Raw genomic sequence first — 54,801 nt, forward strand, 5'->3', positions numbered from 1 at the left:
ATGCAGACGTTGCCGAAGGCGGGGTTCAGGATGCCGATGAGGACGTTGATCGTGTTGCCGCAGAAGTTGATCGGCACGTCGATCGGCACCTGGATGGCGTTGCCGGAGATGACACCGGCGCTGTTGACGGCGGCCCCATCGGCCTCCGCGGCGACGGCCACACCGGCTCCGCTCAGGGCCATGGCGCCCGTGCCGGCGATGATGACGGCAGCCTTCGCGATGCGAGACATCACAAACTCCTCGTACAGGGGGGAAAACCGACCGCGGGCCTGCGGTCGTCACTCCCCTTACAACGTGGCGGTTATGGGGAGGTAACGGTCGAACCCGCATGAAGAGCGCATAACGCGCCCTATGTCCCTCTTTTGGACGCGTTCGGCTACGGCGTCAGCTCGTGGATCCGGGCGCCGCGCTGGTCAGCCCGAGGTGTGACTCCAGGATCCCGGCCACGGCCGGCGGCAACACGCCGACCTGCGGCAGCTCGACGTTCGGCAGACCCAGGGCCTCGGGGCGCGGCAGCGTGACCGGGGCGTCGACCTTCGCGCCCGGGGTCGTCGTGTGCAGGTCGGAAGCGGGCGCGGAGAGCAGTGCGCGGGTCACCGGCTGGTCCTCGATGACCTCCGGGAGCGTGGCCGTGACCAGCGTCTCCGGCAGCGTGCTCGTGAACGGCACCTGCGGCAGGTGCAGCGGCTGGACCCGGCCGTGGCCGGCCGCGGTCGGCCCCATCGGTGCGCCGGGCATGGGGATCGGTACGCCGGTGCTCACGGTCGGAGGCGCCATGGGGAGCACCATGCCGAGCGGCTGGAGCGGTACGTCCACGGGGGCCGCCGGCGCGGCGGCCGCGGGAGTCGCCAGGGCTGCCGACGCGGCCGAGGCCAGGGCCGTGACGACCATTCCCACGCCGACCTGAGTTTTCGGGTTCATGTGCTGCGTACGCCTTCCCGGGCTTGTGAGTACGTTGCTGACTGAATGAACGAGCACGCGCCGATAAACGCGTCAGAATTCGCCTGGTTGCAGCAATGGCAATCACGGCGTGAACGCGAGGTCGGAGCGCGACGGATACACGACGGGGGCCGGGGCCGGAACGACGTCGTTCCCGCCCCGGCCCCCGTACGGTGCCGCGTGCAACGCTTACTTGCCGCCCAGCGGCAGTCCGCCGAGCAGCTCCTTGTTCTTCGGCTTGAGGTCGCCGGCGGTGTCGGTCACCTTGCCGACGAGGTTGCTGTCGGCCGCCTTGCTCACCGCGTCGCTGGGCACGGCCTCGGTCAGGCCGCGCTTGCCCAGCGTGTCGACCGCGCCGTTCAGGCTGGTGGGGGTGAGGCTGTCGGCGGCGAAGGCCGGGGCGGCAGCGCCCAGAGCCATCACGGAACCGGCGACGACGGCGGCAACCTTCGTGGGCTTCATGGGTGGTGAGTCCTTCCTGGAGTGGCGTCTGATCACGACAACTCGCGCCTGGCGCAGGTCACTTGGCATTCCCGCTGTGTGGCGCCCTGTCCTCTGTAACGAGCCCTCCGCGCGGCGGAAACTCCGGAAGGAAGGAATTCTTGGTACTGCACCCGAATGATGAGGATCGGTCGTATTCTCCGATCAAAGGGCAAGAGGAAAACAACAGGAGAACCCTGTTGGCTCAGCGTTACTGGGCCAACAGGGTTCGTCCGGTGCGGCGACGCGTCAGACCATCGGCGTCTGCGTCATGTCGTTGGGCGCCGGCAGGTTGGTCGCGGGCGTGCCCTGCATGTTCTTGGCGGTCGCCGCGAGGAAGTCGGCGACGGCCTTCAGGGTCGACTGGACCTGGTTCGAGACGGCGGCCGTCTGGCCCTCGGTCGAGACCTTGATCAGCTCGTCGACCCGCTTGTCGATGTCGGTGAGCGCCTGGTCCATGGCGTCCATGGCCAGGTCGATCTGCGTGTCGTCCGCGGTCGTCTCGTCGACCGGGGCGTGCGGCGCGGCCGGCTGGGCGGGCTGGCCCGGCTGGTTGGGCTGAGCGGGCTGGCCCGGCTGGTTGGGCTGGTTCGGCTGAGCGGGCTGGCCCGGCTGGTTGGGCTGGTTCGGCTGAGCGGGCTGGCCCGGCTGGTTGGGCTGGCTCGGCTGGCCGGGCTGGTTGGGCTGGCTCGGGGAGGCCGGGGCCTCCGCCGCGTTCGCCTTCTTGATCGCCTCGATGACGGCGTCGATGTCGGCGTTGTACTTCGAGGCGACGGTGGTGCTCAGCTTGCCGCCGTCCGCCTTGATCACGGCGTTGAGCAGATCCGTGACCGGGATGACGAGGTCGCCCGTGTTGTCGAGCGGCTGGACCTGCTTGAGCAGCGAGGGCGCCTGCGGCAGCGGGGCGGCGGAGTCGGAGTGGGCGGAGGCGGCCCCGGCCGTACCGAGGGTGAGGGCGGCGCAGATGACCGAGGCCGCCGTACGGCGGGATGTCAGGAGACGCATGTGTTGTCCTTCCGGTGAGGATGCGTCGGGAACGTGACATCACCGTGTGTCGAGGCAACGCGGTTCGCAATCGCATCCGTTACGGAGGGTGACTCGGCTCCGTGGGTGAATCGGTGCGCCTGACCTGCGGAAACGGCGGCGGAGGCGCCGCGTGGGGAATCGGGCGGAGCGCCGCCGATAGGGGGAAGAGGGCTTCGTCGAAGGCGGTGGCAGGGGCCGGAAACGACTCGGTGCGCCACCCCGGAAGGGGTGGCGCACCGAGTGCGTGACGCGGGGAGGCGTCGGTGCGTGGAGGCGTCGACGCGGCTGACGACGGACGCGGACGCGTTCGCTGCGGCTTCGGCTGTGGCTTCGGCTGCGGTGGTGGTCGCGGCTGTGGTCGCGGTCTTCGGTCAGTCGTTGATGCAGACGTTGCCGAAGGCCGGGTTCAGGACACCGACGATGTCGATGGTGTTGCCGCAGAGGTTGATCGGGATGTGGATCGGAACCTGGATCAGGTTGCCGGAGATGACACCGGGGGAGTTCACGGCCGCGCCCTCCGAGTGGGCGTCGGCCGAAGCGACACCGGCGGTGCCGGCCACGGACGCGGCGATGGCGGAGGTCAGGACGGCGGCCTTCGCGATACGGGACATGGTGAAGAGCTCCTAGTTCGATGATGCTGCGGGTCGACGTGCCCGGCTACATCAACAACGCCCCACCATTTCCCCGGTTGCGCTACCGAACGGGTGAACCGTCGGACCGGCACGCCGACGACGCGGCACGCCGTACGCGGTGAAAAGCACCTGGAATTCCGAACGTTGGGATGACCGTGTTTCACGTCCTTCGTCAGTCCGGTTGTTGAGTTATAACGTTCTTGCTCGAATCCTTCCCGGATCCTCCACATTCGGCGCGCTATGGCATGGTGCAGCGGAGCAGCTCGCCGATTCCGCGAATGCGCGCGCGCTTCGACAGCGCCGACCCCCTCACTGCCATCCGATTCGTCAAAAGGCTTCGTAGAAAGGGTCACGCGTGCGTCTTCCTTTCACCGCACTGCATGTTGTCCAGCCCGGCGACGGTGGCGTGGCCCGGGTGGTCACCGACGTGGTCGGCGCACAAGTGGCCCGGGGAATGCGGGTGGCCGTGGCGTGCCCGCCCGACGGGCCGCTGGCGGGGGCGGTACGCGCCGCGGGCGGCGAGGTGCACCCCTGGCGCGCGGGCCGGGACCCGGGGTGGCGGCTGCCCGCCGAATGCCGCCGCGTCGCGGAGATCGTCGAGCTCGTACGGCCGGACCTGGTGCACGCGCACAGCGCCAAGGCGGGGCTCGCGGCCCGGCTCGCCGTACGCGGCCGTGTCCCCACCGTTCACCAGCCGCACGCCTGGTCCTTCGAGGCGGTCGGCGGACTGACGGGTGTGCTCGCCCGGCACTGGGAGCGGTGGGCGGCCGCCCGCTGGACCGACAGTGTCGTCTGCGTGAGCGAGGCGGAGCGGGAGCGGGGTGTCCGGGCCGGGGTCCGCGCGTCGTGGTGCGTGGTCCGCAACGGCGTCGACGTGGCGAGGTTCGCCGACGGTGTGGAGGATCGATTCAGCCCAGGTGACGGCGGCGCGCATGGCGGCGGTGCGCGGGGCGGTGGTCCGCGTGGCGATGGCAGTGCGCGGCAGGGGCCCGTGCCGTCCGTCATGGCGTCGCCGCTCGTCGTGTGCGTGGGGCGGCTCTGCCGGCAGAAGGGGCAGGACGCGCTGCTCCAGGCCTGGCGGACGGTGGTCGAACACGTCCCCCGCGCCCACCTCGCCCTCGTCGGTGACGGCCCGTCCGGACCCGCGCTGCGCGCCGCCGCGCCACCCGGGGTCACCTTCGCCGGAGCCGTCGACGACCCGGCGCCCTGGTACCGCGCCGCCGACCTCGTCGTCCTGCCGTCCCGCTGGGAGGGCATGGCCCTCGCGCCGCTGGAGGCCATGGCGAGCGGGCGCCCCGTCCTCCTCACCGACGTCGACGGCGCCCGCGAGAGCCTGCCGCCCGGCCAGGAGGCGCACTGCCTCGTCCCGCCGGACGACCCCGGCGCGCTGGCCGCCGCCCTGATCAGGCTCCTCCAGCGGCCGCTCCTGCGCCGGACCCTGGCCCGCCGGGCCCAGCACCACGTACGCGACGCCTTCGACGTGCACCGCGTCGGGGCCGCCCTCGCGGACGTGTACGACGAGGTGACCGCGCGGCGCCGCCCGCCCGTGCTCCGAGAGCCGGTCGCCCGGTGACCGCGGAGACCGAGAGCACCCGTTCCGCCGCCCCCGTCACCGTCGGGCCGCCCCGGGCGGCGGCCGACCGCGTACCCGTCGGCGGGCCGCCCCGGCGGCTCCGTGCCGAGCCGCCGTTCACGGCGTCGCTGGTCGCCGTGGACTGCGTCGCCGTCCTGCTGGGCGCCCTGCTGCTCACCGCCGAGCAGCGCGACTCCGCCCTCCTGATGCAGCTCACCCTCGGCGTGGCGGCGCTCAACGCGCACGCCGGGCTGTACCGGTCCGCCGCCTTGGCCCCCGTCCCCTCCGTACTCGACGAACTGCCCGCCCTCGCCGCGCGCGCCGCCGTCGCGTGGTGCACGGCCGCCGCGCTGCTCGCCGCGCAGGCGCCGGACCGCGCCCTCGGGACGGCGGCGCTGACGTCGGCGTACGCCCTGCACCTGGCGTGCGTGACCGGCTGCCGCGCCGCCCTCCACCACCGGCGGCGCCGCGTCGCGCGCGCCCATCCGCGCTCCGTGCTGGTCGTCGGGGCCGCCGCGGCCGCGCGGCGCCTCGCGGGCACGCTGGCCCGGCATCCGGAGTACGGCATCCGGCCGGTCGGCATCGTCGCCACCGCCGGCAGCCCCGGCGGTGGTGCCGGCGGGGCGCAGCACGAGCCGTCGTCGTCGCTCCCGGAGCTGACCACGACCGAGGAGATCCACCGGGCCGTCATCCAGAACGGTGTCGGCGACGCCGTCTTCACCAGCCCGGCGGCCCAGCTCGTCGCGCTCTTCAGCCGGTACGGCTGCGCCAGCTGGCAGGTCGCGGCCGACCGCGGCCGCGACACCGCGATGAACCGGCACCTGTGGGGCTTCGCCTGCCGCCGCCTCGACGTGCCGCACGACCGCCGCGCGCCGCTCGCCAAGCGGATCCTGGACGTGTCCGTCGCCGCGCCGATGCTGCTCGTCCTGGCGCCGCTCCTGCTGCTGTGCGCCGCCGCGATCCGGGTCTCGGACGGGCCCGGGGTCCTCTTCCGCCAGGAGCGGGTCGGCAAGGACGGCCGGCTGTTCACGCTGCTGAAGTTCCGCACCCTCCGCCCGGCCGACGAGATCGAGGCCGCCACCCGCTGGAGCGTCGCCGACGACGAGCGGATGAGCGCCGTCGGCGCCTTCCTGCGCCGCACCTCGCTCGACGAGCTGCCGCAGCTCTGGAACGTGCTGCGCGGCGACATGAGCCTGGTGGGCCCGCGCCCCGAGCGGCCGTACTTCGTCGCCGAGTTCAGCCGCGCCCACCCCGGCTACGCGGCACGCCACCGGATGCCCGTGGGGCTGACCGGCCTCGCCCAGGTGCACGGGCTGCGCGGGGACACCTCCATCGAGGACCGGTGCCGCTTCGACAACCACTACATCGACCACTGGTCCCTCTGGCAGGACGTGTGCATCCTGCTGCGCACGGCGGCCTCCGTGATCCGCCCGGCGGGCAGCTGATGCCGGTACCCGGGTGGGCACCGCTCGTGCCGCTGTCGGCCGTCGTCGCGCTGCTCGTCGTTCCCCCCGGCGCCGGCGAGGGGGGCACGCTTGCCGACCTGGCGTCCGCCGTCCTCGTCGCCTTCTGCCTCGTACGCGTCGTACGCGCCCGGGCGCGGCCGCTGGACCGGGTGGCGGCCGTCGTCCTCGGGCTGCCCGTGGTGGGCGTGTGCGCGGCGGCCGTCACGGCCCACGACCCGGTCGGCGCGCTGCCCGGCGTCGTCCGCTACCTCCAGGTCTTCGTGCTCGTACCGGCGGCCGTGGTGCTGCTGGTACGCGACCGCCGGGACTTCGCGCTGGTCGGCTGGGCGATGGTCGGGCTCGCGCTCGTGGAGGGCGCGGTCGGCGTCGTCCAGTACGCGACCGGCACCGGCGCCTCGTACCAGGGCGAGGACGTACGGGCGGTGGGGACCTTCGGGCCCGCGGACGTGATGGGCATGGCGACGGTCGTCGCGTACGGGCTGGTGGTCGCGCTCGGCATCGCGCTCGGGGCGCCGGACCGCCGGGCGCGCGTCGCCGCGGGGGTCTGCTGCGGGCTGCTGGTGGTGCCGCTCGCGGTGTCGTTCAGCCGGGGCGCGTGGATCGCGACCGTACTCGCCTGCGGGCTGCAGCTGGTCCTGGCCGGCGTACGCAGGGCCGTGCGGATCGGACTCGCGGCGGCGGCGCTGGGCGTGGTCCTGGTCGCGGGGTTCGGCGTCGGGTCGCGGATGCTGGAGGAGCGGGTGGCGAGCATCTCGCAGGTCGCGGCGGCGCCGGACCAGTCCGTCACCGACCGGTACGCCCTGTGGGCGGCGGCGGCGTCGATGTGGCGCGACGAGCCGGTCACGGGGGTGGGGCTGAAAGGCTTCCCGCAGTACCGCGACGGCCACGCCTCCCTCGCGCTCTCGTCGGGGAGCGACACCGCGGGGGCGGGCCAGGGCTTCACCCGGCAGCCGCTGCTGTCGCCGCACAACATGTACCTGCTCGTCCTCGCCGAGCAGGGGCTGCTGGGCGTGGTGACCGTGGTGGGGAGCTGGCTGGCGCTGCTGGTGTGCGCGCTGCGGAGGAGCGCCGCGCCGGCCGGGGCCGCCGACTGCCGGTCGGTCGCGGTCGGGCTGCTGGTCTGGCAGCTCGTCGACTTCGCGTACGCCGACATCGGCGGGCCGTCGACGGTCCTGACGGCGGTGGCGCTGGGGCTCGCCGCCCGGTGGGCGCTGAGGCCCCTCCAGGATGCCGGCGGGGCGGTCGGCGGGGTGGCCGGCAGGGCGGTGGTGGCGCGTGGCTGACGACGCACCGCGCCCCCGGGCCGTCGCGCTCGCCGGGTCCGGAACCGGGTCCGGAGCCGAGGCCGGGTCCGGGACCGAGGCCGAGACCGGGCCCGAGGCCGGGCCCGCGGACCCCGCCCCGTGGCGGCCGTCGAACCGCCTGCTCGCCCGCGCGGCGCTGCTCACGGCCGTGCTGACGGCGGCGGGCGCGGTCTTCGGGCTGGTCCGGGACCAGCTGCTCGCGCACACCTTCGGGGCCGGTACGGACACGGACGCGTTCCTCGTCGCGTGGACGGTGCCGGAGTTCGCCGCCACGCTGCTCATCGAGGACGCGATGGCGCTCATCCTGGTGCCGGCCTTCAGCGGCGCCCTGGCCCGGCGCACCCTCGGGCAGGACACCGATCCGGTACGCGCGCTGGTCCGGGCCACCCTGCCGAAGGCGGTCCTCGGCATGGGCGTGGCCGCCGGGCTCACGGTGCTGGCGGCGCCCTGGCTCGTACCCGTACTGGCCCCCGGGCTGCCGCAGCAGGCGCTCGCGGTCGACTGCACGCGGCTCACGGCGACGTGCGTGCTCACCTTCACGCTGGCCGGGTACTGCAGCGCGGCCCTGCGCGCCCACGGGCGGTTCCTGCCGCCGGCCGCGATCAACGTCGCGTACAACGCCGGCATCATCACGGCGGTCGTACTGCTCGGCGCCCGGTGGGGGGTGCGCGCGGCGGCGTTCGGCGTCGCGGCGGGCGGGACGCTGATGGTGCTGGTCCAGGGGCCGTCGCTGCGGCGGCAGTTGTGGGGGAAGGGGAGCGGCCGAACCGCTTCCTCCGGCCGTACGACCGGTGCGCGCGCCGGCGGGCTCGTCGTCGCGCTGCTCGCGCCCGTGATCGTCTTCGCGGTGACCCGCCAGTCGCAGGTCCTGGTCGAGCGGTTCCTCGCCGCGCCCCTGCCCGCCGGGGCGATCTCGCACCTCAACTACGCGCAGAAGGTCGCGCAGTTGCCGATGGTCCTCTCGCTGATGATGTCCACCGTCACCTTCCCCGTCGTGGCGCGCGCGATGGCGGCGGGTGACACCGGCACCGCGCGCCGCCGGGCGGAGCACGACCTGCTGCTCGCGGGCGTCATCGTGCTCGGCGGGGCCGCGACCGTCATCGCCGCCGCCCCGCAGATCGTGGAACTGCTCTTCCAGCGGGGTGCGTTCGACCATGCGGACACCGCCGCCACCGCCGCCGTCATGCGGGTGTACGCGCTCGGGCTGCTCGGCCACACGCTCGTGAGCGCGCTGGTCCGCTGCTACTTCTCCGCCTCCGCGCCCCTCTGGTACCCGGCCGTCGTGATGACCGGCGGCGTCACCGTGACCGCCGCCGCCGGGCTCGTCCTCGTCGGCCCCTGGGGCGCGGCGGGCATCGCCGCCGGCAACGCCCTCGGCATCACGCTCTCCGCCGCCCTCCTCCTGCTCGGGGTCCGCAGGCAGAGCATCCCGCTCGACACCGCCCGCCTCGTACGGGGCCTCGGCAGGCTCACCGCGGCCGCCGCCGTCGCCACCGCGGCGGGGTGGTCGTGCGCGGCCGGCCCGCCGCTCCTGGCGGCCCCGCTGGCGCTCGTCGCCGTCACCGCCGTCTTCCTCGCCACCGCCCGCCTGCTGCGTGCGCCGGTGGTCCCGTCCCTGATCCGCTCCCTGACCCGAACCGTCCGTACCGCTGCGCGGAGGCCCGCCCATGCCCCCTCGGAAACCCCGGAGTCCTCGGAATCCACGCCCGTGGATCGCGATGTACCACTCCATCGACGACGCCACCGATGACCCGTACCAGATCACCGTCTCCCCGGCCCGCCTCGACCGCCAGCTGCGCTGGCTGCGCGACCGCGGCCTGCGCGGCGTCGGCGTACGGCAACTGCTGCTGTACGCCGCCCGGCACGGTGACACGCGGGGCCTGGTCGGCCTGACCTTCGACGACGGGTACGCCGACTTCCTGGAGCACGCCGTCCCGATCCTGCGCCGCCACGACTGCACGGCCACCGTCTTCGTCCTCCCCGGGCGGCTCGGCGGCGACAACGCCTGGGACCCGCGCGGCCCGCGCAAGCCGCTGCTCACCGAGGCGGGCATCCGCCGCTGCGCCGCCGCCGGGATGGAGGTCGCCTCGCACGGACTGCTGCACGTCTCGCTGACGTCCGCCCGCGACGCCGTCGTACGCGAGGAGCTCGCCGGCAGCAGGGAGCTGCTCCGTACGATCACGGGCAGGGCCCCGGAGGGCTTCTGCTACCCGTACGGCCACCTCGACGCCCGCGTGGCGGCGGCCGTACGGGAGGCGGGGTACGCGTACGGCTGCGCCATCGACCCGCCGGCGGAGCCGGCCGGCGTGCTCGCGCTGCCCCGGGTGCACATCGGGGAGCGGGACGGCGGCTGGCGGCTGCACGCCAAGCGCCGCCTGCACGCGGTACGGCGCGCCGCCGTGGACCTCGCGGAGCTCACCGCCCTCGCCGACCCGGTCCCGGTGCCGTGACCGGCCCCGTCACCCGGCCCCTCAAGGTCCTCCACGTCATCACCGGCCTCGGCATCGGCGGCGCCGAGCAGCAACTGCGCCTGCTGCTCCCGCACATGCGCCACGCCGCCACCAGCCGTGTCGTCACGCTCACCAACCCGGGCCCGGTCGCCGACGCCCTGCGCGCCGACGGCTTCCCCGTCGCGCACCTCGGCATGCGCGGCAACCGCGACCTGACCGCTCTGCCGCGCCTCGCCCGGCTGATCCGGCAGGGCGGGTACGACGTCGTCCACACGCACCTGTACCGGGCCTGCCTGTACGGGCGGATCGCCGCCCGGCTGGCCGGAGTGCGCACGGTGGTCGCCACCGAGCACTCGCTGGGCGCCGACCAGATCGAGGGCCGGCCGCTCGGCACCGGCGCCCGGGCCCTGTACCTGGCCGGCGAGCGGCTCGGCACGGCGACGGTCGCCGTCTCCGACGCGGTCGCGCGGCGCCTGACCGCGTGGGGCGTGCCCCCTGCGCGCGTGCGGACCGTGCCGAACGGCATCGACGCCGCCCGCTTCGCCTTCGACCCGGGCGCGCGGCGGGCGGCGCGGCGGCGGCTGGGCCTGGCGCCGGACGCGTACGTCGTCGGCGGGGTGGGCCGCCTGGTGCCGGGCAAGCGGTTCGACACGCTGATCCGCGCGCTGGCCCACCTGCCGCCGGAGGCCCGGCTGCTGCTGGTCGGCGAGGGGGAGCAGCGGGCGGCGCTGGAGCGGCTGGCCGGGGAGTGCGGGGTCGCGGAGCGGGTGGTCTGGGCGGGGGCGGTGTCCCGCGGGCTGCCGGAGCTGCTGTCGGCGATGGACGTCTTCGTGTCGGCGTCGGCGGACGAGGCCTTCGGGCTCGCGTGCGTCGAGGCGCTGGCCGCCGGGCTGCCCGTGCGGTACGTGGCGTGCCCGGCGCTGGACGGCCTGCCGCCGGGCGAGGCGCCGGGGGCGCGGCGGATCGGCGGGTCGGTCGCCGAGGTGGCCGCCGCGCTGGACGTCCGTCCCCGGGAGCGGCTCCCCGTACCCGCCGCCGTACACCGCTACGACATCGCGCGCACCGCGCGGCGGCTGCTGTCCCTGTACGACGAACTATCGCGAAGTGAGTGAACGATGACCCCTCATTCCCTTGTCGTACGCCGGGTGATCGGCTGGCTGACCAGACTGAGGAGCACCGTACTGAGGAGCACCGTGGCGAAGGGCCGCAGCCGCCGGTGGTTCGTTCCCGCGGCCGTGCTGCTGGGCCTCGCCTGCGGTGGCGCGTACGGCCTGCTGAAGACCCCGGAGTACGCGGCGACCAGCCATGTCGTCGTCGTGGCGGCCGAGGGGTCCGACCCGGCCGGGGCGATGGGGCTCGCGCAGGCGTACGGGCGGGTCGCCGCCGACATCGCGGTCACCGGCGACGCCCAGGTCGAGGCGGGCGTGACGGCGGGCACCCTGCGCGCGAGCGTCCAGGCGGCGACCTCGCCCGACGCCCCGATGATCTCGCTCACGGGACGGGCGGCGGACCCGGCGACCGCGGCCGCCCTGGCCGACAGCGTGGCGAGGGCGCTCGTACGGAAGGGCGGCCACACCGAGGAGAGCACCGGCGTGAAGGTGCTGCAGTTCACCCGGGCGGCCCGGCCGACGAGCCCGGTGTCGCCGTCCGCGCCGCTCGCCGCGCTCGTCGGCGGCTGCGCGGGTGGGCTGCTGGGCGGGCTGGCGCTGCTGGCCCGGCCGCGCGGGGGCCGAGGGGCCGGGCACGACCGGCACCCGGCCCTGCCCGGCCCGGTGCCGCCGCCGGCACCGCATCCGTCGGCCGCCACGCGGCCGGAGGCGGTATGAGCTGGGAGACGACCGTCTGCCGGGACGGCGAGGAGTTCGGCCGGCTCGCGGGCGAATGGGCGGACCTGTACCGGCGGTGCGAGGCCGCCACCCCGTTCCAGGCGCACTCCTGGCTGCACTCGTGGTGGGTGTCGTACGGCACCCCGGGCCGCCTCCGCCTCGTCCTGGTACGCCGGCACGGGCGGCTCGTCGCGGCGGCGCCGCTGCGGCTGGTGCCGGGCCCGGTGCCGGTGCTGACCCATCTGGGCGGGACCATCACCGACTTCTCGGACGTCCTGGTCGACGACGCGTGCGCGCAGGCCGTGCCCGAGCTGGCCCGGGCCCTCGGCGCCCTCACCCGTACCGCCGTGCTGGACCTGCGGGAGGTGCGCGCGGGGGCGGCCGCCGAGCGGGTCTACGCCTGCTGGCGCGGCCCGCGGCGCAGGCTGCCCGACTCCATCTGCCTGGAGCTGCCCGCCCTCACCATCGACGGACTGGTCGAGCGCCTCCCGTCGGCGCGGGCGCAGCGGTCCCGTTCCAAGCTGCGCAAGATCGACCGGCTCGGCGTCCAGCAGCGTGTCGTCCCGGCCGCGGAGGTACCGGTGGCGCTGAAGCGGCTCCTGCACCTGCACCGGCGGCAGTGGGCGGGGCGCGGGGTGACGGCGGAGCACCTCAGCGCCCGGTTCGCCGAGCACCTCGAACGGGCCGTGCGGCCGATGGTCGAGTCGGGCAACGCCATGGTGACGGAGTTCCGCATCGGCGGTGACGTGGTCGCCGCCGACCTCACCCTGATGTCGCCGCGCCTGTGCGGCGCCTATCTGTACGGGGCCGATCCCGCGCTGCGCGCCGGCAAGGTGGACGTGACGACGATGCTGCTGCGCAACTGCGCGACCGAGTGCAGCGCGAACGGCCGGGCCACACTCAGCCTGCTGCGCGGCACGGAGCCGTACAAGCGCCAGTGGCGCCCGGCTCCCGTCCGCAACCAGCGGCTGCTGCTGGCGCGCCGCCGGATGGCCCCCGCCCTGCTGCTGCGGGCGGCGTACGCGGGCGTCCGCGGCTGGGCGGCGGACGTGGCGCGCGAGCGGCGCGGCGAGGGCTGAGCGGGCGTCCGGGCGTCAGGCCCGGCTGAAGTGCACCCACTCGACGGGGACGCAGAGCGTGGTTCCGAGCCATTGGCGGATCCACGGGCCGAGGTCCACCACCCGGCACGGGGGCGGGGCGGGTGTCACGGGCGGTCCCGGTTCGACGGGCACCGGCTTGGGCTCCACCGGCTCCGGTGGGGGCGTCGTCCCGCCCCCGGGCTCGGGCTCGTCGGGCTTCGGCTGCGGCCTGGGCAGCGACAGCTTCGTACGGAACACCTCCGACGACCTCGGATTGTCGTCACACTGCCAGACGCCGTGCGGGCAGTAGTCCGTGATGGTGTGGTAGAGCGGCTTGTGCTCGTCGATCCACTCCAGCATCCGCCGCATGAACTCGGGATTGTCGCCGTTGCGGAACAGGCCCCACTCGGGGTACGAGATCGGCTTTCCGTGGGCGGCGGCGAATTCCACGTGGTGGCGCAGCCCGTAAGGCTGCTCGACCATGTCGTCGAAGGTCTCGCCGGGCGGCTGGTCGTAGGAATCCATCCCCACGATGTCGACGACGTCGTCGCCGGGATAGCACGCGGTCCACGGAACGGCGTCCGTCCCGCGGCTCGGCGCGAAGTCGAACCGGAACCGCTGGCCCGGCACGGCCCGCATGGCGGTGACGATGCGGCGCCAGTACGTCTTCCACGCCTCCGGGTCCGGCCCGCACCGGTGCGTGTACGTGATGCCGTTCATCTCCCACCCCACGACGAGGACGGTGTCCGGCGCCCCCAGCCGGACGAGCCGCTCGGCGAGCGTCCGGAAGTGGCGGTCGAACGCCCCGGCCGCGCCGAGCCGCAGCATCTGCCGCACGACCGGGTCCGGCAGGTGGTCCTCGTTGCGGGGCAGCATGGGGACGTTGAGCACGAACAGCCGGTCCTCGCGGGCGCGCCGCCACTCCGCCCACGGCTGCAGGAAGCCGGGGAGGCCCTCGATGTTGCTCCACAGGTCACCCGGCAGGTAGGTGTGACCGACCCGCAGCTCGGTGCCGCCGAGCCACCGCTGCAGCTCCGCCATCCGCCGGATCCCGGGCGGGCCGTAGTGCAGGTACGCACCCAGCGCCGGGGCCGGTGCCGGCGAGGGGGCCGGCGGCTCGGCGGCGTGGGCCGGAGGCGTCACGAAGGCTCCCGAGAAGACTCCTGAGACAAGGAGGCCGGCGGCGAGCGCCGTCGGCCGCGTACGCGTTCTCCGCTTTTTCCGATCGGCCATGTCTGCTCCTTCGCGCGGCACGGCACCGGGGCCGTCCGTCGGATGGATCAAAAGTATGACCAAGAGACCGATCGGGAATGCGGGTCCGCCTTTCCGTAGACCGTTGGGGGAATTCATCGCCCGCTTGGGGCATTCCGCCCCCGGACGCGTACGAAGCCGGCCCCGGAACATCTGTCCGGGACCGGCTTCGGCTCTCGCTGAGCGATCGGGGTGGTGGCGCTACCTCACGCGCACTCCGCTCACTTGCCGTCCTTCTCCGAGTTGATGCAGACGTTGCCGAAGGCCGGGTTGAGCAGTCCGACGATGTTGATGGTGTTGCCGCACACGTTGATCGGCACGTGAACGGGCACCTGGATGACATTGCCGGCGATGAGCCCGCCGCTGTTCACGGCGGCACCCTGGGCCTCGGCGTCGGCGGCGGCGGGCGCGGCCGCGCCCAGCGCCATGACCAGACCGGCGATGGCCACGGCGGCCTTCTTGCACTTCATGTTCGGCTTCCTTTCCGCAGGAGGAAGTCATGCCACGGATTTCGTGACGATCGAGCCCGTGATGAGGGGCTCGGCTTCCACTGCGAAAATCAGAACGAATGTGAAAGCGGAAAGGCGTCATTGAGGCTGATTTCCGCATTGATTCACTCGAATGCGAACCCCGCACCCCGGCGAATGGCTCAACGGCTGGGCCAGACGGGGCGGGAGATGAGGGCCTGCCATTCATGGTCCGGAGCCCCGGGCACCGCACGCCCCTGCGCTCTCCATTCGCGCATCAGCATGGAATAGACGGGCGACGGTTCGATCCCCGTCGCCTGCCTGCTCTGTGGAATGAGGGGTACGCGCTGCCATTTCCCGGAGCGAGGAGCCATGCCGGACCTTTCCGTTCACAGCCGTGGCGAGGCTCTCGCATCATGTCACAGCCACCCGCGCGAAATGTGCGGAAGTGCCACGAAGCGCAGGCCGAAGTGGTCGAGGGTGCGGGGCAGCGGCCGGTCCGGCCGCAGCAGGCCGGGCCGGTACGGCAGATAGGTGTGGCGCTCCAGCAGTGCGGCGAGCGCCGTCGAGGCGACCAGCAGCACCAGGTCCTGGCCGGGGCACTCGCCGGGGCCCGCGCTGAACGGCATCAGGGCCTCGGTGTCCTGCGCGGTCCCGTCCAGCCAGATCTCCGGCGTGAAGCGGTCGGAGTACGGCAGGGCCTCGTCCCGGTGGAAGAGCGGCGCGTAGATGAGGAACTCCGTCCCGCGCGGCAGGGTCTCCCCACCCCAGACGGTGTCGCGGACCGACTCGCGCACGAGGAACGGCGTGGTCGGCCACAGCCGTACGGACTCCAGGACGCAGGCCCGCGTGTACGGCAGCAGGTGCGGCTCCGTGAGGTCGGTGACGGCCAGTTCGCTGCGGACCTGCCCCGTCTGCGGCTCGTGCGTGGCGAGCACGGCGAGGGTGCGGAACGCCGCGACGCCCGCCGCGTCGAAGGCCGACAGCCAGTGCGGCACCTGCCCCACCGGATCCGCGGCCCCCGCGCCCGCGCCGGCCACCGCGCTCGCGATCTCCACGGCGAGGCTGCCGGGTTCCGCGTGGTCCAGGTGGTCGCGCAGCCGGCGCTCGAGACGGTCCCGGGGCCCGGTGGCCGCCCGGGCGGAGCGCAGCCGCCCCAGCGCCGCGCTGAGGTCGGTGTCGTCGCGGGCGGCGTCGCCGAGCACGACGCGCCGCGCGGTGCGGTCCCACGCCTCCCGGAACGCGCTCCAGCCGATCTCGCCGTCACCCGCGGTCGTCGCGCCGAGCAGCCGCCCGGCCTCCTCCCGTACCGCCCGTACGAAGTGCGGGGCCAGGCTGTGCAGCTGCTGGCCGTACTCCAGCACGCCTTCGTTGAACGCGCGCCGCTCATCGCGCCGCGTCCCGTGCGAGGTCAGCACCCCGTGGGGCTGGAAGTGCGCCGCCGCGGCGCTCCCCGGGCGGCCGGCGGGGGAGTACGGGTCCGGCGTACCGTCCAGGACGTGCCGGGCGTCCCCGGCGTCGAGTACGACCGCGAGGCGCCGCCCGGCCAGGTCGAGCCGCAGCGGTCCGGGGCCGTAACGGTCGCGGAGCGCGGTGAGGAGCCCGGTCGCGCGCCGGTCGACGGCGTACCGCTCGGCGAGCGCCATCCCGGCGCGCCGCCGGACGGCGAGGCCCGCGGCGAGGGCCGGTGCGATGACCTGCGCGGCGATCCGCGCGGCGTCCCGCCCGTCGGCCCGCGCGGGCGGGTGCGCCGTGCGCGCCCTGACGTCCGTACCGGGGCCGCGGGCGGGGTCCGTGCTGGGCATGCCCCCCGGGTGCCCGTGCGGGCTCCCGCGAAACGATGCCGGATCGACCCCGCCCGCGATGGCCCGGGCGGGGTCGATCCGAGATGGCCGGACGGCCGGGTGGAGGAGCGGTCAGCCGCCCGTGGTGGGGCCGCCGCTGCCGAAGCCACCGCTGGGCGCGCCGCGCCACTTGTGGTCGTGCTCGGTGCGCGGGGACGTGTCCGGCTCCGTGTTCTCGTGCTTCAGCTCGTACGGCATCACCCGGTCCTCGCGCTCGGACAGCTCGGCGGGCTTGCGGTAGCCCTCGGCCTCGCCCGGCAGGCCCGCGTCCGCCGGCCGGTGCGGCTGGTCGTCCGGCCTGGGCGGGGCCGGCTCCCGCGACCGGATGCGCCGTCCCAGCCAGAACGCGCCGATCAGGAACCCGACGAGGATGATCCCGGCCACGAGCGGGCCGATCCCGACAAGATGGTCCCTCTCGGCCAAATCCATGCTGTACGTGATGAGAGCGTCCATACCGCATGTGTACCCGCTGAGAGCGGAGTCAGACAAAGACAAAACTATGGTCATAAAAACGGTGAGTCCGTCTTTTGGTAATTGAGCTCTTCGAGTGACAACGCGCAACTGAAACCGCTCTGGGCTGTTGATCAGAACGACCCAAGCACCGGGTCTCTCGACGAGAAGGATGGACCATGATCAAGAAGGTTCTGGCTACCGCCGGCGTCGCTGCGGCCGTCCTGGGCGCCTCCGCGCCGATGGCCGCCGCCGTGGGCGACCGCGGGGTCGACACGCAGAACGGCAACTTCGCCACCCAGTCGTACGGCAACACCTACACCGGCGGCTACATGAGCCCGCAGATCGGCCTCATCCAGGGCTCCCTGAACAAGCCCTGCATCGGTCTGCCCGCCCAGCTCGACGTCCAGAACATCCTGCTCAACATCGGTGTTCAGGACATTCTGCAGGACACCCAGAACCAGACCTGCGCCGAGAACTCCACGGCGGTCAAGGGCGACGCGGCCCTGTCGCACATCCTGGAGGACGTCCTCTCGGAGAACGCCTCCGCCGCCGTCGACTAAGGGCGGACGCCTTCCGGCCCGCGTGTCCTCGAGTCGCGCGGGCCGGTCCCGGTGTGGTCCTCTCCGCGGTCACGCCACATGAAGGACCTCAGGAAAGACACTGCGCCCGGCGGTGGGCGCGGTTACGGACGACCCGAGCACACGGGTCTCTCGACGAGCAAGGATGAACCATGATCAAGAAGGTTCTGGCTACCGCCGGCGTCGCTGCGGCCGTGCTGGGCGTCACCGCGCCGATGGCCGCCGCCACGGGCGACCGGGGTGTCGACACGCAGAACGGCAACTTCTCGAAGCAGGTGTACGGCAACACCGCCACCGGCGGTCACATGAGCCCGCAGATCGGCCTCGTCCAGGGCACGCTGAACAAGCCCTGTGTCGGCCTGCCGGCCCAGGTTGACGTCCAGAACATCATCCTCAACATCGGTGTTCAGGACATCCTGCAGGACACCCAGAACCAGACCTGCGCCGAGAACTCCACGGCGGTCAAGGGCGACGCCGCCCTGTCGCACATCCTGGAGGACGTCATCTCCGAGAACTTCAGCGCCTCCGTCGACTGACACACGCGCAGCCTTCCGGTGTGACCACCAGGGCGGGCCCCGTATCCGAATCCACGGATGCGGGGCCCGCCCCGTTGTGCGACCCGGTGTACGACCCGGGCCGACGGCCGGGCGCGGTGCTCACTTCGCGTCGGCGTAGCACTCCACCGTCGCCGTCGTGAACGGAAACCGCACCGGTGTCTCCCCGAACGCGATCCGCCCGGCCGTGTCCCCGGCCGCGCGGATCGCTTCCGCGACCGCCGGGGCCTCCTCGGCCGGGCAGTGCACGATCACCTCGTCGTGCTGGAAGAACACCAGCTCGGCCCGCATGCCCGCCAGCGACCGACGCAGCGCGGCCAGCATCAGCAGCGCCCAGTCGGCGGCGCTGCCCTGCACCACGAAGTTCCGGGTGAACCGGCCGCGCGCGCGGGCGTTCACCGAGGCGTAGCCCGGGGTGAACTCGCCGTCGGACAGCGGTTCCTCGGTGCCCTCCTGGGGGAGGCCCGCCTCGTCCGCCTCGGCCGCGCCCGCCGCGCGGGGGCTCGTCCGGCCGAGCCAGGTGCGCACCAGCCGCCCCTCCTCGCCCGCCTTCGCCGCGTCGTCCACGTACGCCACCGCCCGGGGGAAGCGGCGGCGCAGCGCCGCCAGGTTCTTCAGGCCGTCGCCGCTGGTCTGTCCGTAGATCGCGCCGAGCAGCGCCAGCTTGGCGTGCGTCCGGTCGCCGGAGAAGGCACGGTCGGACAGGCGCGCGTAGAGGTCGTCGTCATGGCCCGCCACCTCCATCAGGCCCGGGTCGCGGGAGATGGCCGCCAGCACGCGGGGCTCCATCTGGTCCGCGTCCGCCACCACCAGCCGCCACCCCTCGTCGGCGACGACCGCGCGGCGGATCACCCGGGGGATCTGGAGCGCCCCGCCGCCGTTCGTCGTCCAGCGGCCGCTCACCGTGCCGCCCGGTACGTACTCCGGGCGGAAGCGGCCGTCGTGCACCCAGTCCTGGAGCCAGCCCCAGCCGTGGGCCGTCCAGATCCGGTACAGCTTCTTGTACGCGAGGAGCGGCGCGACCGCCGGGTGGTCGAGCTTCGCGAGCTCCCAGCGGCGCGTCGAGCGCACCTTGACCCCCGCTTCCGCGAACGCCTTGACCACCTCGGCGGGCAGGTCCGGGCGCACCCGGCGCCCGAAGGCCGCCGACACCTCGTCCGCGAGCTCCGCCAGCCGGCGCGGCTCGCCCCCGCCCGCGTACCGCTCGCCCAGGAGCTCACGCAGCAGCGCCCGGTGCACGTCGGCCCGCCACGGCAGGCCGGCCCGGGGCATCTCCGCGGCCACCAGCCACCCCGCCGACTCGGCCGCGGTCAGCAACCGCATCCGGCCCGGGTGCTCGGCGGCCTCGTGTCGTCGCCCCTGGTCCGCGTACACCTCCAGCAGGGCCTCGAAGGGGAGCGCCGACGGCCGCGGCTCGAACAGCGGCGCCTGCGACCCGGGCTCGGCGGCCCTCGGCGGCGGATCGGACGGTACGGGCAGGCCGTGCAGCCGCGCCCACGCCGCGGCCGCCGAGCGCGGCTCGCCGAGGCGCCCCTCGTGGCCGAGCAGCAGCTGCTCGGCGGCCTCGATGTCGTAACACCGCTCCACCCGGACGCCGGCGTCCAGCAGCCGGGGGTGGAGCGCGGCCGTGGAGCGCCACACCCAGCGGCCGACGTGCGGGCGCGAGCGGACCGCCTCGACGAGGTCCGGCTCGGTCAGCACGGGCCCGGCGGGCAGGCCGTCGCGCCCGAGGGGGGCGAGCCGCGCCCCGCCGCCCTCGGTGCCGTCGACCAGCCAGCGTTCGTTCACACCGGCGAGTCTCGCACCCGGCACCGACAATCCCGGGTGCCGGTAAGGTGGCGCGGAATTCCGGGACGGACGAAGGGTGACTCATGGCGCGTGCCGGGCTGACGGCCGACCGGCTGACGCGGGCGGCGGCGGATCTGGCGGACGAGGTGGGCCTGGACAAGGTCACCGTGTCGGCCCTGGCGCGGAGCTTCGGAGTCAAGGACGCGAGCCTGTACTCGCACGTCAAGAGCCTCGCCGACCTGCGCACGCGGGTCGCGGTCCTCGCCGCACGCGAGTTCGCCGACCGTCTCACGGCCGCGGTGGCCGGCCGCGCGGGCGGCGACGCGCTGCGGGCCTTCGCCGACGCGTACCGGGCCTTCGCCCTGGAGCACCCCGGGCGGTACGCGGCGTACCAGCTGCGGCTGGACCCGGCCGTGCTCGCCGAGTCGCCCGGTCACCTGCGCTCCATCGAGACCACGACCGCCGTGCTGAGCGGCTACGGGCTGACCGAGCCGGACCTCACGGACGCGGTCCGGCTGCTGCGCAGCACGTTCCACGGCTGGGCCGGCATCGAGGCGGCGTCGGGCTTCGCCCACCCGCGCGACGTCGACGCCTCCTGGCGGCGCGCGGTCGACGCGCTGGACGCGGTGCTGTCCCGCTGGCCGGCGCCCGCGGCCTGACGGCGGTTGTCGGTGGTGGCTGCGACCATGGTGTCCGGTGGGGAAGCGGCTGGTGAGGAGGCATGGCGATGTCGGTGGGGCACACGGGCGGATGGGCGCGGGTGCGCCGGGCCGTCGGTGAGCGGCGGCCATGAGCACCGCGGTCGACAAGGCGCTGGCCGCCGCCCTGTACGCCGAGGGTGACGCGGCCCTCGACACCGGCGCGTCCCTGCTCGCCGCCGAGCCCGCCGCCGACGCGGAGCTGGCGCGGCGCGGCGAGGAGTTCGTACGCCGGGCCTGGCAGCGCGGCTGGCAGCCCGCCGACGTCGTCCGCCTGGTGCGGCGTGACCTCGACGAGCACCACGTGCGGCTGGTGTCGGAGCTGATCGCCGCCGAGGCGCGGGCGTACGCCGAGCCGCCGCCCCGCTGGGCCGCGCAGCTCGCCGCGCTGCCCGCCGGCCCCGTGTGGCGCGCGGACCGCTTCTCGTACGCCACGGCCGTGCTGGAGCTGTACCGGCTGCTGGCCCGGCTGCCCGCGATCGAGCCGGTCGGCCCGGCGCCGGGCGCCGCCGTGCCGCACACGGTCCCGGTGCACGGCGAGCCGCGCATGCTCGGCCGGATCCGGGCGCTGCTCGCCAAGGCGGAGGCGACGGGGTACCCGGAGGAGGCGGAGGCGTTCACCGCGAAGGCGCAGGAGCTGATGGCGCGCCACAGCCTCGACGAGGCGGCGCTCGCGGCGCGCACGCACAGCGCGGACGCGCCCGCCGCGATACGGATCGGCGTCGACGCGCCGTACGAGACCGCGAAGGCGATCCTGCTGGACGCCGTCGCGGCGGCGAACCACTGCCGGGCCGTGTGGAACGAGGCCTTCGGCTTCTCGACGGTCGTCGGCTACGAACCGGACCTGGAGGTCGTCGAGCTCCTCTACACCTCGCTGCTGGTGCAGGGCACGGGCGCGATGACGAAGGCGGAGGCCGGGCAGAGGGCGGGCGGACGGAAGCGGACGAAGACGTTCCGGCAGTCGTTCCTGCTGGCGTACGCGCAGCGGATAGGCGACCGGCTGGCGGCCACGTCGCGCCGCGTCGCCGCCGGTGAACCGACGCTGCTGCCGGTCCTGGCCGCGCGGGACGTGGCGGTGACGGCGCAGGCGGACCGGATGTTCCCGGCGACGACGACCACGCGCGTGCGCGGCGCGGTGGACGCGGCGGGCTGGGAGCACGGCCGCGACGCGGCCGACCGGGCCCGGACCGAGCCTCCGGGAGGCGCGCTGCCCCGCTAGGCGCGCTGCCCGCTGAGTGCGTGCCTGCGGTGCGCGGTGGCTCCTGTCCGGTGGGGCTTCGCCTGGTGTGGGGTGGCTCCTGCCCGTGGGTGGGTTTACGTTGCGCGGTGGCTCGCGGTGCGCGGTGGCTCGTGCCGGTGGGCTTTGGGCGGGTGCCGGGGGTTCCGGTGGGGGGTGGTCGGACTCTCGTTCACCGCGCTTCGCGCGCGTTCAGTCGTTTGACGTCCGACCACCCCCCACGCTCCACCCCCGTCCCCCTCACGCGGGTGGCCGTTTCCGCCGAAGGTGCGTGCGTCCGGTATGTGGTGGTATGCCGTTACCCTCGTCCCCATGACCTGGCTCCGCGCGCTCAAGGCGACCGCCCGTGCGGGGCTCACGGTGGAGCGGCGCAGGCTGGAGCCGCTGATCGCGCTGCGGGGAGCCGCCGGGCTGGCGCTGGTCGTCGGGGTGAGCCTCGCGGCGTTCGGGACCACCGTGGCGGTGAGTTCGGCGTTCGGGGCGTTCCAGGCCGCGGTCGCCACGTTCCAGCGCAGCTGGCGGCCGCGGCCGACGCTGGCGCTCGCGTCCGGGGTGAGCCTCGCCGTGTCGACCTTCGTGGGCTACCTGACGGGTGCCCACCCGGTGCTGTTCCTCTGCCTGCTGGTGGCGTGGACCTTCCTCGCCGGTCTCGCGTGGGTCGCCGGGCCCACGGCCGGGGTCATCGCGTCGTCGAACGTCGCCATCATGCTGGTCACCGTCACCCTCCCCACCTCCGTCGCCGCCGCGGCCGGTCACGCGCTCGTCATCGCCGCCGGCGGGCTCGTCCAGGCCGCGCTCATCGTGCTCGTGCCCCTCCGCCGCTGGGGCCCGCACCGCGATGCGCTCGCCGACGCGCTGGCCGCCGAAGCCGACTACGCGCGGCGGCTGCGGCACGACCCGTCGGCGCCCTTCGACCCGGTGCCGCTCATGACGGCCCGCAGCGCCGCCGCCGTCACCCGCCGCCAGGCCCGCCGCCGGCCGGCCGAGCTGCACGGGGCGCGCGGGCTCGCCGAGCGCATCCGGCCGGTGCTCGCCTCGCTCGCCGACCCGGCGGTCGGCGTCCCGCACGAGGGTCCGCAGCGCGCGCGGGTGCGCGAACTCCTCGACGCCGCCGGGGCCGTGCTCGACACCGCCGCCGGCGCGATCCGCCACGGCCGGCCGGCCATCATCCCGCCCGCCGCCCTCGCCGCGCTCCGCACCCCCGACACCGGGGCGATCCTCACCGGCCCGGCCCGCCGCGCGGCCGTCCGCCTCGCCGCCCTCCTGGAGGACGTCGTCGAGACGGCGACGCCCAGCGGGCGGGCCGAACCGGGCGAGGCCCGCCCGCGGCCCTCGCTGCTGAGCCTGGTGCCCGGCGTCGTACGCGACCTCCGGGGCGAACTGCGCGGCGGCTCGCCCGTCTTCCGGCACGCCGTGCGCGTCTCGGCCGTCGCCGGGCTCGGGTACCTCCTCGGTACGGCGCTGCCCCTCGGGCACGGGTACTGGGCGCCGATGGCCGCCGTCATGGCCATGCGCCCCGACTTCACGCAGACCTACGCCCGCGCGGTGGCCCGCTTCTGCGGCACCCTGCTCGGCGTGGCGCTGGCCACCGCCGTCGTGCGGACCGCGACCCCGGGCACGTACACCTCCGCCGCGCTCGCCGTGGCGTGCGCCTTCGGGATGTTCCTGCTGATGCGCACGGGCTACGCCGCCGCGCAGGTCTGCGTCTCGGCGTACGTCGTCTTCCTGCTCGGCATGGGCGGCGAGACCTGGGACCAGACCGTCCCGGAGCGGGTGCTGCTGACGCTGCTCGGCGGGGTGCTGGCGATGGTGGCGTACGCCGTGTACCCGGCGTGGGAGACGCCTCGGCTGCGCGCCCGGCTCGCCGACTGGCTGGCGGCGGACGGGCGGTACGCCGCCTGCGTGCTCGCCCACTACGCCCACCCGGCCGCCGGCCGCGACGCCGCCGACGTACGCGAGGCCGTGCTCGCCACCCGTACCGCCCGGGTCGCCTGGCAGGAGGCCCACGCGCGCGCCACCCACGAACCGGTCAGGCACCGCGGCCTGTCCCACACCGCCGCCGACGGCGCGGAGCAGGCCCTCGCGCAGCTGGGCCGGGCCACGATGCTGATGGAGGCCCACCTCCCGGACCGCGACGCCGCCCCGCTCCCCGCGGCCGCCGCCCTCGCGGACGCCCTGCGCCGCGCGACCGAACGCGGCGCCAAGGACATCCGCGAGGGCCGCGTGCCGCGCTGGGACGAGGTCCATACCGGGGACGACGAGGTCCCCGAGCCGGTCGTACGCGAGGGGGTGCGCCTGCTGCGCGAGGCGCTGGAGTCGCTCTCCGACGCCCTGCGGGAACCGGACCGGCGTTAGGGCTGCGGCGGCAGGGACGGCAGTGACGTCGGGACGTTCTCCCCGGTCGGCGCCTTGGTGAGGGTGTCCGTCGTGCCGCTCTCCCACGTCACGACGAGCTTCCCGCCCCCGGCCTCCCGCGCGGTGCCGCGTGCCCGGCCGGTGTCGCCGTCCCGGCACTTCACCGTCAGGGACACCGCGCCCGGTCCCGCGTCCCTCGCGGAGCCCTGGCAGAGCCGGGACTCCGCGAGGACGACGACGTGGCCCTTCTTGACGGTGAGGTTCACGGCCTTGCCGTCGGTGACGCCGAGCCACGCGCCTTCGAGGGCCGGGGCGGGTGGGGGCGTGGCCGGGGACGCGGTGGGGGAAGGGGGCGCGGTGGCCGGGCCGCCGTCGGCCTTCCCCCGGCCGTCGCCCGTGTCCGCGCCACCGCCGCAGCCGGTCAGGGCGAGCGCGACCGCGCAGCCGGCCGCCGTGACGGCCGTGTTCCGTACGAGCCTCTGTACGTTCACGCCGTCAAGCTACCAGCCGGTACGCGCCGTTGGCGTGCTACCAGGAGGACTTGCGCACCCCCGGCAGGAACCCGGCGTGCGCCTGCTGCCGCACGTTCACCCGGGACATGCCGAACTTCCGCAGGTGGCCGCGCGGCCGCCCGTCCACGCTGTCCCGGTTGCGTACGCGCGTGGCGCTGGCGTCGCGCGGCTGGCGGCGCAGTTCCGCCTGGGCGGCGAGGCGGTCGGCCTCCGGCGTCGAGGGGCGGCGGATGAGCGCCTTCAGCTCGGCGCGCCGGGCCGCGTACCGCTCGACGACCGTCTTGCGCTGCTCGTTGCGCGCGATCTTGCTCTTCTTCGCCATCAGACCTTCACCCCACGGGCGCGGATGCGGGCCACCGCCGCCTCGATGCCGATGGCGTCGACGGTCTTGATGCCCTTGGTGGACAGGGTCAGCCGGACGTACCGGCCCTCGCTCGGCAGCCAGTAGCGCTTGCGCTGGATGTTGGGGTCGAAGCGGCGTGACGTACGCCGGTGCGAGTGCGAGATGCGGTTGCCGAAGCCCGGCTGGGCGCCGGTCAGCTGGCAGTGGGCGGACAAGGTGACCTACCTCTCGTGAGCCTTCCAAGACTGTGGCTTGGTAATGGAAACCATTTTCACATACTCTCGCCGCATGGCCCGCAACGAACTCCGACCGGTCATCAAGCTCCGGTCCACCGCCGGCACCGGCTACACCTACGTGACCCGCAAGAACCGCCGTAACGACCCCGACCGCATGACGCTGCGCAAGTACGACCCGGTCGTCGGGCGGCACGTCGACTTCCGAGAGGAGCGCTGAGTCCAGCGATGAAGCCCGGAATCCACCCCCCGTACGAGCCCGTCGTCTTCCGCGACAAGGCCGGCGGCTTCGCCTTCCTGACCCGGTCGACCGCCACCAGCGACAAGACGGTCGAGTGGGAGGACGGCAACACCTACCCCGTCATCGACGTCGAGATCTCCTCCGCGAGCCACCCCTTCTACACGGGCCAGGCACGCGTGCTGGACACGGCCGGGCGCGTGGAGAAGTTCCAGAAGCGCTACGGGGCCGACGGCCGCCGCGGGGCGCGCTGATGCTGTCCGTCGCGATCGTCGGCGGGCTGCACGCGGACGCCCGCGCCGCCGCCGTGGAGCGGCTGCTCGCCACCGTCCCCGGCAGTGTGGCGCTCCACCACGACCTGTCGACGGCGCCCGAGGGCACGGTGACGCGCACGGTCCGGGACGCCACCGGCGTGCTGTCGACGGGCGAGACGCCGCTGGTCAACGACTGCGCCTGCTGCGCGCTCCGCGAGGACCTGGTGCCCGAGCTGGAGCGGCTGGCCGACGCCGGGCTCACCCGGCTCGCGGTCGTCGAGCTGTGGGACTCGGTCGAGCCCAAGGCGATGGCCGAGGTGGTCGCGGCGGCCGGACTGCGCGTCACCTCCGTCATCACCGCCGTGGACCCGGCACTCCTCCTGCCGTACCTCGGCAACGGCGACGACCTGATGGACGCGGGCCTCGCCGCGGCCGCCACAGACCAGCGCACCGTCGCCGACACCTGGGCGCGCCAGCTGGAGTACGCGCCCGTGCTCGCCGTCCTCGACAGCCCCGAGGCCGACGACGAGGACCGCGCGCTCCTCGCCCAGCTGCACCCGACCGCCCGCCGGGTCCCGGTGGAGGGCGACCTGGCGGCGGCCGCACTGGGGGGCTTCGACGTGGAGGCCGCGGCGGCCGCCCAGCACCCGGCGTGCGCGCTGCTGCCGCAGGACGCGGACGCGCACGGCGTCGGTACGTACGTATGGCGGCGGCGCCGGCCGTTCCACCCGGGGCGGCTGTACGCGGCGCTGGAGGACCTGTGCTGCGCGGCCGCCCGCAGCCGGGGGCGGTTCTGGCTGGCCGACCGGCCCGACACGCTGCTGGCCTGGGACGCGGCGGGCGGCGCGCTGTGCGTCGAGCCCGCCGGGCCGTGGCTCGCCTCGCTGCCGGACGCCGCCTGGGAGATGGTCCCGCCGATGCGCCGGGCGGCGGCCGCGCTGGACTGGGACCCCGAGCACGGGGACCGCTGCCAGCACCTCGTCTTCACCTCGCCGGGCCTGGACCGCGAGGGGCTCGCCGAGCTCCTCGACTCCTGCCTGCTCACCGACGCGGAGTACGCCGCGGGCCGCGAGGCCTGGCAGCGGCTGCCGTCCGCCTTCGACTCCCTCCTGGAGGTCTGACCCCATGTCCCCCCGCCGCTCGGCCGCCGACCGCAAGCCCGCGAAGAACCGGCCGAACCCGCTGGACCGCGACGGCATCACGTACATCGACTACAAGGACACCGATCTGCTGCGGAAGTTCATCTCGGACCGCGGCAAGATCCGCAGCAGGCGTGTGACGCGCGTCTCGGCCCAGCAGCAGCGGATGCTGGCGCGGGCCGTCAAGAACGCCCGCGAGATGGCGCTGCTGCCGTACTCGTCGTCCTCGCGCTGACGTCCCACCGCGCGCGTAAACAGGCCCCCCGCCCGCCCGGCGGGGGGCCTTCGTGTGCGTACCGGGGCAGGTGCGGGAGCCGGAAAGGCCTTTCGCGCGTCTTTACTCCTGGACGGGGGCTGTAACGGAAGGGCCACCCGGCGTGCACGTGCATCTGCTCATGCAGCTGCACAGGAAAGAAAGCTATGATCGCGCATAGTTGACACCTGCACCATGTATCTCGGGGGAGCGTCCTGTGCACCACGTGTACAACGGCATGGCGGCCACAGAGCTTCACGGGGTCGTCTGGCAGAAGAGCAGGCACAGCAACTCGCAGGGCTCCTGTGTGGAGTTCGCCAAGCTGCCGGGCGGCGACGTCGCCGTACGCAATTCGCGGCACCCGGACGGGCCCGCGCTGGTCTACACGCCGGCGGAGATAGAGGCGCTGTTGCTGGGTGTGAAGGACGGGGAGTTCGACCACCTGGTCGGCGGCTGAGGCGCGGCGGCCGAGCCGCCGCCCCTCGTTACGGCGCCGCCCCTCCTTACGGCGCCGGGGTCGCGCCCGCGGCGCCCGCCCCGCCCGCCGGCGTGTCCGGGAGCCGGAACAGCGCCCAGACCACCTTCCCGCGCAGCGTCCCGGCCAGCGGGTGCCAGCCCCAGCTGTCGCTGAAGGACTCGACCAGGAGCAGGCCCCGGCCCGACTCGGCCGAGAAGTCCTCGGCGGACTCGCGCGCGGTCGGGCTGTCCGGGCTCGGGTCGCGGACCGCGCACACCAGCCGGCTCGCCCAGCGCATCAGGTGCAGCCGCACCGAGGGCGACTCGCCGGGGGAGACGGTGTCACGGCCGGACGCGTCCGCGGGCAGCGCGTGCCGCAGCGCGTTGGTGACGAGTTCCGAGACGACCAGCGAGACGTCGTCGAAGCGGTCGCCCAGGTGCCACTGGTCCAGCGTCGCCCGGGTGAACTGGCGTGCGCCGCGCACCGCTTCGTAGCGGGCCGGCAGTGCGCAGGAGGCGGAGGTGGAGACGGAAGCGGCATCGATCGGAGGAAGCCCCTGCCTTAACGGCTCGAGCATGGTCGATCCATTCGTCCCCATGCGAGGCACTCCCGGGATTCGCGGCTGTGGTGCGACAACACGAACGAGTACGCAGGTGCGCGGGGACCATGGTTCCGAATGCGACCACCTGATGCAAGGGCAGATGCACGTGCACGTGCCCGACCTGTCCACCCCCGTGACGGTTACTGGCCATATCTTCCGGCGACGGATTTCACTCCGGTGCTCGTCACGGCGGCTCCGCGCGGTCAGGGCTTCGCCTATCAGTAATCGAATGAGTACACGCTGAAGCGTTTGGTGGCAGAATCCGGCATCTCGGGGCTCGGGGGTGCTCCGTCGTACACATCAGCGATGGGGAGGGTTGGAGACGTGACCGCAAGTGAATCGAGCGGTTCCGTGGTGCGGCGCATCCTGCTGGGCTCGCAGCTGCGACGGCTGCGCGAGTCGCGCGGCATCACCCGTGAGGCCGCCGGCTACTCGATCCGGGCGTCCGAATCAAAGATCAGCCGCATGGAGTTGGGACGGGTGAGCTTCAAGGCGAGGGATGTCGAGGACCTGCTCACCCTCTACGGGGTCACCGACGAGACCGAGCGGGAGTCGCTCCTCGGGCTCGCCCGCGAGGCCAACATGGCCGGCTGGTGGCACAGTTACGGCGACGTGCTGCCGGGCTGGTTCCAGACGTACATCGGACTGGAGAGCGCCGCCTCGCTCATCAGGATCTACGAGGTGCAGTTCGTGCACGGCCTGCTGCAGACCGAGGAGTACGCGCACGCCGTCGTCACGCGCGGCATGCCCGACGCCCCGCGCGCCGAGATCGACCGCCGGGTCGCGCTGCGCCTGGAGCGGCAGAAGATCCTCGTCTCCGAGCGGGCACCGCACTTTCACGCCGTTCTCGACGAGGCCGCCCTGCGCCGCCCGTACGGCGACCGCGCCGTGATGCGCGACCAGCTCAAGCACCTGATCGAGATCTCGGAGCGGCCCAACGTCACCCTCCAGGTCATGCCGTTCAGCTTCGGCGGCCACGCGGGCGAGAGCGGCGCCTTCACCCTGCTGCGCTTCCCCGAGTCCGACCTCTCCGACATCGTCTACCTGGAGCAACTGACGAGCGCGCTGTACCTCGACAAGCGCGAGGAGGTCGCCCAGTACGAGCGGGTCATGGGGCGGCTGCATCAGGACAGCCCGGGGCCGGAGGAGAGCCGGGATCTTCTCAGAGGTCTCCTCCAACTCACCTGACTCGTCAGTACGATGACGACGCGTCAACGCAGCGGAACCGACCACCCACTGAGCCTGCACGCCCGCACGCCTACGCGCCTGCCTGCCTGCCGGAAGGAATGGCATGTCGTACTTCACAGACCTGGCCCTGCAGTACATAGACGGTGAGTGGCGGGCCGGCGGCGGCTCGTGGGACATCATCGACTTCAACCCGTACAACGAGGAGAAGCTCGCCTCCATCACCGTCGCCACCGTCGACGAGATAGACCAGGCCTACCGCGCGGCCGAGCGGGCCCAGCGCGCGTGGGCCGACACCAACCCGTACACGCGCCGTGCCGTCTTCGAGCGGGCGCTGCGGATCATCGAGGAGCGCGAGGGCGAGATCACCGAGGCGATCATCGCCGAACTCGGCGGCACGCGCACCAAGGCGGCCTTCGAGCTCCACCTCGCCAAGGAGTTCCTGCGCGAGGCGATCCACCTGGCGCTCGCCCCCGAGGGCCGCATCGTGCCGTCGCCGGTCGACGGCAAGGAGAACCGTCTCTACCGCGTCCCGGTCGGGGTCGTGGGCGTCATCAGCCCCTTCAACTTCCCCTTCCTGCTGTCGATCAAGTCCGTCGCCCCGGCCCTCGCGCTCGGCAACGCGGTCGTCCTCAAGCCGCACCAGAACACCCCGATCCTCGGCGGCACCCTGGTCGCGAAGGTCTTCGAGGACGCGGGCCTGCCGCCCGGCCTGCTCAACGTCGTGATCACCGACATCGCCGAGATCGGCGACGCGCTCATCGAGCACCCGGTACCCAAGGTCATCTCCTTCACCGGCTCCGACCGGGTCGGCCGCCACGTCGCCACCGTCTGCGCCGCGAACTTCAAGCGGTCCGTCCTGGAGCTCGGCGGCAACAGCGCCCTCATCGTCCTGGACGACGCGGACGTCGACTACGCCGTAGACGCGGCGGTCTTCAGCCGCTTCGTGCACCAGGGGCAGGTCTGCATGGCCGCGAACCGGATCCTGGTGGACCGGTCGGTGGAGCGGGAGTTCACCGAGAAGTTCGTCGCCAAGGTGCGCACCCTCAAGGCCGGCGACCCGGCGGACCCGGCCACCCACCTGGGGCCGCTCATCAACTCCACGCAGGCGGAGGCCGTCTCCTCGCTCGTCGACCAGACCGTCGAGGCGGGTGCGACCGCGCTGGTGCGCGGCACCGTCGAGGGCAACGTCGTGGCGCCGACCGTCCTGACCGGCCTGCCGGCCGACTCCCCGGTCCTGAGCCAGGAGATCTTCGGCCCGGTGGCGATCCTCATCCCCTTCGACGGGGAGGAGGAGGCCGTACGGATCGCCAACGACACCCCGTACGGCCTGAGCGGCGCCGTCCACACGGGCGATGTGGAGCGCGGGGTGCGGCTCGCGCAGCGCGTCCACACCGGCATGATCCACATCAACGACGGCACCGTGCACGACGAGCCGATCGTGCCGTTCGGCGGCGAGAAGCACTCGGGTGTCGGGCGGCTGAACGGCGAGGCGACGGTGGACGCGTTCACCACGTACAAGTGGATCTCGATCCAGTACGGCCGCAGCCGGTTCCCGTTCTGAGTAGAGGACACGAACTGTCCTCAACCGGCCGTAGTGTGGCGGGTGTTGGAGGGGCGCAGTCGGCGCCCCTCCCCCTGGCCGGAAGGCGGACGGATCATGGTCACTCACGTTCCCGCGGAGGCTCACGGCGACGAGCGCGGCGCACTGCTCGCCTTCATCGAGGCGCAGCGCGGCGGGGTCCGGCGCGCGGTGCTCGGGCTGACCGAGGAGCAGGCGGCGACCCGGCCCAGCGCCAGTGAGCTGTCGCTGTCGGGGCTGCTCAAGCACACCGCCCAGGCGGAGCTGTCCTGGCTGCGACTGGCCCAGCAGGCGCCGAACGAACTCAACCCCAGCCCTGAGATGTTCGCCCAGAGTTTCCGCCTGATGGAGGACGAGTCGGTCGAGGGTCTGCTCGCGTTCTGGGACCGGGTGGCGAAGGAGACCGAGGAGTTCCTGCGGACGGTGCCGAGCCTGGACGACACCTTCCCGCTGCCGGAGGCGCCCTGGTTCCCGAAGGACGGGCGGGTGTCGATGCGCTGGATGGCGCTGCACCTGGTGGAGGAGATCGCCCGGCACGCCGGTCACGCCGACATCATCCGGGAGTCGCTGGACGGGAAGACGGCGTTCGAGCTGGTGGACATGGAGCGCGACGCGTAGGGGGTGTCCGGCTGCGTAGCCTGGTCGAGGTCGACTAGGAGGTGTACGCGATGTCACCGATCCGGCTGCTGGTCCTCGGGGCCGTGCGCCAGCACGGGCGGGCGCACGGCTACCAGGTACGCAACGACCTGGAGTACTGGGGCGCCCACGAGTGGTCCCACGCCAAGCCCGGCTCGATCTACCACGCGCTCAAGCAGCTGGCGAAGCAGGGGATGCTGCGCGCGTACGAGACGGCGCCCAGCACGGCCGGCGGCCCGCCGCGCACCGAGTACGAGATCACCGAGAAGGGCACCGAGGAGTTCTTCGCGCTGCTGCGCACGTCGCTGACCTCGTACGACCAGAAGACGGACGTCCTCTCCGCGGCGGTCGGCTTCATCGTCGACCTGCCGCGCGAGGAGGCGGTCGCGCTGCTGCGGCAGCGGCTGGCCGCCATCGAGCGCTGGAAGGCCGACGTCCTGGAGCGCTACATCCCGGAGGAGGGGCCCGAGGGGCTGGGCCACATCGGCGAGATCATGAACCTCTGGGTGCACTCGGCGGTCGCGGGGGCCGCATGGACCCGCGGCCTGATCGAACGGATCGAGCACGGCGCGTACACCTTCGCGGGCGAGGGACCGCCCTTCATCGGCGTCCTCCGGAATCAGGACTTGCACCTCACGTCGCGTGAGCCCCGAGGCTGAGGGACGTACCGATTCAGCGAGGGAGCGGGAAGCGATGAGCTACTCCGTGGGACAGGTCGCCGGTTTCGCCGGGGTGACGGTGCGCACGCTGCACCACTACGACGAGATCGGGCTGCTCTCCCCGAGCGGCCGCAGCCACGCGGGGCACCGGCGTTACGACGACGCCGACCTCGACCGGCTGCAGCAGATCATGTTCTACCGGGAGCTGGGCTTCCCGCTCGATGAGGTCGCGGCCCTCCTCGACGACCCCGACGCGGACCCGCGGGCACACCTGCGGCGCCAGCACGAGCTGCTGACCGCGCGGATCGCCGAGCTGACGAGGATGGCCGAGGCCGTCGAGCACGCCATGGAGGCGAGGAAGATGGGCATCAACCTCACGCCCGAGGAGAAGTTCGAGGTCTTCGGGGACCACGATCCGGAGCAGTACGCCGAGGAGGTCGAGCAGCGCTGGGGCGACACGGACGCGTACCGCGAGTCACAGCGCCGCGCCGCCCGCTACACCAAGGCGGACTGGCAGCGCATGCAGGACGAGAACGCCGACTGGGGCGCCCGCTACCAGGCCCTGATGGCGGAGGGCGAGCCGGCGACGGGTGAGCGCGCGATGGACCTGGCGGAGGAGCACCGGCGGCAGATCGAGCGGTGGCACTACGCCTGCTCGCACGAGATGCACCGGTGCCTGGCGGAGATGTACGTCACGGACGAGCGGTTCACGGCCTACTTCGACGCCATGACGCCGGGCTTCGCGGCCCACCTCCGCGACGCCATCGTGGCGAACGCCGCCCGGCAGGGGTGACCCGCCACGCGCGCCCGCGGCCGGCCGACGCGGGCGCGCGTGACGACCCACCGCCGAGAGGCGGGGCGACATCCGGAATGGCTTCCTCCGTTTTGGGCACCTCGTCGGCTACGGCCATCGGTACCACCCTCGGTACCGCCGGAAAGGAGTCACCATGGTCATCAGGAAGCTGCACGAGATGGGTGTGCGCAGCGAACACGCCTACCTGGCCGCCTTCGCCTCCATCGGCCTCTCCGTCGCCAGCTGGGCCGCGTCCCTCAACATGGAGCCCGGGACGGGGCTCGCCCGCGCCGACCGGTGGGGCATATTCGTCGGCGAATGGGCACCCACCTTCTTCGGCCTCGGCCTCGCCCTCTCCCACTACGAGCAGCACGACGGCACGCTGATCGTCGACACCCGGGAGTACCGCGAGCAGTCCGTGTAGGCGCGGGAGCGACCCTGGGGGGGGCGGTGGAACCGGGACGGGGCCGGAAGCGTTGATAGCTTTGGGTAGCCGTCCCGCCCACTGACCCAGGAGCCCCGGAACCGTGAATACGCTTGCGCTCGGACCGAGCTGGCTGGACCCGGACTATTTGATCCAGACCTTCGGTCTGATCGGCGTCCTGGTCATCGTCTTCGCCGAGTCCGGCCTTCTCATCGGCTTCTTCCTGCCGGGTGACTCCCTGCTGTTCACCACCGGCCTGCTGGTGACCACCGGCAAGCTGGACACCCCGCTGTGGCTGGTGTGCAGCCTCATCGTGTTCGCCGCCGTCATCGGCGACCAGGTCGGATACCTCTTCGGCCGCAAGGTCGGCCCGGCGCTCTTCAAGCGCCCGGACTCCCGGCTCTTCAAGCAGGAGAACGTCGAGAAGGCGCACGAGTTCTTCGAGAAGCACGGCCCCAAGTCGCTGATCCTGGCCCGCTTCGTCCCGATCGTGCGGACGTTCACGCCGATCATCGCCGGTGTGAGCCGGATGAACTACCGCTCGTTCATCATCTTCAACGTCATCGGCGGCGTCCTGTGGGGCGCCGGTGTGACGCTCCTCGGCGCCTCCCTCGGCAAGATCGACTTCGTGCACCAGCACATCGAGAAGATCCTCGTGCTGATCGTGCTGCTCTCCGTGATCCCGATCGTCATCGAGTACCTGCGGGCCCGCTCCCAGGGCAAGAAGGCCCGCAACGAGCAGGCCGCCGCCGACGGGCAGGAGGGCGCCCTGCCCCCGGCCCCGCGCGGCCGCCACGCCAAGCGCTGACCCCGCCGGGGCGGCGCCGGGGCCTCACCGCTCCCGTACGAGCGGGGACAGCACCATCCCCAGCGCCGTCGCCGTGGCGATCGCGCTCAGCGCGATGCCCCAGGCGACCGGCCCCAGCGGCGTACAGCCGAAGAACTGGCTCACGCCCGGCGTCTGGATGACGGCGGCCAGCACCGCCGCCGACCCCAGGCTCGCCGCCAGCACGTTCCGGTCGAGCCCGCCCGTCGCGAGCGTCTGCGCCAGCTGCGTACCGACGACCGCGGCCAGCGCGACCGTGCTGGCCCGCTTCCCGCGCCCGGTGAGGCGGGCCCCGGTCCACGCCAGCCCCGCGCCGGTCGCGGTGATGGCCCCGCGCAGCAGCATCTCGTTGGTCAGGGCGCTGCCGAGCGAGCGGCTGGGCCCCTCCGACATGAGGCGCTCGGCGTTCTGGCCGGCGGGTTCGCGCACCGCGATGGCCAGCGAGGGCGCCAGGTCGGTCAGCAGGTTGACCAGCATGATCTGGCGGGCGTTCAGCGGCGTGGAGCCGGTCAGCGTGGAGATCAGCACGCTGAAGGTGACCTCGCCGAGGTTGCCGCCGATGAGGATGCCGAGCGCGGCCCGGACCGACGCCCACATGGCGCGGCCCTCCATCAGAGCCTCGACGATCGTCTCCAGCCGGTCGTCGCCCACCACGAGGTCCGCGGCGGCGGTCGCGGCGGGCGTGCCGCGCCGCCCCAGCGCGATGCCGATGTCGGCGAGCCGGATGGCGGGCGCGTCGTTCGCGCCGTCGCCGGTCATCGCGACCACCCGCCCGACCCGCTGGTACGCCTGGACGATCCGCACCTTGTGGTGCGGGCTGCACCGCGCGATGACGTCCACGGTGGGCAGCAGCTCGTCGAGCGCGTCGTCGTCGAGCTCGTCCAGCTCGGCGCCGGTGCAGACCTTCGGGTCGGTGACGTCGCTGATGGTGGAGGCGATGGCGTCGGCGGTGGCCGGGTGGTCGCCGGTCAGCATCACCGTGTGCACGCCCGCCTCCCGCAGCCGCGCCGTCGCGGGCGCGGCCCCGGCTCGTACCGGGTCCGCCAGCGTGAGGAAGCCGAGGAACACGAGCTCCCGCACGCTGTCGTCGGTGAGGTCCTCGTCCTCGCCCATCCGCCGCTCCGCCACCGCCAGCACCCGCCGCCCGGCGCCCGCGAGCTGCTCCGCCTCGGCGGTCAGCGCCGCGTGCCCCGCCTCGTCGAGCGGGCTCTCGCCGCCGTCCGGGCCGCGGCGGCGGTCGCACCGCTCCAGGACGTTCTCGGGCGCGCCCTTCACGCTGAGCAGCAGGCCGTGCGTCGTCTGACCGGTGGTCGCGTGGTACGCCCGCGACGGCTCGAACGGCAGCGTGTCCAGCCGCCGCCAGCGCGCGGCCCCGTGCCGTACGGTCACCTTCCCGGTGCGCGCGCCGGCCGTCACGGCGCGGTCGGTCTGGTGGGCCATCGGCTCGGACTGCCGGGCGGGCGGGGTGGCCCGCAGCGCGGCGGCGAGGACGTCCTTGCGCCGGGCGTCCAGCCGGTCCGGCGCCAGGGTGCTCTCGCCGTCGCTGACGCCCGCCAGCTGGAGCTTGCCCTCCGTGAGCGTGCCGGTCTTGTCGAAGCACAGCACGTCGGCGCGGCCGAGCGCCTCGATGGTGCGCGGGTTGCGTACCAGCGCCCCGACGTCCGCGAGCCGCCGCGCCGCGGCCAGCTGGGCGGCGTTCACCAGGAAGGGCAGCCCCTCCGGTACGGAGGCGACGGCGAGGTTCACGGCGGAGGCGAGGTTGTCCGCGAGCGGCCGTCCGTGCACCAGGCCCGCCGCCGCGACCGCGCTGGCCGAGCCGAGCGCGATGGGCAGGCTCGTACGGGTGAGGGAGGCGAGCCGCGCCTCCACGCCGGTCTCGGGGGCGGCCTGCCGCGCGGTGGCGAGGCTGCGCCCCACCTCGGTGCTGGAGCCGGTCGCGACCACGACCGCCACGCCCCGCCCGGAGGAGACGGTGGTGCCCTCGTACACCATGGAGCGGCGGCCGGTGAGATCCGTGGCGACCACCGGCGCGGGGTCCTTGTGGACCGCGAGCGACTCGCCGGTCAGCGACGACTCGTCGACCTCCAGCCCCTCGGTCTCCAGCAGCCGGCAGTCCGCCGGTACGACGTCCTCGGGCCGCAGCAGGATGACGTCGCCCTCCACCAGGTCACCGGCGGTCACCAGCCGCTCCTTGCCGCCGCGGCGTACGCGCGCGCCGACCGCGGAGCGGCGGAACAGCTCGGCGAGGGCGCGCTCGGTCCGCACCCGCTGGAAGCCGCCGATCAGGGCGGAGGTGCCGGTGATGGCGGCCACCAGCATGGCGTCGGTGCGCGAGCCGACGGCGGTGGCGAGCGCGGCGCCACCGGCGAGGACGGGCGTCAGCGGGTTGGACAGTTCCTCGATGAACGCCGATGGGAGGGTCAGGCGCGCGGGCTCGTTGCCGCCGCGCGGGCCCCCGCTGCGGTCGGCCGCCTCGTCGGCGCCGAGCCCCTCGGCGCTGGTGTTCAGCCGCTCCAGGACCCGCTCGGTGGGCATCAGGTGCCACGGCACGGTGGTCACGGGCGGGGCGAGGGGCCGGGAGAGCAACTGGTGGGCGCGCCAGCTCCCGAGGCAGAACGCCACGCTCGCGGCCGTCGTGCCGGCCGTCATGCCCCGGGCGGTGGCCTGCGCCGGCGGCCCCTGCAGCGCGGCGACCGCGCCGACGCCGCTGCCGCCCGCCGCGAGCACGGCGCTGTCCCGGTCCACGCGCGCGGCCATGCCGACGGCGTCCACGATGATCCCGGCCGACTCGAGGTCGGAGCCGACGATCAGGTGCGCGCCCCAGGCGGGCGGCTCGCCCTCCCGGTGCACGCCGACGCCGCAGTCGGCCGCCCCGAGCGCGCGCCGGTTGCCGGAGACCAGCAGCACGACCGCGCCGTCGGCCTGGAGGCCGCGTACGGACGCCACCAGGCGCTTGCCCGCCGGGACCACGGCGTCGGCGAAGGTGAACGCCGGTGCCTCGCGGTCGGTGGCCAGCACCACCCGGGCGCCCGCCCGGCGGGCCGCCGCCGCGACCGCCTCGGCGCCGGGCGCCGTCTGCGTACCGAGCCCGGCGACCGCCTGGAGGCGGCGGCCCTTGGCCAGGCCCAGCGTGCGCTCGGCGCCCCGGCGGCGCAGCCGTGCGTCGGCCTGCTTGCCGGTCCGGCCCGTGAGGTCGAGCTCGTCCAGCGGCCCCAGCACCCAGCCGTCGTCGTCGCGTACGGCCTTGAGCGGCGCGTCCGCGTCGAAGAGCGCGAACAGCCGTCCGGCCGTCGCCTCCGGGTCCGCGCCGCTGAGCAGCTCCAGGTCGACCGGCTCGTATTGGTCGCTGCGCAGGGCGTCCTCCTCCAGGACGACGGTGTCCACCTGGCCGAGCCGCCGCAGGGCGCTGCGGTCCATGGTGACGACGCCGCGCATCGCCAGGGCCCGGCCCAGGCTGGTGGCGAAGCCCTCGCGGCCCGCCTCCGGCGCCTTGGGTACGGCGGAGAGCGCGACCGCCAGCCCCCGGCGCAGCCCGGCGAACGGCACCGTGAGCGCTCCGGCCGTCAGCCCGGCGATCATGGCCCGCTCGGCGTACCGGTCGACCGAGTCCTTCGGCTTCGGGCCGGCGCGGTCCACGACGAGCGGCTCCGCCGCGGCGTCCTCCGGGCCGCGCACCAGGTCCGGCTCGGCGTCGGCCCACGCCTTGCGCTCGGCGGTCGCCTCCCGCCACTGGGCGACCCGCTCGAACACGTCGAGGGCGAGCCCGCCGCCCCGGGTGGCGACACCCTGCGCGAGGGCGCTCACCACGGGCAGGACGGACTCGGCCTGTTCGGGACTGCTGAGGTCGGCGACCAGATGGCGCAGCTTCGGGTGGTGCTGGAGGGCGCCGAAGACGGCCGCCACCTCGGGGGGCAGCCGGATCCAGGGCGTGAGCTGCCGTACGGCGGCGATGCCGAGGCCCACGGTGTCCGCCGCCAGCGCGGGCACCGACTGGCGGGTTTTGGGGCCCTCGCTGGGGTGGTGCGGTTCGGGGCACCACTCGTCGAACTCCTCCGGGTGAGTGTCGCCCTCCGCCTGCTTGACCAGCGCGACCAGCTCGCGCTCGGCGGGCGGCGGCGCGGAGACGGCCACGACCACGCGCTCGGAGGGCGCGTTCACCCGCGCCCACAGGACCCCGGGGTGGCCCTCCAGGGCCCGCTCCACCCGGGCGGCGACCCGCTCGCCGCCGACGCCGTGCACCCCGTGGACCTCGATGTAGCAGCGGCCGGGCCGCCACCACACGTCGCGCTGCGGCAGGCCGATCAGCCGGCCGGCGATATCGGCGGCACCGCGGACCCCGGCGGCGACTCCGTACGTCACACCCGACGCCACCGGCGCGAGCAGACCGGGTGACCACAGGTGCGGGCTGGGCAACGGTGACATGGGCACTGCCTCCGGTCCGTCGGTCCGTCCGTCATTCCGATTCAACCGTCCCGAAATGGCTACCCTAAATATAGACAAACTGCCCATACCAGAAGTGCGGATGTGAGACCTGTGGCCACATCTTCAACGCCTCGTAAGCGCTCCTCCTCGACGAAGTCCGCCGGTACGAAGTCGGGCGCGGCGAAATCCGCCGGTACGACGAAATCCGCCACGGCGAAGTCACGCTCGACCGCACGCGCCAAGAAGGTGGCCGCGGAACCCCCCAAGGAGCGGGAGACGGCCTTCGAGGCGCCCGAGACGAAGCCCGAGAAGACCTCGGCCGGCGGCGGTGGCGGGCGCACGGTCACCTTCACCGTGCCGTCCTTCGACCGCGTCGCGAGCGGCGCCGCCAACGCGGCCATGCTCCCGGTGGCGGTCGCCCGCCAGGTCCTCCCCGCCAAGCGGGGCCTCCCGGTCTACGTGGGCCTCGGCGTCCTCGGCGTGGCGGACGTCATCGAATGGCCGGTCGCCATCGGACTCGGCGTCGGGTACGCCTTCCTGCGCCGCACCGGCGTGATGCCCCAGGGGAGCCCGGGCTTCCAGAAGCCGCGCGCGGCCTGAGGCCCCCGCGGGGGATCAGAAGCCGCGCGTCCGCTTCGCCGCGCGCCGGGCCGCCGCCGACCCCGGCGCGCGGATGAACATGCGCGCCATCTCGCCCCCGAGGTTCACCCCGATCGCGATCGCCAGCGCCAGCGCCGCCGCCCGCGCCAGCGACGCGAAGCCGGCGTCCAGGTTGTTCTGCGCGATGTTGAGCACCCCCAGGTACGTCGCAGAACCCGGCAGCAGCGGCCCGATGGCCGCCGTCACGTACGGCATCGACGAGGTGTGCTCGTACCGCGCGAACAGCTGCCCGAAGAGGCCCACCAGCCCCGCCGCGACCGCCGTCGCGAGGACCGTCGGCCCGTCCGCGGTCACCGCGATCGACGCGTACACCACCCACGCGACACCGCCGTTGAGCGCCACGAAGAGCACGGTGGAACGATCCTGCTGCAGCAGCACCGCGAAGGTCACCGACAGCAGCACCGCCGCCAGGATCTGTATCCAGGGCCGCTCCACCGCCTGGAGCGCCCCCTCGGGGTTCAGCTTCGCCTGGAAGAACTGCACGCCCACGTACAGCACGGTCAGCACGCCCACCACGATGGCGACGAAGAAGTACGCCACCTCCAGCAAGCGCGCCGAGGCGGTGATGTAGAAGCCGGTCAGGCCGTCCTGGACGGCCGCCACCAGCGCCCGTCCCGGGATCAGCGCGAACAGCCCACCGGTGATCACGGCGTTCGGCTGGAGCCCCGCGTGCAGCAGGCTCACCACCACGCCCAGCGCCGCCGGCGGCACCGCCGCCACCGCGAACTGGTAGAACTCCGGCAGCCCGCGCCCCGCGCACAGCCACGCCAGCCGGTCGCCGAGCATCGCGCCCGCCGCCGCCACCGCGAAGACGGCCATGTCACCGCCGAGCAGCATCGACGCCGCCCCGGCCAGCAGCCCCGCCGCCAGCGTGAGGACCCACCCCGGATACGGGTGCCGGTTGCGCCGGATCTCCGCGAGGCGCCGGTAGGCCTCCTCCAGCGTGACGTCGTAGTCCTCGGCGTTGATGTCGGCGACGAGCGCGTACACCGCCGCCAGCCGCGTGTAGTCGGTGCCGCGCCGCCGTACGGTCCGGTTCGCCGTCACCGGGTCGTCCACCAGCGAGGGCTGGTACGTGATCGTCAGCAGCGTGAAGGTCACGGTCGGCTCGCAGCGGTCGAGCCCGTACGCGCGGCCGATCGCGAACATCGCCGCCTCGACGTCCTCCGCGCCCTCACCGCCCGCGAGCAGCAGCTCGCCGATGCGCAGCGTCAGGTCGAGCACGCGCGGTACCGCCGGGCGGACCTCCTCGTGCCGCTGCGCCGTCTCCGGCACCGGCCGCTCGCTCACCGGCATCCGCAGCATGGTGCGCATCCGGTCCTGCCAGGGCGCGTCCCGCGCCAGCTTCACCTCCGGGAAGCCGTGTGCGGGGGTGAAGGCGGGCGGCGAGTGCTTCGCCCCGTACGTGGAGGGCGGGGCGAACGCGGAGCCCTCCGGCTCCGCCGGCGTCTCCGGCGCCAGGCCCTGCGGAACGGCGAACTCCGAGGTCGGCTGGTCCTCCTCGGGCACGACGGGCTGCTCCACGCCCGGTGGCGGAGTGAAGGCGCTGCGCGCCTCGTCCGACTGAGGCTTCCGGTCCTCCGGAACACCCGCTTCCTCCGCCGCCACAGCCCTGTCCCTCACTCCCATCCGACCCGTCTGCCCAGTATGCGCATGAGCAAGGGCGCGAACGCACGACGGGCGGCGCACCCGTGAGGGTGCACCGCCCGTCGTACGTACCGGTGGGGCAGGGGCGTCAGTGAGCGCCGCCCTGCGCCTCCAGGCGCTTGATGGAGTTTTCGATCTCGGCCTCGGCCTCGGCGCGGCCGACCCAGTTGGCGCCCTCGACCGACTTGCCGGGCTCCAGGTCCTTGTAGACCTCGAAGAAGTGCTGGATCTCCAGGCGGTCGAACTCGGACACGTGGTGGATGTCCCGCAGGTGCTCCATGCGCGGGTCGGAGGCCGGCACGCACAGCAGCTTGTCGTCGCCGCCCGCCTCGTCCGTCATGCGGAACATGCCGATGGCGCGGCACTTGACCAGGACGCCCGGGAAGGTCGGCTCGTCCAGGATGACCAGCGCGTCCAGCGGGTCGCCGTCCTCGCCGAGGGTGCCCTCGACGAAGCCGTAGTCGGCCGGGTAGACGGTCGACGTGAAGAGGTGGCGGTCCAGTCGGATACGACCGGTCTCGTGGTCCACCTCGTACTTGTTCCGCGACCCCTTCGGGATCTCGATGGTGACGTCGAACTCCACGGGTGGCTCCTCCAAGATCAACACAAAGCGGGGGTGCCGTGCTCACGGCACAGCTCAGTGATTAAGTGTCCCTCACGCTACTGAGTGCTTGCGAAAGGGGCTGGTCGGCCGTGCCGGAGCCGAAGGTCGTGCAGCTCGCCGCCGGCTCGGCCCTGCTCGGCCTGGTCCTGTCGGCCGGCGTGGCGGGCCTCGCCGGTCCCTGGGACTCGGGTCAGCGTACGGCGGAGCGCGCCCGCGCCGCCGCCGGGGCCCGCGCGGGTGGCGCAGATCACGGTGCGGCCGCCCCCGGAGGCCCGGCCGCCCGCCCCGGCCGCCCGGACCGCGCCGACCGGCCCGAGGCCCCCGCGCCCGCCCCGAGCGCCCCCGGCGTCCTCACCGCCCTCGCGGTCCCGGCCGCGCGCGACAAGGGCGCCGCCCTGCCGCCCGCCACCGCGCGCAGGGCGCTCGCGGCCGCCCTGGAGCCGCTGCTCGCCTCCCCGGACCTGGGCCCGCTGCGTACGGCGGCGGTCGTGGACGTCGCCACCGGGGAGCAGCTGTACGGGAACGGGGCCGTGGCCCCGATGACGCCCGCCTCCACCGTGAAGATCGCCACCGCGGCCGCCGCGCTCTCCGCCCTCGGCCCGGACCACCGCATCCCCACCACCGTCGTGGCCTCCGCGGACTTCCGCACCGTCACCCTGGTCGGCGGCGGCGACCCGACGCTCGACGAGGAGCGGCTCGGCGCCCTCGCGCGGGACACCGCCCGCGCCCTGCGCGACCGCGGCATCACCAGCGTCCGGCTCACCTACGACACCTCCCTCTACTCCGGCCCGGAGCGCCACCCCATCGGCGTCAACGACAACATCGCCGCGGTGACGCCCCTGATGACCGACGAGGGCCGGGCCGAGGGCGCCGCCGCCACCGGCCCCGCGCCCCGCTCCGCCGACCCGGCGGGGGACACCGCCCGCGCCTTCGCCGGGCTCCTCGCCGGCCTGGACGTCACCGGCGAAGGGGCACCCGCCCGCGCCAAGGCGCCCAAGAAGGCCACCCCGGTCGCGAAGACCTACTCCCGGCCGCTCGCCGCGCTGGTCGAGCACACCCTGACCCACAGCGACAACGACCTCGCCGAGGCCCTCGCCCGCCACACCGCCCTCGCCACCGGAAGGCCCGCCAGCTTCGACGGCGCCGGCCGCGCCGTCCGCGAGCGGCTCGACAAGCTCGGCGTCCCGCTCGCGGGCGCGCGGTTCGCCGACGGCAGCGGCCTCGACCGGCGCGACAAGGTATCCGCCGCGCTTCTGACCACCCTCCTCTCCCGCGCCGCCGACCCCGCCCGCCCCGAGCTGCGCCCCGTCCTCACGGGACTCCCGGTCGGCGGCTTCAGCGGCACCCTGAAGGACCGTTACGCCGACGGCTCCCCGGGCGCCGGGCTGATCCGCGCCAAGACCGGCACCCTGACCGGCGTGAACTCCCTCGCCGGGACGGTGGTGACCGCGAACGGACGACTGCTCGCCTTCGCGTTTCTCGCCGGCGAGACCCCGTCCGCGCACGCCGCCCAGCCCGCCCTGGACCGCCTCGCCGCCGCGCTGACCCGCTGACGGGTACGGCGAGAGGCTCGGAAGGGTGCCGTCCCATCCCTCACCCTCCACGCGGCCGAGCACGTACGGTTGACGCATGACGAGCATCGGTGGTGCGGAGATGGTCGACTGGAACCTCGCGGTGGCGACCGCGACCCGGCTGGTACGCCCCGGGCCCGAGGTGAGCCGGGAGGAGGCGCGGGCGGTCGTCGCCGAGCTGCGGCGGCACGCGAAGGCGTCGGAGGAGCACGTCCGGGCGTACACCCGGATGATCCCCGAGGGCCACCTGCCGGAGGACACCCCGATCCTGGTCGTCGACCGGCCCGGCTGGATCAGGGCGAACGTCGCGGGCTTCCGCGAACTGCTCAAACCCCTGCTGGACAAGATGCGGGAGCGCCGCTCCAGCTCTCCGGGCGGGGCCGTGCTGGGCGCGGTGGGCGGCAAGGTGACCGGCGTCGAGCTCGGCATGCTGCTGTCGTTCCTGGCCTCCCGGGTCCTCGGCCAGTACGAGACCTTCGCCCCGTCCACGCGCGAGCTGCCCGCGGGGAAGAACGGCGGCGGGCGGCTGCTGCTCGTCGCGCCGAACATCGTCCACGTCGAGCGCGAGCTGGACGTGGCCCCGCACGACTTCCGGCTCTGGGTGAGCCTGCACGAGGAGACCCACCGCACGCAGTTCACCGGCGTGCCGTGGCTGCGCGACCATCTGCAGGGCGAGATCCAGTCATTCCTGAACGCCACTGACGTCGATCCGGCCACCGTGCTGGAGCGGCTGCGCGAGGCCGCCCAGACGCTCGTGGGGGCCCGCCCCGAGGGCGAGGAGGACGAGGGCCGCTCCCTGGTCGAGCTCGTCCAGACGCCCGAGCAGCGCGAGATCCTGGGCCGGCTGACGGCCGTCATGTCGCTCCTCGAAGGCCACGCGGACTACGTGATGGACGGCGTCGGGCCGCAGGTCGTGCCGTCGGTGGCCGAGATCCGCGAGAAGTTCCAGCAGCGCCGGGCGCGCGGCGCGTCCCGCCTCGACCTGGCCCTGCGCAAACTGCTCGGCCTGGACGCCAAGCTGCGCCAGTACCGGGACGGCGAGAAGTTCGTCCGGGCGGTGGTGGGCGAGGTCGGCATGGACGGCTTCAACCGGGTGTGGACCTCCCCGAACACCCTCCCCACCAAGGCGGAGATCGCCTCACCGGCGGACTGGGTCGCGCGGGTGCACCGTTAACGGCGGCGAGCAGAGGGAGCACCGTAAAGGAGAGTGACGACTCCGATCCGGCCGACGGCAGGAGAACGCCCCTCCAATCACCCATCCGAGGGACCGTGGGCGGTGGGTAGGCGTGCGATGCTCGGGTATCGGCCGGGTTCTGTCACGATCGATGCACCGTGAGTGACCGAACCCTCCGGTCCGACCGTTAAGACTCCGACCGAGGCACCCCCCCAAACTTCACACGAAGGGCACCGGACATGGGTCCCCATCCTGCGGTCGCGGCGATACGCCTGGCGGTCCGCCGCGTTCTCCACGACGTACTCACCGAGCACACCGCGCAGCACACCGTCCCCGAGCTCAGCACGACCGCATCGGGCTCACCGAGGCCGTCGGGCGCGCCGACCGCACCGAGCGCACCCCCGGGCGCTCCCCGCGTCAAGCCGTCGACGCCGCTCGTGCTGGTCGCCTGCTCCGGCGGCGCCGACTCCATGGCGCTCGCCTCCGCCCTCGCCTTCGAGGCCCGCAAGCTGCCCGTCCGCGCCGGTGGCATCACCGTCGACCACGGCCTCCAGGACGGTTCCGGCCTGCGCGCCGCCGAGGTCGCCGCCCGCCTCACCGCCATGGGACTGGAACCGGTCGAGGCCGTCACCGTCACCGTCGGCCGCGACGGCGGCCCCGAGGCCGCGGCCCGCGACGCCCGGTACGCCGCGCTGGACGAGGCCGCCGAGCGGCTGGGCGCCGCCGCCGTGCTGCTCGGACACACCCGCGACGACCAGGCCGAGACGGTGCTGCTCGGCCTCGCCCGCGGGTCCGGCATCCGCTCGCTGTCCGGGATGGCCGCCGTCTCCGGCGCCGAGGGCCGCTACCGCCGCCCCTTCCTCCAGCTCGACCGCCAGACGGCCCGCAAGGCCTGCATGGTGCAGTCGCTGCCCGTCTGGGACGACCCCATGAACGCCGACCCGGCCTACACCCGGTCGCGGCTGCGCCACGAGGGGCTGCCCGCCCTGGAGAAGTCGCTCGGCAAGGGCGTCGTCGAGGCCCTCGCCCGTACGGCCCAGCTCTGCCGGGACGACGCCGACGCGCTCGACACCTGGGCCGCCGACGTCGAGGCGTCCGTACGGGACGAGACCGGCCAGCTGGTCTGCGCCCGGCTGTACGCGCTGCCGGCCGCCGTCCGCCGCCGCGTACTGCGCCGCGCGGCCATCGCCGAGGGCGCCCCGGCCGGCTCCCTCTTCGCCCGGCACATCGAGGAACTCGACCGGCTGATCACCAGCTGGCGCGGTCAGGGGGCCATCAATCTGCCCGGCCGCGTCGAGGCACGTCGGCAGGGTGGCAGACTGGTCATTCGGCAAGGCTGACGCAGGCTGCAACGAAAGTGACCCGGGTGAACGAGAAAGACATGGGCGCCGACCTCCAGTCGGTGCTCATCACCAAGGAAGAGATCGACGCGAAGCTGGCCGAGCTGGCCGCGAAGATCGACGCTGAGTACGCGGGCAAGGACCTGCTCATCGTCGGCGTCCTCAAGGGCGCCGTGATGGTGATGGCGGACCTGGCGCGCGCGCTGTCCACCCCCGTCACGATGGACTGGATGGCCGTCTCCTCGTACGGGGCGGGCACCCAGTCCTCCGGCGTGGTCCGGATCCTCAAGGACCTGGACACCGACATCAAGGGCAAGCACGTCCTGATCGTCGAGGACATCATCGACTCCGGCCTGACCCTGTCGTGGCTGCTGTCGAACCTCGGCTCGCGCGAGCCGGCCTCCCTGGAGGTCTGCACCCTGCTGCGCAAGCCCGAGGCGGCGAAGGTCGCGATCGACGTGAAGTGGATCGGATTCGACATCCCCAACGAGTTCGTCGTCGGATACGGCCTGGATTACGCGGAGAAGTACCGCAACCTCCCCTTCGTCGGGACGCTGGCGCCGCACGTCTACGGCGGCTAGTGCGTGAGGTCCCGGCGCCGTACGGGAACCCCGGCCTCCTTCCCGCCGTTGGAGCATGGGAAGGCGGTCGCGGGTGACAATGCTGGGGTACCGTCCGAAGAACAGTCTTTTCTCATAGCAGCATTTACCTACGGGCAGGAGGGACGGGGCGTCATCGCTCCGTATGGATGGACGTGAAGCGATACTTCCGTGGGCCGGTCATGTGGATCGTGCTGGCCGTCCTCGCCGTGGTCGTGTTGATGCAGGTCGTCGGCTCGTCGGGCGGCTACAAGACGGTGGACACCGGCAAGGTCGTCCAGGCCATCGACAAGAACCAGGTCGAGCAGGCCAAGCTCACCACCGGCGACGAGCAGATGATCAAGATCGACCTGAAGGACGGCTTCAAGGTCGACAACTCCGACAAGGTCCAGGCGAGCTACATCGGCACGCAGGGCTCCGACCTGGCCGCCACGCTGCAGAAGAAGTTCGCGGCGGGTGAGATCGAGAAGAGCTACACGGTCTCGCCGTCGAAGCAGTCGCCGTTCGTCTCGGTGCTGCTCTCGCTGCTGCCCTTCGTGCTGATCGTCGTGGTCTTCCTGTTCCTGATGAATCAGATGCAGGGCGGCGGCTCCCGGGTCATGAACTTCGGGAAGTCCAAGGCCAAGCTGATCACCAAGGACACCCCGAAGACGACCTTCGCCGACGTGGCGGGGTCCGACGAGGCCGTCGAGGAGCTCCACGAGATCAAGGAGTTCCTCCAGGAGCCGGCGAAGTTCCAGGCCGTCGGCGCCAAGATCCCCAAGGGTGTGCTGCTGTACGGCCCGCCCGGTACGGGCAAGACGCTCCTCGCGCGCGCCGTCGCGGGCGAGGCCGGCGTGCCGTTCTACTCGATCTCCGGCTCCGACTTCGTCGAGATGTTCGTCGGTGTCGGTGCCTCGCGTGTGCGCGACCTCTTCGAGCAGGCCAAGGCGAACGCCCCGGCGATCGTCTTCGTCGACGAGATCGACGCCGTCGGCCGGCACCGCGGCGCGGGCCTCGGCGGCGGTCACGACGAGCGCGAGCAGACCCTCAACCAGCTGCTCGTCGAGATGGACGGCTTCGACGTGAAGGGCGGCGTCATCCTGATCGCCGCCACCAACCGGCCGGACATCCTCGACCCGGCGCTGCTGCGCCCGGGCCGCTTCGACCGGCAGATCGCCGTCGACCGCCCGGACATGCAGGGCCGCCTGGAGATCCTCAAGGTCCACCAGAAGGGCAAGCCGGTCGCCCCGGACGTCGATCTGGCCGCCGTGGCCCGTCGTACGCCCGGCTTCACCGGTGCCGATCTGTCCAACGTCCTGAACGAGGCGGCGCTGCTGACCGCCCGCTCGGACAAGAAGCTGATCGACAACCACATGCTGGACGAGGCGATCGACCGGGTGGTCGCGGGCCCGCAGAAGCGGACCCGGATCATGTCGGACAAGGAGAAGAAGATCACCGCGTACCACGAGGGCGGTCACGCCCTGGTCGCGGCGGCCTGTCCGAACTCCGACCCGGTCCACAAGATCACCATCCTGTCCCGTGGCCGGGCCCTGGGTTACACCATGGTCCTGCCGGACGAGGACAAGTACTCCACCACGCGCAACGAGATGCTCGACCAGCTGGCCTACATGCTGGGCGGGCGCGCGGCCGAGGAGCTGGTCTTCCACGACCCGACCACGGGCGCGGCCAACGACATCGAGAAGGCGACCGCGACCGCGCGGGCCATGGTCACGCAGTACGGCATGACCGAGCGGCTCGGCGCGATCAAGTTCGGCGGCGACAACAGCGAGCCCTTCCTGGGCCGCGAGATGGCGCACCAGCGCGACTACTCGGAAGAGGTCGCCGCGCTCGTCGACGAAGAGGTCAAGAAGCTCATCGAGACCGCGCACAACGAGGCGTGGGAGATCCTCGTCGAGAACCGTGACGTCCTCGACAACCTCGTCCTGCGGCTGCTGGAGAAGGAGACGCTCGGCAAGGAGGAGATCGCCGAGATCTTCGCCCCGATCGTCAAGCGCCCGGCCCGCCCGGCGTGGACCGGCTCCTCGCGGCGTACGCCGTCGACGCGGCCGCCGGTGCTGTCGCCGAAGGAACTGGCGCTGACCAACGGCGCGGCGGGTGCCGCCGGGACGAACGGCTCCGGCCCCTCCGACACCACCACCGCCCCGGCGGCGGAGCCGGTCACGGAGGACCGCCCCGAGGCGTAAGCCCCGGTACGGCCGGGAAGCCCCCGGAAGCCCCGGAATGAAAGCCGCGCCCCCCAGGTTCTAGCCTGTGGGGGCGCGGCTTTTCACATACGCGCGTACTCAGGCAATACGGAACGAGGCACACATGACCGACCCGGTGACTCTGGACGGCGAGGGCACGATCGGCGTGTTCGACGAGAAGCGCGCCGAGAACGCCGTACGCGAACTCCTCATCGCGGTCGGCGAAGACCCGGACCGCGAAGGCCTGCGGGAGACTCCCGCCCGGGTGGCACGGGCGTACAAGGAGATATTCGCGGGCCTGTGGCAGGAGCCCGAGGACGTCCTGACGACCACCTTCGACCTCGGTCACGACGAGATGATCCTGGTGAAGGACATCGAGGTCACGTCCTGCTGCGAGCACCACCTGGTGCCCTTCCGGGGCGTCGCCCACGTCGGGTACATCCCGTCCACCAGCGGCAAGATAACGGGCCTGTCCAAGCTGGCCCGGCTCGTGGACGTCTACGCCCGCCGGCCGCAGGTGCAGGAGCGCCTCACCACGCAGATCGCCGAATCGCTGATGAAGATCCTGGAGCCCCGGGGCGTCATCGTCGTCATCGAGTGCGAGCACATGTGCATGTCGATGCGCGGCATCCGCAAGCCCGGCGCGAAGACGATCACCTCGGCGGTGCGCGGCCAGCTGCGCGACGTGGCGACGCGCGCGGAGGCGATGAGCCTCATCATGGCGGAGTAGGCGTCCTGCCGGCCGCGCCGGAGGGGTCACCGGAGTAGGCGCCGGAGTGGTCAACTCCCTTGTTTTCAGCCATCTTTCATGCCGGACAGGTGGTGGACGCGGTCCGTCGTGCCGTGAAGACTCTCCGCATGACGATCACGAACGAGCAGTCGACGCCGTTGCCCACGCGCTCGCTCGGCGGGCTGGAGGTGTCCGCCCTCGGTTTCGGCGCGATGGTGCTGTCCCCGGGGGTGTACGGCGAGATCGACGACGAGCGCGGTGAGCGGGCGCTGCTCGCCGCCGTCGACGCGGGCGCCACGCTCATCGACACCTCCGACGGGTACGGCGCCGACGGCCACAACGAGCGGCTCATAGGCAAGGCGCTGCGCGGGCGGCGCGACGAGGTCGCCCTCGCCACCAAGTTCGGCTTCCGGCGGCCCGAGGGCGTCGAGCCGCACCCCTTCCCGGTCGGCTTCGCCTTCGGCGAGCTGGCCGTCAACGCCGACCCCAAGCACGTACGGGGCTACGCCGAGGCGAGCCTGCGGGAGCTCGGCACCGACCGGATCGACCTCTACTACCCGCACTTCCCCGACCCGCAGGTGCCGCTGGAGGAGACGGTCGGCGCGGTCGCGGACCTGATCCGGGCGGGGCTGGTCCGCCACCTCGGCCTGTCGAACGTCACCGCCGAGCAGCTGCGCGCCGCGCACGCCGTGCACCCGGTGGCCGCCGTCCAGACCGAGTGGTCCATGTGGCGCCCGGTCGACCCCGAGCTGCTCGCCGCCGCCCACGAGCTCGGCGTGGGCCTGGTGGCCTGGTCCCCGCTCGGCGCGGGGTTCCTCACCGGCACGGTCGGCGAGGTGAAGGAAGGCGACTTCCGGCAGCAGATGCCGCGCTTCAGCGCCGCGAACCACCAGGCCAACAACGACCGCTTCGCGCCCGTCCGGGGCATCGCCGCCGAGCTGGACCTCACCCCGGCGCAGCTGGCCCTGGCCTGGCTGCTGGCCCAGGACCGGCACGTGGTGCCGATTCCGGGCAGCCGCACTCCCGCCCACATCGAGGAGAACCTCGCCGCGGCGCGCGTCGAGCTCCCCTCCGACGTGCTGGACCGGCTGTCGGCGATCCTCGCCGAGACGGAGGTCGCGGGCGGCACGCTGCTGTAGCGCGGCACCGCGGCGGCCGGGTGGCTCAGCCCGGGGACGGGACCTCGTCGTCGTCCTCCGGCAGCCTGCACACCCGCTCCAGGAACATCGCCGCCGCGATCACCGCGATGCCCGCCGCCACCGAGAAGGCGGCGTAGATCGCCTGGTCGCGGCGGGCCGGGACGTCGAGGGAGCCGAGCAGGAAGACGCCCGCCCCGCCGTACATGCCGCTGACCAGGGCGGTGACCAGGGCACTGGCCTGGCCGAACACCACCGCGCGGGCCGCCATCAGCGGCTCGACGCCCTTCGCCCCCGGCCGCCGCTCGCGCTGGGCGCGCAGGCGGGAGCGGAGCGAGAGGGCCGTCGCCAGCAGGACGACGGCGATCACGGCGAGGACGATCGGCGCGGCGAGCGGGACGCTCGGCAGGGTGCCGAACGACTCCCACAGCCGGGCGCCGCCCCAGGAGAGGATGCCGGCGACGGCGAAGAGTCCGGCCAGTACCTTGAGCCGCAGTTGCTTCACCGGGTGTCCTTACGTGGTGGCCGTGGTCGGCGCCGTACGGTCTGCGTCCTGATCAACGACTACTCCGGCAGCCGCAGTTCCAGGTCCGCCCGGGCGAGGACGCCCTCCCTGCCGACGGCCGTCAGCAGATCGGCGACCGCGCCGGCGCCGGGCAGCTGGGCCTCCGGGTCCACGTCGTGCCACGGAGCCAGCACGAAGGCGCGCTCGTGGGCGCGGGGGTGCGGCAGGGTCAGGACCGGGTCGTCGGAGACGACGTCCGCGTACGCCACGATGTCGACGTCGAGGGTGCGGGCGCCCCAGCGCTCCTCGCGGACCCGGTGGAAGGCCTCCTCCACGGCGTGCGCCCGCTCCAGCAGGGACGCCGGGGGCAGCGTGGTCTTCAGCACGACGACCGCGTTGAAGTACGACGGCTGGGAGCCGGGGTCGACGCCCCACGGCTCCGTCTCGTACACGGGCGAGACCGCCTTGACCCGGACGCCCGGGGTGTCCTCCAGCGCGTCGATGGCGCCCTGCAGGGTCTCCAGGCGGTTGCCGAGGTTGGAACCGAGGGCGATCACGGCCCGCTTCGGGTTGGAGAGCGTGATGTCCGCGGCGTCGACCTGTTCCACCACGGAGGCGGGCACCGGCTGTACCGTCGGGTCGCTCTGCGTGCTCTTCATGCGCGCCTCCGTGTGATGGTGATGGTGACGTCGTCGAACGGGACGGTGATCGGGGCGTCCGGCTTGTGCACGGTCACCTCGACCTCCTGGACCCCGCCGTGCTTCAGGCACTGCTGGGCGATGCGCTCGGCGAGGGTCTCGATCAGGTCCACCGGCTCTCCCTGCACGACGTCCACGACCTCCTCCGCCACGATGCCGTAGTGCACGGTCTTCGCCAGGTCGTCGTCGGCCGCCGCGGGGCGGGTGTCGAGGCCCAGCACCAGGTCCACGATGAAGGTCTGGCCCTCCTCGCGCTCCCGGGGGAAGACGCCATGGTGCCCACGGGCCTTGAGGCCGCGCAGCGCGACACGATCCACGCGAATCACTCCTGCTGTCGTTGGTCGGGCGGGCACACGGCCGGGTGCGGTCGACGCGCGTTGCCACCACTCGAATCTACCTGCGACCACCGACAGCGCCCGCCCACGGGCCTCGCTTGTGCCCGCCTACCCACTCAGGAGCCGTTCTCGTCGTCGTCCTCGTCGCCGGATTCGGCCAGAACGGGCGAACCGTGGTGCGCCCAGATCCGCCACCCGTCGGGGGTGCGGCGGAAGACGTTCGTCGCGACGACCAGCTGGCCGACGAGCGGCCCCAGCTCGGCGCCGTCCTCGGCGGGGCCGCCGCTGAGGATGTTCTCGGTGCAGGTCACCAGGGCCGTCTCGCCGGCCACGGACACCTTCACATCGGTCAGGAAGAACTGGATGTACTCGGTGTTCGCCATGATCAGCGCGTACGAGCGGAGGACCTCTCCGCGGCCGGAAAGGACCGGCCAGCCCGGGTGCACGCAGGAGATCCCGCCGTACGCCTCGTCGAGCCAGAGGTCGGAGATCGTCTCGAAGTCGCCGCGCTCCATCGCCTCGTAGAAGGCGGTGTTGGCCAGTTCGACCGCTTCCGTGTCGTTGGTGCGCGCGTCGCTCACAGGGCTCCCTCGACGGCGCGGGCGACCCGGACCGCGTCCGCCGTCGCCCGTACGTCGTGGACGCGTACGGCCCAGGCGCCCTCGTGCGCGGCGATGGCCGAGACGGCGGCGGTGGCCGCATCCCGCTCGCGCGCCGGGGGCGGCGGCGCGCCCTCGGCGGCCAGGACGTGGCCGAGGAACCGCTTGCGCGAGGCGGCCACCAGCAGCGGGCGGCCCAGGGTGCGCAGGTCGGCCAGGTGGGCGACGAGGGCGAGGTCGTGCGGCGCCTGCTTGGCGAAGCCCAGGCCCGGGTCGACGATGATCCGCTCCGGTGCGACACCGGCCTCGACGACCGCCTCCAGGCGCGCGCGGAGCTCGGCGAGGACCTCGGCGACCACGTCGTCGTAGACGGCGAGGCTGTTCATGGTGTCGCTGAAGCCGCGCCAGTGCATGACGACGAACGCCACCTCGGCGGCGGCCACGGACGGCACCATCTCGGGGTCGGCGAGGCCGCCGCTGACGTCGTTGACCAGGACGGCGCCCGCCTCGACCGCCCGGCGGGCCACCGAGGCGCGCATGGTGTCGACGGAGACCGTCACCCCCTCGGCCGCCAGGCCGCGTACGACGGGGACGACCCGCCGCAGCTCCTCGTCCTCGTCGACGCGCGTGGCGCCGGGGCGCGTGGACTCACCGCCCACGTCCACCAGGTCGGCGCCCTGGGCGACCAGCTCCAGGCCGTGCTTGATGGCGGCCGTGGTGTCGAACCAGCGGCCGCCGTCGGAGAAGGAGTCGGGCGTCACATTGACGACCCCCATGACCGCACAGCGGTCCCACTCCGGCAGGCCCTGGGCCGTGCCACGCGCGCGCAACGTACTCATGCGTCCAGCCTAGGGGGTGTCTTGTCGATCAGGCCGGGCCCGCTACGGCTCAGGCGGCGCGGACCTCGTGTTCCGCGCCGGAGCGGGGCAGGTGGGCGCAGGGGCGGGGCGCGGCGGCGGCGCGGCGGCGGAAGGGGCGGGGCAGGGCGAGGTTCACGAAGCCCTCGGCCTGCATCGCGGCGAAACCGATGCGGGGCAGGTCGCGCGTGTTGCGGTACACCACGAAGCGGGGCTCCCAGCGGGGCCGGAACTTCGCGTTGAACTTGTACAGCGACTCGATCTGGAACCAGCGGGAGAGGAACACCAGCAACCCTCGCCACACCCGCAGCACCGGGCCGGCGCCGAGCTTCTCGCCGCGCGCGAGGGCGGAGCGGAACATGGCGAAGTTCAGCGAGACCCGCTTGACGCCCAGCGTGGGCGCGGCCTGGAGGGCGGCGACGATCAGCAGCTCGTTCATGCCGGGGTCGGCGGACCGGTCGCGGCGCATCAGCTCCAGCGACATGCCGTCCGTGCCCCACGGCACGAAGTGGATGATCGCCTTCAGGTCGCCGTACGGGGAGCCGGCGGAGTCGTCGTCGTCCTTGTGGGCGGTGGCGATCACCGCCTCGCCGTCCGCCGGGTCGCCGATCCGGCCCAGGGCCATGGAGAAGCCGCGCTCGGTGTCGGTGCCGCGCCAGTCGGCCGCGGCGTGCCGTATCCGCTCCAGCTCGCCTTCTGTCAGGTCACGGGCGCGCCGGACCCGGGTCGTGTATCCGTTGCGCTCGATGCGCTTGACCATCTGGCGCACGTTGCGCATGGCGCGCCCGGTGAGGGAGAAATCCGCGACGTCCACCACCGCCTCGTCCCCGAGCTCCAGCGCGTCCAGGCCGGTCTCGCGGGTCCAGACCTCGCCGCCCGTCTCGGAGCAGCCCATCACGGCCGGGGTCCAGGAGTGGGCCTTGGCCTCGTCCATGAACCGCTCGATGGCGCCGGGCCAGGCCTCGACGTCGCCGATCGGGTCGCCGCTGGCGAGCATCACGCCGGAGACGACCCGGTAGCAGACGGCCGCCTTGCCGCTGGGCGAGAAGACGACGCCCTTGTCGCGGCGGAGCGCGAAGTGGCCGAGGGAGTCCCGCCCGCCGTGCTGCTCCAGCAGCGCGCGCAGCCGGGCCTCGTCGTCCTCGGTGAGCCGGGCGACCGGGTGCTCGGGGCGGAAGGCCAGGTAGATGGTGGTGATGGCGGTGAGCAGGCCGAGCGCGCCGAGCGAGTAGCCGACCGTCCAGTCCACGCCGCCGCGGTAGCCGACGGGGCCCTCCACGCCGAGCAGGCCGTACAGGACGTGCTCCAGGCGGTCGCTCAGGCTCGGGCTGCCGACGACCTTCCCGGGGTGGGCGCTGACGATGACCAGGCCCAGCGCGATGGAACCGGCGCCCATCAGGACGAAGTTGGCCAGCGCCTTCCAGCGGCTGCGCGGGTCGGGCAGGGCCGCGAACTCGCTGCGGTGGCGCAGCAGCAGCGCCAGCAGCACGAGCGAGAGCAGGACGCCGATGACGGAGTGGCGGTAGACGAACTGGGCCACCGCGCCGACCGGCAGCAGGACCACCGCGGCGCGCCAGGCGCGGCGCTTGTGCCGCTTGAGGCC

56 protein-coding genes (2 of these 56 cut by a window edge) are annotated in these 54,801 nt (G+C 73.4%); 33 read left to right on the forward strand and 23 right to left on the reverse strand.

Features of this window, described 5'->3' with window-relative positions; translation table 11 throughout:
- From ACZ42X_RS11485 to ACZ42X_RS11505, 5 genes are all read right to left on the reverse strand, one after another.
- A protein-coding gene (locus tag ACZ42X_RS11485) for a chaplin (RefSeq protein WP_468287142.1) crosses the window boundary here: on the reverse strand, positions 1-230 show its 5' portion. The gene continues 136 nt to the left of window position 1, outside the view; the window shows 230 of its 366 coding nt (coding positions 1-230); its start codon is at positions 228-230; the stop codon falls past the left edge of the window.
- A gap of 154 nt (positions 231-384) precedes the next feature.
- A complete protein-coding gene (locus ACZ42X_RS11490) occupies positions 385-921 on the reverse strand; it encodes a hypothetical protein (RefSeq protein WP_468287145.1) in 537 nt (178 codons plus the stop codon).
- A 207-nt stretch (positions 922-1,128) separates the two neighbouring features.
- Positions 1,129-1,401: a hypothetical protein gene (locus tag ACZ42X_RS11495; protein ID WP_468287148.1), complete on the reverse strand. Its 273-nt coding sequence runs from the start codon at positions 1,399-1,401 to the stop codon at positions 1,129-1,131.
- A 267-nt stretch (positions 1,402-1,668) separates the two neighbouring features.
- Positions 1,669-2,424: a hypothetical protein gene (locus ACZ42X_RS11500; protein WP_468287151.1), complete on the reverse strand. Its 756-nt coding sequence runs from the start codon at positions 2,422-2,424 to the stop codon at positions 1,669-1,671.
- 392 nt (positions 2,425-2,816) lie between these two features.
- Positions 2,817-3,056 carry a chaplin gene (locus ACZ42X_RS11505; RefSeq protein ID WP_468287154.1) on the reverse strand — a complete coding sequence of 80 codons (240 nt, stop codon included), beginning with the start codon at positions 3,054-3,056 and terminating at the stop codon, positions 2,817-2,819.
- Between the two features lie 376 nt (positions 3,057-3,432).
- Here ACZ42X_RS11505 and ACZ42X_RS11510 point away from each other — a divergent pair, with 376 nt between their 5' ends.
- From ACZ42X_RS11510 to ACZ42X_RS11545, 8 genes are read left to right on the forward strand one after another with little or no spacing between them, the layout of a single operon-like run.
- On the forward strand, positions 3,433-4,650 hold the full coding sequence (locus tag ACZ42X_RS11510) for a glycosyltransferase (RefSeq protein ID WP_468287157.1): 1,218 nt from the start codon (positions 3,433-3,435) through the stop codon (positions 4,648-4,650).
- Positions 4,647-6,095 (forward strand): exopolysaccharide biosynthesis polyprenyl glycosylphosphotransferase, encoded by a 1,449-nt coding sequence (locus tag ACZ42X_RS11515; protein WP_468287160.1) that lies wholly within the window; start codon positions 4,647-4,649, stop codon positions 6,093-6,095. Before ACZ42X_RS11510 ends, ACZ42X_RS11515 begins: the two co-directional genes overlap by 4 nt.
- On the forward strand, positions 6,095-7,399 hold the full coding sequence (locus ACZ42X_RS11520; protein ID WP_468287163.1) for an O-antigen ligase family protein: 1,305 nt from the start codon (positions 6,095-6,097) through the stop codon (positions 7,397-7,399). The genes ACZ42X_RS11515 and ACZ42X_RS11520 overlap by 1 nt, the downstream gene beginning before the upstream one ends.
- Positions 7,344-9,170 carry a murein biosynthesis integral membrane protein MurJ gene (murJ, locus tag ACZ42X_RS11525; RefSeq protein ID WP_468287166.1) on the forward strand — a complete coding sequence of 609 codons (1,827 nt, stop codon included), beginning with the start codon at positions 7,344-7,346 and terminating at the stop codon, positions 9,168-9,170. The genes ACZ42X_RS11520 and murJ overlap by 56 nt, the downstream gene beginning before the upstream one ends.
- Positions 9,088-9,870, forward strand: a complete 783-nt coding sequence (locus tag ACZ42X_RS11530) for a polysaccharide deacetylase family protein (protein ID WP_468287169.1) — start codon at positions 9,088-9,090, stop codon at positions 9,868-9,870. The genes murJ and ACZ42X_RS11530 overlap by 83 nt, the downstream gene beginning before the upstream one ends.
- Entirely contained in the window at positions 9,867-10,982 is a 1,116-nt protein-coding gene (locus ACZ42X_RS11535) for a glycosyltransferase (protein WP_468287172.1), read from the forward strand. The genes ACZ42X_RS11530 and ACZ42X_RS11535 overlap by 4 nt, the downstream gene beginning before the upstream one ends.
- Positions 10,983-10,985: 3 nt before the next feature.
- Positions 10,986-11,696, forward strand: a complete 711-nt coding sequence (locus ACZ42X_RS11540; protein ID WP_468287175.1) for a YveK family protein — start codon at positions 10,986-10,988, stop codon at positions 11,694-11,696.
- The gene (locus tag ACZ42X_RS11545; RefSeq protein WP_468287178.1) at positions 11,693-12,775 is read left to right on the forward strand and encodes a GNAT family N-acetyltransferase; all 1,083 of its coding nucleotides are present in this window, start codon (positions 11,693-11,695) and stop codon (positions 12,773-12,775) included. Before ACZ42X_RS11540 ends, ACZ42X_RS11545 begins: the two co-directional genes overlap by 4 nt.
- Positions 12,776-12,790: 15 nt before the next feature.
- Here the strand turns inward: ACZ42X_RS11545 and ACZ42X_RS11550 are convergent, their stop codons facing one another.
- From ACZ42X_RS11550 to ACZ42X_RS11565, 4 genes are all read right to left on the reverse strand, one after another.
- On the reverse strand, positions 12,791-14,008 hold the full coding sequence (locus tag ACZ42X_RS11550) for a glycoside hydrolase family 26 protein (protein WP_468287181.1): 1,218 nt from the start codon (positions 14,006-14,008) through the stop codon (positions 12,791-12,793).
- 239 nt (positions 14,009-14,247) lie between these two features.
- Entirely contained in the window at positions 14,248-14,496 is a 249-nt protein-coding gene (locus tag ACZ42X_RS11555; protein WP_468287184.1) for a chaplin, read from the reverse strand.
- Between the two features lie 416 nt (positions 14,497-14,912).
- Positions 14,913-16,298 carry a cytochrome P450 gene (locus ACZ42X_RS11560; RefSeq protein WP_468287187.1) on the reverse strand — a complete coding sequence of 462 codons (1,386 nt, stop codon included), beginning with the start codon at positions 16,296-16,298 and terminating at the stop codon, positions 14,913-14,915.
- 111 nt (positions 16,299-16,409) lie between these two features.
- The gene (locus ACZ42X_RS11565) at positions 16,410-16,790 is read right to left on the reverse strand and encodes a DUF6479 family protein (protein WP_468287190.1); all 381 of its coding nucleotides are present in this window, start codon (positions 16,788-16,790) and stop codon (positions 16,410-16,412) included.
- 176 nt (positions 16,791-16,966) lie between these two features.
- Here ACZ42X_RS11565 and ACZ42X_RS11570 point away from each other — a divergent pair, with 176 nt between their 5' ends.
- Complete coding sequence (locus tag ACZ42X_RS11570) at positions 16,967-17,350, forward strand: rodlin (protein WP_468287193.1); 384 nt, start codon at positions 16,967-16,969, stop codon at positions 17,348-17,350.
- Positions 17,351-17,520: 170 nt separating this feature from the next.
- Positions 17,521-17,904, forward strand: coding sequence for a rodlin (locus ACZ42X_RS11575; RefSeq protein WP_468287196.1), 384 nt, complete (start codon positions 17,521-17,523; stop codon positions 17,902-17,904).
- A 120-nt stretch (positions 17,905-18,024) separates the two neighbouring features.
- Here ACZ42X_RS11575 and ACZ42X_RS11580 read toward each other — a convergent pair whose 3' ends face one another.
- The gene (locus ACZ42X_RS11580) at positions 18,025-19,710 is read right to left on the reverse strand and encodes a bifunctional 3'-5' exonuclease/DNA polymerase (RefSeq protein WP_468287199.1); all 1,686 of its coding nucleotides are present in this window, start codon (positions 19,708-19,710) and stop codon (positions 18,025-18,027) included.
- Between the two features lie 83 nt (positions 19,711-19,793).
- Between ACZ42X_RS11580 and ACZ42X_RS11585 the strand changes: the two genes are divergently transcribed.
- The 3 genes from ACZ42X_RS11585 (at position 19,794) to ACZ42X_RS11595 (ending at position 24,000) form a co-directional block, all read left to right on the forward strand.
- Positions 19,794-20,369 carry a TetR/AcrR family transcriptional regulator gene (locus ACZ42X_RS11585; RefSeq protein WP_361425853.1) on the forward strand — a complete coding sequence of 192 codons (576 nt, stop codon included), beginning with the start codon at positions 19,794-19,796 and terminating at the stop codon, positions 20,367-20,369.
- A 130-nt stretch (positions 20,370-20,499) separates the two neighbouring features.
- Positions 20,500-21,627, forward strand: a complete 1,128-nt coding sequence (locus tag ACZ42X_RS11590; protein ID WP_468287203.1) for a DUF2786 domain-containing protein — start codon at positions 20,500-20,502, stop codon at positions 21,625-21,627.
- 330 nt (positions 21,628-21,957) lie between these two features.
- Positions 21,958-24,000 carry an FUSC family protein gene (locus ACZ42X_RS11595; protein ID WP_468287206.1) on the forward strand — a complete coding sequence of 681 codons (2,043 nt, stop codon included), beginning with the start codon at positions 21,958-21,960 and terminating at the stop codon, positions 23,998-24,000.
- On the opposite strand, the gene ACZ42X_RS11600 is transcribed toward ACZ42X_RS11595, so the two are convergent.
- From ACZ42X_RS11600 to rpmB, 3 genes are read right to left on the reverse strand one after another with little or no spacing between them, the layout of a single operon-like run.
- Positions 23,997-24,491: a hypothetical protein gene (locus ACZ42X_RS11600; RefSeq protein ID WP_468287209.1), complete on the reverse strand. Its 495-nt coding sequence runs from the start codon at positions 24,489-24,491 to the stop codon at positions 23,997-23,999. The genes ACZ42X_RS11595 and ACZ42X_RS11600 overlap by 4 nt on opposite strands.
- Positions 24,492-24,528: 37 nt before the next feature.
- Complete coding sequence (gene rpsN, locus ACZ42X_RS11605; RefSeq protein ID WP_361428625.1) at positions 24,529-24,834, reverse strand: 30S ribosomal protein S14; 306 nt, start codon at positions 24,832-24,834, stop codon at positions 24,529-24,531.
- Entirely contained in the window at positions 24,834-25,070 is a 237-nt protein-coding gene (gene rpmB, locus ACZ42X_RS11610; RefSeq protein WP_361428623.1) for a 50S ribosomal protein L28, read from the reverse strand. Before rpmB ends, rpsN begins: the two co-directional genes overlap by 1 nt.
- A 73-nt stretch (positions 25,071-25,143) precedes the next feature.
- On the opposite strand from rpmB, the gene rpmG reads away from it, so the two are divergent.
- The 5 genes from rpmG to ACZ42X_RS11635 all read left to right on the forward strand — a co-directional run bounded on the left by rpmG (position 25,144) and on the right by ACZ42X_RS11635 (position 27,429).
- A complete protein-coding gene (rpmG, locus tag ACZ42X_RS11615) occupies positions 25,144-25,308 on the forward strand; it encodes a 50S ribosomal protein L33 (protein ID WP_003999141.1) in 165 nt (54 codons plus the stop codon).
- 8 nt (positions 25,309-25,316) lie between these two features.
- Positions 25,317-25,580 carry a type B 50S ribosomal protein L31 gene (locus tag ACZ42X_RS11620; RefSeq protein ID WP_355363116.1) on the forward strand — a complete coding sequence of 88 codons (264 nt, stop codon included), beginning with the start codon at positions 25,317-25,319 and terminating at the stop codon, positions 25,578-25,580.
- Entirely contained in the window at positions 25,580-26,701 is a 1,122-nt protein-coding gene (locus tag ACZ42X_RS11625) for a CobW family GTP-binding protein (RefSeq protein ID WP_468287214.1), read from the forward strand. The genes ACZ42X_RS11620 and ACZ42X_RS11625 overlap by 1 nt, the downstream gene beginning before the upstream one ends.
- A 4-nt stretch (positions 26,702-26,705) precedes the next feature.
- On the forward strand, positions 26,706-26,954 hold the full coding sequence (rpsR, locus tag ACZ42X_RS11630) for a 30S ribosomal protein S18 (protein ID WP_361428617.1): 249 nt from the start codon (positions 26,706-26,708) through the stop codon (positions 26,952-26,954).
- A 235-nt stretch (positions 26,955-27,189) separates the two neighbouring features.
- Positions 27,190-27,429 carry a DUF397 domain-containing protein gene (locus ACZ42X_RS11635; RefSeq protein ID WP_355363110.1) on the forward strand — a complete coding sequence of 80 codons (240 nt, stop codon included), beginning with the start codon at positions 27,190-27,192 and terminating at the stop codon, positions 27,427-27,429.
- A gap of 46 nt (positions 27,430-27,475) precedes the next feature.
- Here ACZ42X_RS11635 and ACZ42X_RS11640 read toward each other — a convergent pair whose 3' ends face one another.
- Complete coding sequence (locus tag ACZ42X_RS11640) at positions 27,476-28,027, reverse strand: ATP-binding protein (protein ID WP_468287218.1); 552 nt, start codon at positions 28,025-28,027, stop codon at positions 27,476-27,478.
- A gap of 309 nt (positions 28,028-28,336) precedes the next feature.
- Between ACZ42X_RS11640 and ACZ42X_RS11645 the strand changes: the two genes are divergently transcribed.
- The 7 genes from ACZ42X_RS11645 (at position 28,337) to ACZ42X_RS11675 (ending at position 34,117) form a co-directional block, all read left to right on the forward strand.
- A complete protein-coding gene (locus ACZ42X_RS11645; protein WP_361428613.1) occupies positions 28,337-29,218 on the forward strand; it encodes a helix-turn-helix domain-containing protein in 882 nt (293 codons plus the stop codon).
- A 103-nt stretch (positions 29,219-29,321) separates the two neighbouring features.
- The gene (locus ACZ42X_RS11650; RefSeq protein ID WP_468287221.1) at positions 29,322-30,779 is read left to right on the forward strand and encodes an aldehyde dehydrogenase family protein; all 1,458 of its coding nucleotides are present in this window, start codon (positions 29,322-29,324) and stop codon (positions 30,777-30,779) included.
- 96 nt (positions 30,780-30,875) lie between these two features.
- On the forward strand, positions 30,876-31,415 hold the full coding sequence (locus ACZ42X_RS11655; RefSeq protein ID WP_468287224.1) for a DinB family protein: 540 nt from the start codon (positions 30,876-30,878) through the stop codon (positions 31,413-31,415).
- Between the two features lie 50 nt (positions 31,416-31,465).
- Positions 31,466-32,092, forward strand: coding sequence for a PadR family transcriptional regulator (locus tag ACZ42X_RS11660; RefSeq protein WP_468287227.1), 627 nt, complete (start codon positions 31,466-31,468; stop codon positions 32,090-32,092).
- A 34-nt stretch (positions 32,093-32,126) separates the two neighbouring features.
- On the forward strand, positions 32,127-32,885 hold the full coding sequence (locus tag ACZ42X_RS11665) for a MerR family transcriptional regulator (protein ID WP_468287230.1): 759 nt from the start codon (positions 32,127-32,129) through the stop codon (positions 32,883-32,885).
- Positions 32,886-33,039: 154 nt separating this feature from the next.
- Complete coding sequence (locus tag ACZ42X_RS11670) at positions 33,040-33,309, forward strand: hypothetical protein (protein WP_361428603.1); 270 nt, start codon at positions 33,040-33,042, stop codon at positions 33,307-33,309.
- A gap of 103 nt (positions 33,310-33,412) precedes the next feature.
- Positions 33,413-34,117: a DedA family protein gene (locus tag ACZ42X_RS11675; protein ID WP_468287234.1), complete on the forward strand. Its 705-nt coding sequence runs from the start codon at positions 33,413-33,415 to the stop codon at positions 34,115-34,117.
- A gap of 24 nt (positions 34,118-34,141) precedes the next feature.
- Here ACZ42X_RS11675 and ACZ42X_RS11680 read toward each other — a convergent pair whose 3' ends face one another.
- Complete coding sequence (locus ACZ42X_RS11680) at positions 34,142-38,557, reverse strand: cation-translocating P-type ATPase (protein WP_468287237.1); 4,416 nt, start codon at positions 38,555-38,557, stop codon at positions 34,142-34,144.
- A gap of 111 nt (positions 38,558-38,668) precedes the next feature.
- On the opposite strand from ACZ42X_RS11680, the gene ACZ42X_RS11685 reads away from it, so the two are divergent.
- Entirely contained in the window at positions 38,669-39,157 is a 489-nt protein-coding gene (locus ACZ42X_RS11685; protein ID WP_468287240.1) for a hypothetical protein, read from the forward strand.
- Between the two features lie 15 nt (positions 39,158-39,172).
- Here the strand turns inward: ACZ42X_RS11685 and ACZ42X_RS11690 are convergent, their stop codons facing one another.
- The gene (locus ACZ42X_RS11690; protein ID WP_468287243.1) at positions 39,173-40,825 is read right to left on the reverse strand and encodes a threonine/serine exporter family protein; all 1,653 of its coding nucleotides are present in this window, start codon (positions 40,823-40,825) and stop codon (positions 39,173-39,175) included.
- A 127-nt stretch (positions 40,826-40,952) separates the two neighbouring features.
- A complete protein-coding gene (locus ACZ42X_RS11695; protein ID WP_468287249.1) occupies positions 40,953-41,447 on the reverse strand; it encodes an inorganic diphosphatase in 495 nt (164 codons plus the stop codon).
- A gap of 110 nt (positions 41,448-41,557) precedes the next feature.
- Here ACZ42X_RS11695 and dacB point away from each other — a divergent pair, with 110 nt between their 5' ends.
- The 7 genes from dacB to ACZ42X_RS11730 all read left to right on the forward strand — a co-directional run bounded on the left by dacB (position 41,558) and on the right by ACZ42X_RS11730 (position 50,207).
- A complete protein-coding gene (gene dacB, locus ACZ42X_RS11700; RefSeq protein WP_468287252.1) occupies positions 41,558-43,021 on the forward strand; it encodes a D-alanyl-D-alanine carboxypeptidase/D-alanyl-D-alanine endopeptidase in 1,464 nt (487 codons plus the stop codon).
- A gap of 76 nt (positions 43,022-43,097) precedes the next feature.
- Positions 43,098-44,213, forward strand: a complete 1,116-nt coding sequence (locus ACZ42X_RS11705) for a zinc-dependent metalloprotease (RefSeq protein ID WP_468287255.1) — start codon at positions 43,098-43,100, stop codon at positions 44,211-44,213.
- 239 nt (positions 44,214-44,452) lie between these two features.
- The gene (tilS, locus tag ACZ42X_RS11710) at positions 44,453-45,553 is read left to right on the forward strand and encodes a tRNA lysidine(34) synthetase TilS (RefSeq protein ID WP_468287258.1); all 1,101 of its coding nucleotides are present in this window, start codon (positions 44,453-44,455) and stop codon (positions 45,551-45,553) included.
- Between the two features lie 41 nt (positions 45,554-45,594).
- Positions 45,595-46,134, forward strand: coding sequence for a hypoxanthine phosphoribosyltransferase (hpt, locus tag ACZ42X_RS11715; RefSeq protein ID WP_031077393.1), 540 nt, complete (start codon positions 45,595-45,597; stop codon positions 46,132-46,134).
- 167 nt (positions 46,135-46,301) lie between these two features.
- Positions 46,302-48,338, forward strand: a complete 2,037-nt coding sequence (gene ftsH / locus ACZ42X_RS11720; RefSeq protein WP_468287261.1) for an ATP-dependent zinc metalloprotease FtsH — start codon at positions 46,302-46,304, stop codon at positions 48,336-48,338.
- Between the two features lie 124 nt (positions 48,339-48,462).
- Complete coding sequence (folE, locus tag ACZ42X_RS11725) at positions 48,463-49,068, forward strand: GTP cyclohydrolase I FolE (protein WP_468287265.1); 606 nt, start codon at positions 48,463-48,465, stop codon at positions 49,066-49,068.
- Positions 49,069-49,196: 128 nt separating this feature from the next.
- On the forward strand, positions 49,197-50,207 hold the full coding sequence (locus ACZ42X_RS11730; RefSeq protein WP_468287268.1) for an aldo/keto reductase: 1,011 nt from the start codon (positions 49,197-49,199) through the stop codon (positions 50,205-50,207).
- A 25-nt stretch (positions 50,208-50,232) separates the two neighbouring features.
- Here the strand turns inward: ACZ42X_RS11730 and ACZ42X_RS11735 are convergent, their stop codons facing one another.
- The 6 genes from ACZ42X_RS11735 to ACZ42X_RS11760 all read right to left on the reverse strand — a co-directional run.
- A complete protein-coding gene (locus ACZ42X_RS11735) occupies positions 50,233-50,709 on the reverse strand; it encodes a DUF3180 domain-containing protein (protein ID WP_468287271.1) in 477 nt (158 codons plus the stop codon).
- Between the two features lie 59 nt (positions 50,710-50,768).
- Positions 50,769-51,368, reverse strand: coding sequence for a 2-amino-4-hydroxy-6-hydroxymethyldihydropteridine diphosphokinase (folK, locus tag ACZ42X_RS11740; protein ID WP_468287274.1), 600 nt, complete (start codon positions 51,366-51,368; stop codon positions 50,769-50,771).
- Positions 51,365-51,724: a dihydroneopterin aldolase gene (gene folB, locus ACZ42X_RS11745; protein ID WP_355363069.1), complete on the reverse strand. Its 360-nt coding sequence runs from the start codon at positions 51,722-51,724 to the stop codon at positions 51,365-51,367. Before folB ends, folK begins: the two co-directional genes overlap by 4 nt.
- Positions 51,725-51,858: 134 nt before the next feature.
- The gene (locus ACZ42X_RS11750) at positions 51,859-52,257 is read right to left on the reverse strand and encodes a nuclear transport factor 2 family protein (protein WP_468287503.1); all 399 of its coding nucleotides are present in this window, start codon (positions 52,255-52,257) and stop codon (positions 51,859-51,861) included.
- Positions 52,258-52,319: 62 nt separating this feature from the next.
- Entirely contained in the window at positions 52,320-53,180 is an 861-nt protein-coding gene (folP, locus tag ACZ42X_RS11755) for a dihydropteroate synthase (protein ID WP_468287277.1), read from the reverse strand.
- A 49-nt stretch (positions 53,181-53,229) separates the two neighbouring features.
- Positions 53,230-54,801: the 3' portion of a phosphatidylglycerol lysyltransferase domain-containing protein gene (locus ACZ42X_RS11760; RefSeq protein ID WP_468287280.1), read on the reverse strand. It continues 267 nt past the right edge of the window; the window shows 1,572 of its 1,839 coding nt (coding positions 268-1,839); its start codon lies beyond the right edge, outside the window; its stop codon occupies positions 53,230-53,232.

Source organism: Streptomyces sp. NPDC030862, from assembly GCF_055571835.1.

Excerpts from the sequence above, each read along its gene's own strand:
- ACZ42X_RS11490 (WP_468287145.1), bottom strand. The coding sequence starts at position 921 with ATGAACCCGAAAACTCAGGTCGGCGTGGGAATGGTCGTCACGGCCCTG.
- ACZ42X_RS11495 (WP_468287148.1), bottom strand. The coding sequence starts at position 1,401 with ATGAAGCCCACGAAGGTTGCCGCCGTCGTCGCCGGTTCCGTGATGGCT.
- ACZ42X_RS11500 (WP_468287151.1), bottom strand. The coding sequence starts at position 2,424 with ATGCGTCTCCTGACATCCCGCCGTACGGCGGCCTCGGTCATCTGCGCC.
- ACZ42X_RS11505 (WP_468287154.1), bottom strand. The coding sequence starts at position 3,056 with ATGTCCCGTATCGCGAAGGCCGCCGTCCTGACCTCCGCCATCGCCGCG.
- ACZ42X_RS11520 (WP_468287163.1), top strand. The coding sequence starts at position 6,095 with ATGCCGGTACCCGGGTGGGCACCGCTCGTGCCGCTGTCGGCCGTCGTC.
- murJ (WP_468287166.1), top strand. The coding sequence starts at position 7,344 with ATGCCGGCGGGGCGGTCGGCGGGGTGGCCGGCAGGGCGGTGGTGGCGC.
- ACZ42X_RS11530 (WP_468287169.1), top strand. The coding sequence starts at position 9,088 with ATGCCCCCTCGGAAACCCCGGAGTCCTCGGAATCCACGCCCGTGGATC.
- ACZ42X_RS11540 (WP_468287175.1), top strand. The coding sequence starts at position 10,986 with ATGACCCCTCATTCCCTTGTCGTACGCCGGGTGATCGGCTGGCTGACC.
- ACZ42X_RS11545 (WP_468287178.1), top strand. The coding sequence starts at position 11,693 with ATGAGCTGGGAGACGACCGTCTGCCGGGACGGCGAGGAGTTCGGCCGG.
- ACZ42X_RS11550 (WP_468287181.1), bottom strand. The coding sequence starts at position 14,008 with ATGGCCGATCGGAAAAAGCGGAGAACGCGTACGCGGCCGACGGCGCTC.
- ACZ42X_RS11555 (WP_468287184.1), bottom strand. The coding sequence starts at position 14,496 with ATGAAGTGCAAGAAGGCCGCCGTGGCCATCGCCGGTCTGGTCATGGCG.
- ACZ42X_RS11560 (WP_468287187.1), bottom strand. The coding sequence starts at position 16,298 with ATGCCCAGCACGGACCCCGCCCGCGGCCCCGGTACGGACGTCAGGGCG.
- ACZ42X_RS11565 (WP_468287190.1), bottom strand. The coding sequence starts at position 16,790 with ATGGACGCTCTCATCACGTACAGCATGGATTTGGCCGAGAGGGACCAT.
- ACZ42X_RS11570 (WP_468287193.1), top strand. The coding sequence starts at position 16,967 with ATGATCAAGAAGGTTCTGGCTACCGCCGGCGTCGCTGCGGCCGTCCTG.
- ACZ42X_RS11575 (WP_468287196.1), top strand. The coding sequence starts at position 17,521 with ATGATCAAGAAGGTTCTGGCTACCGCCGGCGTCGCTGCGGCCGTGCTG.
- ACZ42X_RS11585 (WP_361425853.1), top strand. The coding sequence starts at position 19,794 with ATGGCGCGTGCCGGGCTGACGGCCGACCGGCTGACGCGGGCGGCGGCG.
- ACZ42X_RS11590 (WP_468287203.1), top strand. The coding sequence starts at position 20,500 with ATGAGCACCGCGGTCGACAAGGCGCTGGCCGCCGCCCTGTACGCCGAG.
- ACZ42X_RS11595 (WP_468287206.1), top strand. The coding sequence starts at position 21,958 with ATGACCTGGCTCCGCGCGCTCAAGGCGACCGCCCGTGCGGGGCTCACG.
- rpsN (WP_361428625.1), bottom strand. The coding sequence starts at position 24,834 with ATGGCGAAGAAGAGCAAGATCGCGCGCAACGAGCAGCGCAAGACGGTC.
- rpmG (WP_003999141.1), top strand. The coding sequence starts at position 25,144 with ATGGCCCGCAACGAACTCCGACCGGTCATCAAGCTCCGGTCCACCGCC.
- ACZ42X_RS11620 (WP_355363116.1), top strand. The coding sequence starts at position 25,317 with ATGAAGCCCGGAATCCACCCCCCGTACGAGCCCGTCGTCTTCCGCGAC.
- ACZ42X_RS11625 (WP_468287214.1), top strand. The coding sequence starts at position 25,580 with ATGCTGTCCGTCGCGATCGTCGGCGGGCTGCACGCGGACGCCCGCGCC.
- rpsR (WP_361428617.1), top strand. The coding sequence starts at position 26,706 with ATGTCCCCCCGCCGCTCGGCCGCCGACCGCAAGCCCGCGAAGAACCGG.
- ACZ42X_RS11640 (WP_468287218.1), bottom strand. The coding sequence starts at position 28,027 with ATGGGGACGAATGGATCGACCATGCTCGAGCCGTTAAGGCAGGGGCTT.
- ACZ42X_RS11645 (WP_361428613.1), top strand. The coding sequence starts at position 28,337 with ATGGGGAGGGTTGGAGACGTGACCGCAAGTGAATCGAGCGGTTCCGTG.
- ACZ42X_RS11650 (WP_468287221.1), top strand. The coding sequence starts at position 29,322 with ATGTCGTACTTCACAGACCTGGCCCTGCAGTACATAGACGGTGAGTGG.
- ACZ42X_RS11655 (WP_468287224.1), top strand. The coding sequence starts at position 30,876 with ATGGTCACTCACGTTCCCGCGGAGGCTCACGGCGACGAGCGCGGCGCA.
- ACZ42X_RS11660 (WP_468287227.1), top strand. The coding sequence starts at position 31,466 with ATGTCACCGATCCGGCTGCTGGTCCTCGGGGCCGTGCGCCAGCACGGG.
- ACZ42X_RS11665 (WP_468287230.1), top strand. The coding sequence starts at position 32,127 with ATGAGCTACTCCGTGGGACAGGTCGCCGGTTTCGCCGGGGTGACGGTG.
- ACZ42X_RS11670 (WP_361428603.1), top strand. The coding sequence starts at position 33,040 with ATGGTCATCAGGAAGCTGCACGAGATGGGTGTGCGCAGCGAACACGCC.
- ACZ42X_RS11680 (WP_468287237.1), bottom strand. The coding sequence starts at position 38,557 with ATGTCACCGTTGCCCAGCCCGCACCTGTGGTCACCCGGTCTGCTCGCG.
- ACZ42X_RS11705 (WP_468287255.1), top strand. The coding sequence starts at position 43,098 with ATGACGAGCATCGGTGGTGCGGAGATGGTCGACTGGAACCTCGCGGTG.
- tilS (WP_468287258.1), top strand. The coding sequence starts at position 44,453 with ATGGGTCCCCATCCTGCGGTCGCGGCGATACGCCTGGCGGTCCGCCGC.
- hpt (WP_031077393.1), top strand. The coding sequence starts at position 45,595 with ATGGGCGCCGACCTCCAGTCGGTGCTCATCACCAAGGAAGAGATCGAC.
- ftsH (WP_468287261.1), top strand. The coding sequence starts at position 46,302 with ATGGACGTGAAGCGATACTTCCGTGGGCCGGTCATGTGGATCGTGCTG.
- folE (WP_468287265.1), top strand. The coding sequence starts at position 48,463 with ATGACCGACCCGGTGACTCTGGACGGCGAGGGCACGATCGGCGTGTTC.
- ACZ42X_RS11730 (WP_468287268.1), top strand. The coding sequence starts at position 49,197 with ATGACGATCACGAACGAGCAGTCGACGCCGTTGCCCACGCGCTCGCTC.
- folK (WP_468287274.1), bottom strand. The coding sequence starts at position 51,368 with ATGAAGAGCACGCAGAGCGACCCGACGGTACAGCCGGTGCCCGCCTCC.
- ACZ42X_RS11750 (WP_468287503.1), bottom strand. The coding sequence starts at position 52,257 with ATGGAGCGCGGCGACTTCGAGACGATCTCCGACCTCTGGCTCGACGAG.
- folP (WP_468287277.1), bottom strand. The coding sequence starts at position 53,180 with ATGAGTACGTTGCGCGCGCGTGGCACGGCCCAGGGCCTGCCGGAGTGG.